54 protein-coding genes (1 of these 54 only partly in view) are annotated in these 56514 nt (G+C 59.4%); 26 read left to right on the forward strand and 28 right to left on the reverse strand.

Annotated features, from left to right (window positions below; genetic code table 11):
- From repA to repC, 3 genes are all read left to right on the forward strand, one after another.
- Positions 1–1194, forward strand: coding sequence for a plasmid partitioning protein RepA (gene repA / locus I8E17_RS19700; RefSeq protein WP_069610191.1), 1194 nt, complete (start codon positions 1–3; stop codon positions 1192–1194).
- Positions 1195–1198: 4 nt separating this feature from the next.
- On the forward strand, positions 1199–2200 hold the full coding sequence (repB, locus tag I8E17_RS19705) for a plasmid partitioning protein RepB (protein WP_069610192.1): 1002 nt from the start codon (positions 1199–1201) through the stop codon (positions 2198–2200).
- Positions 2201–2355: 155 nt separating this feature from the next.
- Positions 2356–3663 (forward strand): plasmid replication protein RepC, encoded by a 1308-nt coding sequence (gene repC / locus I8E17_RS19710; protein ID WP_069610193.1) that lies wholly within the window; start codon positions 2356–2358, stop codon positions 3661–3663.
- A 485-nt stretch (positions 3664–4148) separates the two neighbouring features.
- On the opposite strand, the gene I8E17_RS19715 is transcribed toward repC, so the two are convergent.
- The 7 genes from I8E17_RS19715 to I8E17_RS19745 form a co-directional block, all read right to left on the reverse strand.
- Positions 4149–5156: a hypothetical protein gene (locus I8E17_RS19715; protein WP_069610194.1), complete on the reverse strand. Its 1008-nt coding sequence runs from the start codon at positions 5154–5156 to the stop codon at positions 4149–4151.
- A gap of 507 nt (positions 5157–5663) precedes the next feature.
- Positions 5664–6380: a hypothetical protein gene (locus I8E17_RS19720; RefSeq protein WP_069610455.1), complete on the reverse strand. Its 717-nt coding sequence runs from the start codon at positions 6378–6380 to the stop codon at positions 5664–5666.
- Positions 6381–6553: 173 nt separating this feature from the next.
- On the reverse strand, positions 6554–7183 hold the full coding sequence (locus I8E17_RS19725) for an exopolysaccharide biosynthesis protein (protein ID WP_069610195.1): 630 nt from the start codon (positions 7181–7183) through the stop codon (positions 6554–6556).
- Positions 7184–7231: 48 nt separating this feature from the next.
- Positions 7232–7543, reverse strand: coding sequence for a hypothetical protein (locus I8E17_RS19730; RefSeq protein WP_069610196.1), 312 nt, complete (start codon positions 7541–7543; stop codon positions 7232–7234).
- A gap of 67 nt (positions 7544–7610) precedes the next feature.
- On the reverse strand, positions 7611–8594 hold the full coding sequence (locus I8E17_RS19735) for a TerC family protein (RefSeq protein ID WP_069610197.1): 984 nt from the start codon (positions 8592–8594) through the stop codon (positions 7611–7613).
- A 170-nt stretch (positions 8595–8764) separates the two neighbouring features.
- Positions 8765–9481, reverse strand: a complete 717-nt coding sequence (locus tag I8E17_RS19740; protein ID WP_069610198.1) for a methyltransferase domain-containing protein — start codon at positions 9479–9481, stop codon at positions 8765–8767.
- Between the two features lie 140 nt (positions 9482–9621).
- A complete protein-coding gene (locus tag I8E17_RS19745) occupies positions 9622–10101 on the reverse strand; it encodes an Lrp/AsnC family transcriptional regulator (protein WP_069610199.1) in 480 nt (159 codons plus the stop codon).
- A 299-nt stretch (positions 10102–10400) separates the two neighbouring features.
- On the opposite strand from I8E17_RS19745, the gene I8E17_RS19750 reads away from it, so the two are divergent.
- From I8E17_RS19750 to I8E17_RS19765, 4 genes are all read left to right on the forward strand, one after another.
- The gene (locus tag I8E17_RS19750; RefSeq protein ID WP_069610200.1) at positions 10401–12155 is read left to right on the forward strand and encodes an alkaline phosphatase; all 1755 of its coding nucleotides are present in this window, start codon (positions 10401–10403) and stop codon (positions 12153–12155) included.
- 74 nt (positions 12156–12229) lie between these two features.
- Complete coding sequence (locus tag I8E17_RS19755; protein ID WP_069610201.1) at positions 12230–12694, forward strand: hypothetical protein; 465 nt, start codon at positions 12230–12232, stop codon at positions 12692–12694.
- Positions 12695–12698: 4 nt separating this feature from the next.
- Positions 12699–13385 (forward strand): ATP-binding cassette domain-containing protein, encoded by a 687-nt coding sequence (locus tag I8E17_RS19760; protein ID WP_069610202.1) that lies wholly within the window; start codon positions 12699–12701, stop codon positions 13383–13385.
- Positions 13382–14674: an ABC transporter permease gene (locus tag I8E17_RS19765; protein WP_113366207.1), complete on the forward strand. Its 1293-nt coding sequence runs from the start codon at positions 13382–13384 to the stop codon at positions 14672–14674. Before I8E17_RS19760 ends, I8E17_RS19765 begins: the two co-directional genes overlap by 4 nt.
- A 32-nt stretch (positions 14675–14706) precedes the next feature.
- Here I8E17_RS19765 and ugpC read toward each other — a convergent pair whose 3' ends face one another.
- From ugpC to I8E17_RS19795, 6 genes are all read right to left on the reverse strand, one after another.
- The gene (gene ugpC, locus I8E17_RS19770; RefSeq protein WP_069610203.1) at positions 14707–15774 is read right to left on the reverse strand and encodes a sn-glycerol-3-phosphate ABC transporter ATP-binding protein UgpC; all 1068 of its coding nucleotides are present in this window, start codon (positions 15772–15774) and stop codon (positions 14707–14709) included.
- 30 nt (positions 15775–15804) lie between these two features.
- On the reverse strand, positions 15805–16659 hold the full coding sequence (locus I8E17_RS19775) for a carbohydrate ABC transporter permease (protein WP_069610204.1): 855 nt from the start codon (positions 16657–16659) through the stop codon (positions 15805–15807).
- Positions 16649–17575 carry a sugar ABC transporter permease gene (locus I8E17_RS19780; protein WP_069610456.1) on the reverse strand — a complete coding sequence of 309 codons (927 nt, stop codon included), beginning with the start codon at positions 17573–17575 and terminating at the stop codon, positions 16649–16651. Before I8E17_RS19780 ends, I8E17_RS19775 begins: the two co-directional genes overlap by 11 nt.
- Positions 17576–17647: 72 nt before the next feature.
- Positions 17648–18862 carry a sugar ABC transporter substrate-binding protein gene (locus tag I8E17_RS19785; RefSeq protein ID WP_069610205.1) on the reverse strand — a complete coding sequence of 405 codons (1215 nt, stop codon included), beginning with the start codon at positions 18860–18862 and terminating at the stop codon, positions 17648–17650.
- Positions 18863–18948: 86 nt separating this feature from the next.
- Positions 18949–19704 carry a DUF4037 domain-containing protein gene (locus I8E17_RS19790; RefSeq protein WP_229002165.1) on the reverse strand — a complete coding sequence of 252 codons (756 nt, stop codon included), beginning with the start codon at positions 19702–19704 and terminating at the stop codon, positions 18949–18951.
- Between the two features lie 65 nt (positions 19705–19769).
- Positions 19770–21014, reverse strand: a complete 1245-nt coding sequence (locus tag I8E17_RS19795; RefSeq protein ID WP_229002194.1) for an alpha-L-fucosidase — start codon at positions 21012–21014, stop codon at positions 19770–19772.
- Between the two features lie 277 nt (positions 21015–21291).
- On the opposite strand from I8E17_RS19795, the gene I8E17_RS19800 reads away from it, so the two are divergent.
- Positions 21292–22299 carry a LacI family DNA-binding transcriptional regulator gene (locus I8E17_RS19800; protein ID WP_069610208.1) on the forward strand — a complete coding sequence of 336 codons (1008 nt, stop codon included), beginning with the start codon at positions 21292–21294 and terminating at the stop codon, positions 22297–22299.
- 261 nt (positions 22300–22560) lie between these two features.
- A complete protein-coding gene (locus tag I8E17_RS19805; RefSeq protein ID WP_069610209.1) occupies positions 22561–24765 on the forward strand; it encodes a DUF1217 domain-containing protein in 2205 nt (734 codons plus the stop codon).
- Between the two features lie 17 nt (positions 24766–24782).
- Here I8E17_RS19805 and I8E17_RS19810 read toward each other — a convergent pair whose 3' ends face one another.
- Together I8E17_RS19810 and I8E17_RS19815 are read right to left on the reverse strand one after the other, a co-directional pair.
- A complete protein-coding gene (locus I8E17_RS19810; protein WP_069610210.1) occupies positions 24783–25559 on the reverse strand; it encodes an SDR family oxidoreductase in 777 nt (258 codons plus the stop codon).
- Between the two features lie 55 nt (positions 25560–25614).
- Positions 25615–26508, reverse strand: coding sequence for an aldose 1-epimerase (locus I8E17_RS19815; RefSeq protein ID WP_113366208.1), 894 nt, complete (start codon positions 26506–26508; stop codon positions 25615–25617).
- A 379-nt stretch (positions 26509–26887) separates the two neighbouring features.
- Here I8E17_RS19815 and I8E17_RS19820 point away from each other — a divergent pair, with 379 nt between their 5' ends.
- The 4 genes from I8E17_RS19820 (at position 26888) to I8E17_RS19835 (ending at position 31317) form a co-directional block, all read left to right on the forward strand.
- On the forward strand, positions 26888–27871 hold the full coding sequence (locus I8E17_RS19820) for an arabinose ABC transporter substrate-binding protein (RefSeq protein WP_069610212.1): 984 nt from the start codon (positions 26888–26890) through the stop codon (positions 27869–27871).
- Positions 27872–27942: 71 nt separating this feature from the next.
- Positions 27943–29448 (forward strand): L-arabinose ABC transporter ATP-binding protein AraG, encoded by a 1506-nt coding sequence (araG, locus tag I8E17_RS19825; RefSeq protein WP_069610213.1) that lies wholly within the window; start codon positions 27943–27945, stop codon positions 29446–29448.
- A 16-nt stretch (positions 29449–29464) separates the two neighbouring features.
- Complete coding sequence (araH, locus tag I8E17_RS19830; protein WP_069610214.1) at positions 29465–30421, forward strand: L-arabinose ABC transporter permease AraH; 957 nt, start codon at positions 29465–29467, stop codon at positions 30419–30421.
- A 119-nt stretch (positions 30422–30540) separates the two neighbouring features.
- Positions 30541–31317 carry a FadR/GntR family transcriptional regulator gene (locus I8E17_RS19835; protein WP_069610215.1) on the forward strand — a complete coding sequence of 259 codons (777 nt, stop codon included), beginning with the start codon at positions 30541–30543 and terminating at the stop codon, positions 31315–31317.
- Between the two features lie 38 nt (positions 31318–31355).
- Here I8E17_RS19835 and I8E17_RS19840 read toward each other — a convergent pair whose 3' ends face one another.
- Entirely contained in the window at positions 31356–32129 is a 774-nt protein-coding gene (locus tag I8E17_RS19840; RefSeq protein WP_069610216.1) for an SDR family oxidoreductase, read from the reverse strand.
- 134 nt (positions 32130–32263) lie between these two features.
- Here I8E17_RS19840 and I8E17_RS19845 point away from each other — a divergent pair, with 134 nt between their 5' ends.
- Together I8E17_RS19845 and I8E17_RS19850 are read left to right on the forward strand one after the other, a co-directional pair.
- Positions 32264–33202, forward strand: a complete 939-nt coding sequence (locus I8E17_RS19845; RefSeq protein ID WP_069610217.1) for a LysR family transcriptional regulator — start codon at positions 32264–32266, stop codon at positions 33200–33202.
- 205 nt (positions 33203–33407) lie between these two features.
- Positions 33408–33791: an SgcJ/EcaC family oxidoreductase gene (locus I8E17_RS19850; protein ID WP_069610218.1), complete on the forward strand. Its 384-nt coding sequence runs from the start codon at positions 33408–33410 to the stop codon at positions 33789–33791.
- Positions 33792–33833: 42 nt separating this feature from the next.
- Here the strand turns inward: I8E17_RS19850 and I8E17_RS19855 are convergent, their stop codons facing one another.
- A complete protein-coding gene (locus tag I8E17_RS19855; RefSeq protein ID WP_069610219.1) occupies positions 33834–35117 on the reverse strand; it encodes a cystathionine gamma-synthase family protein in 1284 nt (427 codons plus the stop codon).
- 338 nt (positions 35118–35455) lie between these two features.
- Here I8E17_RS19855 and I8E17_RS19860 point away from each other — a divergent pair, with 338 nt between their 5' ends.
- Positions 35456–36235, forward strand: a complete 780-nt coding sequence (locus tag I8E17_RS19860; protein WP_069610220.1) for a class I SAM-dependent methyltransferase — start codon at positions 35456–35458, stop codon at positions 36233–36235.
- A gap of 102 nt (positions 36236–36337) precedes the next feature.
- Here the strand turns inward: I8E17_RS19860 and ppk2 are convergent, their stop codons facing one another.
- Together ppk2 and I8E17_RS19870 are read right to left on the reverse strand one after the other, a co-directional pair.
- Complete coding sequence (gene ppk2, locus I8E17_RS19865; protein ID WP_069610221.1) at positions 36338–37252, reverse strand: polyphosphate kinase 2; 915 nt, start codon at positions 37250–37252, stop codon at positions 36338–36340.
- Positions 37253–37348: 96 nt separating this feature from the next.
- Entirely contained in the window at positions 37349–38137 is a 789-nt protein-coding gene (locus I8E17_RS19870) for a 3-hydroxybutyrate dehydrogenase (RefSeq protein ID WP_069610222.1), read from the reverse strand.
- Positions 38138–38341: 204 nt separating this feature from the next.
- Here I8E17_RS19870 and I8E17_RS19875 point away from each other — a divergent pair, with 204 nt between their 5' ends.
- Together I8E17_RS19875 and I8E17_RS19880 are read left to right on the forward strand one after the other, a co-directional pair.
- On the forward strand, positions 38342–39088 hold the full coding sequence (locus tag I8E17_RS19875; RefSeq protein WP_219511645.1) for an acetoacetate decarboxylase: 747 nt from the start codon (positions 38342–38344) through the stop codon (positions 39086–39088).
- Between the two features lie 37 nt (positions 39089–39125).
- Positions 39126–40283, forward strand: a complete 1158-nt coding sequence (locus tag I8E17_RS19880) for a patatin-like phospholipase family protein (protein WP_069610224.1) — start codon at positions 39126–39128, stop codon at positions 40281–40283.
- Positions 40284–40394: 111 nt separating this feature from the next.
- On the opposite strand, the gene I8E17_RS19885 is transcribed toward I8E17_RS19880, so the two are convergent.
- Positions 40395–41015, reverse strand: coding sequence for an ABATE domain-containing protein (locus I8E17_RS19885; protein WP_113366209.1), 621 nt, complete (start codon positions 41013–41015; stop codon positions 40395–40397).
- A gap of 307 nt (positions 41016–41322) precedes the next feature.
- Here I8E17_RS19885 and I8E17_RS19890 point away from each other — a divergent pair, with 307 nt between their 5' ends.
- The 3 genes from I8E17_RS19890 to I8E17_RS19900 all read left to right on the forward strand — a co-directional run bounded on the left by I8E17_RS19890 (position 41323) and on the right by I8E17_RS19900 (position 43347).
- Entirely contained in the window at positions 41323–42165 is an 843-nt protein-coding gene (locus I8E17_RS19890; protein WP_069610226.1) for an alpha/beta hydrolase, read from the forward strand.
- 290 nt (positions 42166–42455) lie between these two features.
- Positions 42456–42662 (forward strand): hypothetical protein, encoded by a 207-nt coding sequence (locus I8E17_RS19895; RefSeq protein WP_229002204.1) that lies wholly within the window; start codon positions 42456–42458, stop codon positions 42660–42662.
- Positions 42601–43347: a DUF535 family protein gene (locus I8E17_RS19900; RefSeq protein WP_229002195.1), complete on the forward strand. Its 747-nt coding sequence runs from the start codon at positions 42601–42603 to the stop codon at positions 43345–43347. The genes I8E17_RS19895 and I8E17_RS19900 overlap by 62 nt, the downstream gene beginning before the upstream one ends.
- Before the next feature lie 23 nt (positions 43348–43370).
- On the opposite strand, the gene I8E17_RS19905 is transcribed toward I8E17_RS19900, so the two are convergent.
- Genes I8E17_RS19905 through I8E17_RS19915 form a run of 3 tightly spaced genes read right to left on the reverse strand, consistent with a single transcriptional unit; the run spans position 43371 to position 45287 of the window.
- The gene (locus I8E17_RS19905; protein WP_229002166.1) at positions 43371–44108 is read right to left on the reverse strand and encodes a HAMP domain-containing sensor histidine kinase; all 738 of its coding nucleotides are present in this window, start codon (positions 44106–44108) and stop codon (positions 43371–43373) included.
- Between the two features lie 34 nt (positions 44109–44142).
- On the reverse strand, positions 44143–44598 hold the full coding sequence (locus tag I8E17_RS19910) for a hypothetical protein (RefSeq protein WP_229002167.1): 456 nt from the start codon (positions 44596–44598) through the stop codon (positions 44143–44145).
- Positions 44595–45287 carry a response regulator gene (locus tag I8E17_RS19915; RefSeq protein WP_069610229.1) on the reverse strand — a complete coding sequence of 231 codons (693 nt, stop codon included), beginning with the start codon at positions 45285–45287 and terminating at the stop codon, positions 44595–44597. The genes I8E17_RS19910 and I8E17_RS19915 overlap by 4 nt, the downstream gene beginning before the upstream one ends.
- A 293-nt stretch (positions 45288–45580) precedes the next feature.
- Between I8E17_RS19915 and I8E17_RS19920 the strand changes: the two genes are divergently transcribed.
- The 3 genes from I8E17_RS19920 (at position 45581) to I8E17_RS19935 (ending at position 48233) form a co-directional block, all read left to right on the forward strand.
- Complete coding sequence (locus tag I8E17_RS19920) at positions 45581–46258, forward strand: phosphatase PAP2 family protein (protein ID WP_229002168.1); 678 nt, start codon at positions 45581–45583, stop codon at positions 46256–46258.
- Positions 46259–46511: 253 nt separating this feature from the next.
- A complete protein-coding gene (locus I8E17_RS19925) occupies positions 46512–46688 on the forward strand; it encodes a hypothetical protein (RefSeq protein WP_162750878.1) in 177 nt (58 codons plus the stop codon).
- A 357-nt stretch (positions 46689–47045) separates the two neighbouring features.
- Positions 47046–48233: an arabinose transporter gene (locus tag I8E17_RS19935; protein WP_069610457.1), complete on the forward strand. Its 1188-nt coding sequence runs from the start codon at positions 47046–47048 to the stop codon at positions 48231–48233.
- Between the two features lie 76 nt (positions 48234–48309).
- Here the strand turns inward: I8E17_RS19935 and I8E17_RS19940 are convergent, their stop codons facing one another.
- From I8E17_RS19940 to I8E17_RS19950, 3 genes are all read right to left on the reverse strand, one after another.
- Positions 48310–48903, reverse strand: coding sequence for a class I SAM-dependent methyltransferase (locus tag I8E17_RS19940; protein ID WP_069610231.1), 594 nt, complete (start codon positions 48901–48903; stop codon positions 48310–48312).
- Positions 48904–49054: 151 nt separating this feature from the next.
- Positions 49055–49633, reverse strand: a complete 579-nt coding sequence (locus I8E17_RS19945) for a flavodoxin (protein ID WP_069610232.1) — start codon at positions 49631–49633, stop codon at positions 49055–49057.
- Between the two features lie 70 nt (positions 49634–49703).
- Complete coding sequence (locus tag I8E17_RS19950) at positions 49704–49955, reverse strand: hypothetical protein (protein ID WP_141719993.1); 252 nt, start codon at positions 49953–49955, stop codon at positions 49704–49706.
- 583 nt (positions 49956–50538) lie between these two features.
- On the opposite strand from I8E17_RS19950, the gene I8E17_RS19955 reads away from it, so the two are divergent.
- Both I8E17_RS19955 and I8E17_RS19960 read left to right on the forward strand, forming a co-directional pair.
- Entirely contained in the window at positions 50539–51264 is a 726-nt protein-coding gene (locus I8E17_RS19955) for a response regulator (protein ID WP_069610458.1), read from the forward strand.
- Positions 51261–52760, forward strand: a complete 1500-nt coding sequence (locus tag I8E17_RS19960) for a HAMP domain-containing sensor histidine kinase (protein ID WP_069610234.1) — start codon at positions 51261–51263, stop codon at positions 52758–52760. Before I8E17_RS19955 ends, I8E17_RS19960 begins: the two co-directional genes overlap by 4 nt.
- Positions 52761–52871: 111 nt before the next feature.
- Here the strand turns inward: I8E17_RS19960 and I8E17_RS19965 are convergent, their stop codons facing one another.
- The gene (locus I8E17_RS19965; RefSeq protein ID WP_113366210.1) at positions 52872–54224 is read right to left on the reverse strand and encodes a cytochrome c; all 1353 of its coding nucleotides are present in this window, start codon (positions 54222–54224) and stop codon (positions 52872–52874) included.
- Between the two features lie 215 nt (positions 54225–54439).
- Positions 54440–56514, reverse strand: the 3' portion of a protein-coding gene (locus I8E17_RS19970; protein ID WP_069610236.1) for a xanthine dehydrogenase family protein molybdopterin-binding subunit. 190 nt of this gene lie beyond the right edge of the window; only the last 2075 of its 2265 coding nucleotides appear in the window; its start codon lies beyond the right edge, outside the window; it ends in the stop codon at positions 54440–54442.

Raw genomic sequence — 56514 nt, forward strand, 5'->3', positions numbered from 1 at the left:
ATGCAGCCGAGCCTCGTGCTACAAGAAGATCAAGAGCACCTTCCAACGCTTCTGGCGACAGATGCGCAGGAATTGTCTTATCAGCTCCAGCAACATCAGGCAAAGATCTTCCCGCCTCAGTCACAGAAAACTATGCGGATGTTTTCGCCGGCGGAAGCTGCAGCCTTCATCGGCATCGGTGAGGGCTATCTTCGCCAGATCGCAGCCGAAGGCCATGGACCCGACCCGCTTTCCAATGGGCGCCGGCTTTATGCCGCCGAGGATATGGACCGCATCCGCAAGGTACTGGATGAGCGCAACGGGACACCCAAATATGTTCCCTGGCGCAGAGGATCGGAAAAGCTCCAGATCATCTCGGTCATGAATTTCAAGGGCGGTTCGGGCAAAACCACCACTGCCGCCCACCTCGCCCAATATCTGGCGCTGAGGGGCTATCGCGTGTTGGCCATCGATCTCGATCCGCAGGCCTCCCTATCTGCCCTCTTCGGTCATCAGCCGGAACTCGATGTCGGTGAAAATGAAACCCTCTATGGCGCCATCCGCTATGAAGAGCCGCGACCGATCGCCGATATCGTCCGCTCGACCTATACGCCGAACCTGCATCTGATCCCCGGCAATCTCGAGCTCATGGAGTTCGAGCACGAAACGCCGCGCGCAATGGCGGCAGGCCGTGCGGAGACCATGTTCTTTGCTCGCATTGGTGAGGTTCTGACCGAGATCGAGAGTTTCTACGATGTCGTTGTCATCGATTGCCCGCCGCAGCTGGGTTTCCTGACGATGTCTGCGCTCTGCGCCGCGACGTCGATCCTCATCACCGTTCATCCGCAGATGCTCGACGTCATGTCGATGTCGCAGTTCCTGACGATGACGAGCGAGCTCATGTCCGTGGTCGAGAATGCAGGCGGGCGCACCAGCTACGACTGGATGCGCTATCTCGTCACCCGTTTCGAGCCGAACGACGGGCCGCAAAGCCAGATGACAGGCTTCATGCGAGCCATCTTCGGCAATCGCATGCTGCAGAATGCCATGGTGAAATCGACGGCCGTCGCCGATGCCGGTGTCACCAAACAAACGCTTTATGAGGTCGATCGTGCCCAATTCACCAGGGGTACCTACGACCGGGCTCTGGATTCGCTCAATCTCGTCAACAGCGAGATCGAGATGCATCTCCGCCTGACCTGGGGAAGGAAATAAATAGATGGCGCGCAAAAACCTTCTTGAAATCTCGGCGCCGAACACGGCGCGCACGGATGCGCCAGCGGCAAAGGACAATCGTCCGATTGCGGGCTTCCTGCCGCAGGCGAGGGGTGGCGGTCCGGTGGGCGGCATTACGAGGACACTCGGAAACATCACGGAGAAAATGGAACGCGCCAGCGACCTCGAACGGCAACTGGCGGAAGGACAGACGGTCGTCGACATCGATCCCGATGTCGTCGACGGATCCTTCGTTACCGATCGCCTCGAAATAGATCCGATTGAGCTCGGCCAATTGGTTGAGCAAATACGCGAACACGGCCAGCAGGTTCCGATCCTTGTGCGGCCGCATCCGGAGTCTAAGGGGCGCTTCCAGGTTGCCTACGGTCATCGCCGTCTGGCAGCCGCGAAGGAACTCGGCATCAAAGTGCGCGCCGTCGTCCGTCAGCTCACGGATGACCAGCTGGTGGTCAGTCAGGGCCAGGAAAACAGCGCACGCACCAATCTTTCCTATGTCGAGCGAGCGTTGTTTGCGTTGCGCCTCGAGCAGCGTGGTTTCGGCCGCGATATCATCATGGCCGCACTCGGTGTGGACAAGGCAGCGCTTTCCAAGATGTTGATCGTCACGAGACAGGTGCCTCTGCCGCTTATCAGCGCGATCGGGCCTGCTCCTGAAATCGGCCGCAGACGTTGGCTGGAACTGGGAGAACGTCTTGAGAGCATCGCTTCCGAGCCGATCATTGCCGAGTTGTCCGCGGACAACTATCGGAAGATGTCTAGCGATGAGCGCTTCCAGCACGCACTCGCTCTGGCAACAGGTAAGCCCGCTTCTGGCAAGAGCACCGCAGCTCCCTCATCCATAGCCGGAGTTCCGGTGACCTTTAAGCGAACGCCGGCGCGCGCCACTTTTGTTTTCGACAGCAAGGCTGCGCCCGGTTTTGACGAGTTCGTGCAGGAGAGACTGCAATCTCTCTTCAACGAGTTTCAGCAAGGAAAGGAAACGTAACCCGCAAAAGAAAAAGGCCCCCAAACGACGTCGTCGTGGAAGCCCTTCTCTGATCTTAAGCAAATCGAGAATCGCATTTCCCCGAATCACAGTCAAGAGTCTTTGACGCCGTTTTGGTGAGCTGTCTTCTTTTGCCACAACGTAGGTGAAAGAAAATGGAAGCCGAATATGTGACGACGCCTTTTGGGCGGCGGCCGATGACGCTTGCCATGTTGATGGCTCAAAGACGAGCCGAGCATGGGAAGCCTATCGGGTCCGTCGACAAATGGAAGATTTATCGCGCGCTCTGTGAAGCCAAGCCTCTTCTCGGGGTGACGGATCGTGCGCTAGCAGTTCTCAATGCGCTCTTAAGCTTCTATCCGAAAAGCGAACTATCGGATGACGCCAATCTGATCGTGTTTCCCTCGAACGCGCAGCTCTCGTTGCGCGCCCATGGGATGGCCGAGCAGACCATTCGCCGCCACTTGGCTGCGTTGATCGCTGCCGGGCTTCTGGTACGCAAGGATAGCCCCAATGGAAAGCGTTATGCTCGTCGGAGCAGGGCAGGGGACGTCAACGAGGCCTATGGTTTCTCATTGGCGCCTCTTCTCGCACGCGCCGAGGAGATCGAACATCTCGCCGCTCGGGTTGCGGCCGAACGGCTTCATATGCAGAGCCTGCGCGAGCGTATCAGCCTCCACAGACGCGATATCGCCAAACTGATCGAAACTGCCATTGCCGAGGCGGTGGACGGCCCTTGGGAAGCCGTCTACGTGGCTTTCCGTGCGTTGATCGACGGTGTTCCGCGGTCTCCGACCACAATGGAGCTGGACGTTCTCCTGGATAAACTCTGCCGCCTGCATGACCAAATCATCAACCAATTGGAAACACATGTAAAATCCACGAAACTAAGCGGCAATCCCTATCAAAATGAGCGGCACATACAGAATTCAGACTCCGAATCCCTAATTGAATCTGAAACCGGGGCTGGTCAGCAAGAAGTGTCGCTGGACGAGACCGCATTCCCACGGACAACACTAGAGACGCCGGAAGCGGCAACATCTCCGGGCGCTATCGGACCAACACCCATAACAATGCACAGCTTTCGCGTTGAAGCTCGCAACGAGACTCCGATGGAGCTAAAGTCCTTCCCTCTGGATCTCATTCTCCGCGCTTGTCCGGACATCATGTCCTATGGACCAGCAGGGACCATCAACAACTGGCGTGATCTGCTTGCAGCCTCGATCATCGTCAAATCAACACTCGATATCAGCCCTGGAGCCTATCAGGAGGCCTGCAGGATCATGGGGATAGAAAATGCTGCCACCGTCATCGCCTGCATCCTCCAACGCGCCCCATACATCAATTCAGCCGGCGGCTATCTTCGCGATCTGACCCGGCGAACGGAGAAAGGAGAGTTTGCGATCGGTCCCATGCTTATGAGCCTTCTGCGGGCAAATACGACCGCGCCAAAGGTGGCCTAGCCGGGTTCCAATTTCAATGTGGAAAGGTCGATATCCGGTTCCGCCTACGCCTCGATACGGAGCGCTGGTTTAACGCAGACCTGATCAAGTCTACTGAGACGCATCCACCACGGTTCTCGTTGATGCGAAAGACCACGCACGGCCCTCCTATAGGGCTAACGGCAGGAAAGAGAGGGATAGCTTCTGATTGAGGCTTTATCTCAATAAAATCAATCGGCTAGAGGCTGTGTAAAATTCAGCCAAGTCAGCCGAATAAGTCATAGGAGACATTCTTATCGGCCGTCGATCTCAAGTTTTTATGCCGTTTTTACCGGCAAATGTCCATATATTTTCGCGTCGATCCGGCGCTGTGGTGTCCACAGGCAAGCTTACCGCGCAGGCATTTTAACGCGACAGGAGAAATTGCATCCCGGCTCCCTTAAACAGGCGCGGCAACGATCCAGGCCGTCACCTGTCAAATTTCCTGATTTAGCTCTCGGCCACCGTCACGGCTGGTCGCAGATCGGGATCGGCTTGGCAGGCGGTGCCGGATGGTCCTTCTTGTATTGCACGATGATCGGTTCGAGGGTTTCCTTCGGCCAGAACTTAGGCGTGCCGATCTCCTTCAAGCAGGAGTCGTTCCAATACAATCCGGATTGGGCCGGAGAGCGCCCCGCCGCAACGGCTTTGGCGATCGCGTTGATGTCCGAGGACTCCGGATAGATGTAGAGCGTCGTCGGATTGTCCTTCACCAGGGAAATGATCTGATTGGCATCCGATGCCGCCCAGCTGGTGCAGCCGTCGCTACGGCCGCCGGCATATTCCACCAGCTTTCCGAGCGGAACATATCCGTCCCGGTTGGCATAGGGGCTCTGCGGATCCTTCTTCATGCAGATGCCCGCAACCTTGGCGGCCGCATGTCCGCCGATCGCCCTTTCGCGAGCATTCGCGGTCTCGCCTTCGCCATCGAACTGCAGGAACGTGCGAAGATAGGCAGCTTCCTTGGTTTGTGAGAGCTTGTAGTAGCCCTTGAAGGTCGTCTTCGTCTCCTCCGTCACATAGGAACCGCCCGTCGTCAGGTTCGAGTCCATCGCATTGCCGAAGTTCTTGGCGCACATGCGGCCGTTGCCGAAATCGGCGACGCCCTTGAGATCGCGGCCGCTGCCGTGGCCGGAGGAAACGACACGGAACGTCTGTGTCGCCTCGCAAACGATGTAGAAGCGGCCCGCGGACTTGCCGTCATTTGGAGTGTTCGGACGAGTTGCGTCCATGGCGAAATAGCAGGGATTTTTGACCGTGCCTTCGCTCACCTTTCGCATGTAGAGCGCACGGGCTCTTTGCAGGACCGGTTGAGCGATCTGCCCGTCGCCGGTACCGACATAGGCTCCGAGCCAGGCCGGAATGTCCGGCTGCCGGGTGGCTGCCAGGGATTGCGATGTTGCGGGAATGACGAGGGTGAGGGAGCAAAGGCTGAGCATCTGGGGGACGCTTCGAAGGGCATGTCTCAACCGCACGGAATTAGTTCTCCTATCAAATATTCTGGGTCGGCATTCGCTGCTGCCGTCAAAAGCAATGTTGACAGCCTGCCTGCCCCACAAGCTCGCCTGCCAAACGCTTAAATCCAGAACTCATACTTGTGCGCTGCTTTGCTGAACGAGATCCTAACAGATGCAGGAGATCGCGGCTGACGAGGAAAATTGCTCGCCTGTCATTGATCGACTCCATCCGTTTTGCGCCAGCATTCTTCAGCGATCACGGCGCAAATATGGCGGAGTTGAGGCGGCGAGGGCGCCAACAAAGCCTTGATGGGCTTATGCCGCGTCACGAGATGGGGTGTGCTGCTTCTGCAAACGCGGCAAACCGTCTTCCAGATTGAAGGACAGAATTTGCTCGCTTACCTATCCATGGACGGCAGGCGCGTAAAATTCCGGATAATGCAACGGCATCATCTCGTACGATGTCGAGGTGTTGGCGATGTCGCTTTTCGGTGTCTGGATCAGGTCGAAAAAGTGGTCGGCCACTTACTGCGATGGCAGATGGGGAGCGGGAAAGTCCAGCACCCGGCTGGTATAGCTTTCGATCAGTGCGCTGAACGGTGTTCCATCCGGCAGCTTCAGCGCGGCATGGTGTTCGAGAAGAAAGGAAGGCAAGGCGAGAGATCCGCTCCCGGATGGCGACAGATCGGCGCCGGTTTCCCATCCTTGCGGGAGAGGTGACCAAAGGAGCTTTGCCGACAGGTTCGTGCGGGTGAAATTAAGGGCTTGAACCGCACGGCCGAACGCGATGTCGCTCGTATCGAGCGACTTGTTCATCTCGGCTGTGAGCTTTGCCGGCACGTACCAATTATCCGCCTCGGACAGAATACGATCCCCGCAAGCCAGACGAACGCGACGATAGGCGACAGGTTCGTCAGGTCCGACCGCCAGCAGCTTCCGGATTGAATCATCGGCCGGCTTGTCCTGACCGCGCACGCGCTGCGCAACGATTTTCGAGCCATCCGGTGCAAGCTTATGCCCAGCACACCAGCGATCGAGCGTCAGCGTGGCACTGGCATTGCTGAGGAGATCGGCATTCAGGGTCTGCAGGATTGCCAGTGCTTCCAGACGCGAGGTCGGCGTGTCGGGCCACTGAGAGGCAGCCGGCATTTCCTGCGCCGTCGCCGTCTGCGCGCCAAGCGCGATGGCGACGGCGCTGCCGAGGGCAATCATGCGGACGAATGACGGGGGCTTTGATGGCATGCGATGAAATCCTCTGCACAGATGTTTTACAGGCCGGAACCTAATGGCTGGAAATGCGCCGCTGGCATAGATGGCAAGCTTGCCGCTATTGGCAAGACGCGAAAAGGCTGTTGCGGACAAGCGCGGCAACTGGCCGCAAAATCATCCGCTGTCTTCCTCACCGGATAAGGTGCTTACGATCCGATTGCGTTCAGGCCGGTGAAAGTCAATTGGATGAGACCGGCCGTGGCGATGAAGGCCAGTGCTGAGACGAACACCGCCGCCAGGATCAGCAATCCGTCCCGTGCCATCAGGGCGACTGAGATCGCCACGAGGGCAACGACCGGCATATAGTTGCCGAGCGGGATCGGAAGGACAATGGCGACGGCCAGCAGGAAGATCGGAAAGGACAGCAGCCATTGCATGGTGCCGCCCGTGAAAGCGGCCAGACGGCCCGGACGAACGACGGTTTCGACCCTGGCGAGGATTGGCGCGCTGTAGCGTACAATGAGTTCCACGACTGCCGGCGAAAGCCGGCGTCGATTGAGAAAGGCCGGTAGCCATATCGTCCGGCGGCCCAGTGCGATCTGCACCGCCACCAGAGCGAGAGCGCTTCCGAAGACGACGCCGAACGGTCCTGGGATCGGGATCAGTGCCGGCAGCGAGAGAAAGAGGATGGTAAAGGCCATGCTCGTGTGCCCGAGGCCGCTGAGCACCTCGCCGATGGAGATGCCGCCCTGCTCATGGGCGAGCCTGGCAAGATGGTGCAGGCGAGTGGATGCCCTGTCATCATGCCCTGTCGTACCGGCAGCCTGTTCTGTCATCGGACATCACCAGATGAGGTCACCGGAATTTCTTGATTGCACAAAGCGTCAGGCTTCATCGACACCTTCGCCCTTTCCCTGGATAAGCCTGATGACGGGCGCGCAGTCCGGATTGCTTTTGTCGAGCAGATCGGCAGGGCTGCTCCAGCCGGTCGACAAGCCGATGACGGTGGAAATCGCCCAGAAAGTGTCTTCGGAGGCGCGTTGCGCCAGCGCCGGGACCTCGGACGAGAGACATGCCTGCGATTGCCTGATGATCCCGACAGGCTGGCCGGCGGCAGCGGCATGCCGCTCGATTTCGGCTTCAAGCGGGCCAAGGGCGAAAGTTGCAAAAAGGGCTGCGAGGAGATTGGAGATCATGTCTGTACCTTGTCGGAAACCTGTTTGAAGCGGGGAGGGAAGTGCCCCGAGGGGGCACCTCATGGCATCAGGCGCTTTCGGTCTTGTTGCGTGTCTTCAGCAGGCTCCAGCCGACGCCGCTTGCGATGATCGCGAAGGTAATCCCCAGCGAGAGGGCGGCCGGAAATTTTTCCAGACCCAGCATATCGGCGACGAAGATCTTCGAACCGATGAAGACGAGCACGACGGCGAGCGCGGGCTTCAGGTACCGGAAGCGGTGGATCATGGCGGCAAGCGCGAAATAGAGGGCACGCAGGCCAAGGATCGCGAAAATATTCGACGTATAGACGATAAAGGGGTCGGTTGTGATCGCGAAGATCGCAGGAACCGAATCCACGGCAAAAATTACGTCGGCGACTTCGATCAGCACGAGTGCCATGAAAAGCGGCGTAATGAACCAGACCATTTTTCCGTTCTGCGGATGCGGCTGCTTGACGAAGAAGCGCTCGCCTTGATGGTTGTCGGTAACGTTGAAGCGATTGCGCATGAAACGCACGAGCGGGTTCTTCGAGACATCGGGCTCGGCATCCTTCACGACCAGCATCTTGATGCCGGTGATGATGAGGAAGGCGGCGAAAACATAGAGCAGCCAGGAGAACTCGGCCACCAGTGTCGCGCCGACGCCGATCATGATCGCGCGCAGCACGATGACGCCGAGAATACCCCAGAAGAGCACGCGGTGCTGATAGAGGCGAGGCACGGCGAAGAAAGCGAAGATGAGGGCAATGACGAAGACGTTGTCGAGAGCCAGCGTCTTTTCCACGACGAAGCCCGTCATGTAGGCCAGGCCGGAATCGGCACCGAGATACCACCATACCCAGCCGCCGAAGGCGAGGCCGAGCGTGATGTAAAGAATGGAGAGTTTGATGCTCTCGCCGACGCCGATCTCCTTGTTTTCCTTATGCAGGACGCCGAGGTCGAAGGAGAGGATGGCGATGACGAGCGCAAGGAAGCTCATCCACATCCAGAGCGGCTTTCCCAGCCATTCGACGAAGAGCAAAGATGTTTCCATAATGGAAAACCCCTGTCGGCGCGGTGTCGGGAACGGTCCGACATCGCAAGAGCGCCGACGGCTCTCACCAGAGGGGCCCGGACCAGCGGGTTGGGGCTTAGCTGGGAAGCCGACGTTGGCGTTTCAAGGGTTCGCGTGCATTTTGCAAAGACGGCAATGTCACGTAGCGTCTAAGTGTTGGTCCGACCGATATGGATGCCGTAAACGGTTGCTCTTTCCTGCGCGACGAAATCAGACAAGGCGGGAGGAATTTCGACCTGGGCGCTATGCCGCGCGAGAATATGGAATCCCTTCGGAAGACAGGTCGCGATACGGCCGATGATCGTTTCATAATCGACGATCAATATCTCTTGTCCGGCCACAAGGTCGAACAGCCGCGGATCGTCGATCACGTGCTCATTTTCACAAAACCAGTAAGAGGAGATCGTCAGGTCGGGAAGATACCCGATCTGCGCCGGCAGGCTTTGTTGCTCGAACTGGAAACGTCCCGGCAGGCCAGCCGCTGACATCAGCTCCCTGGCGAGAGCGAGCTGATGTTCGGATATGTCGAGCCCGTAAACCTCGAGCTCGGGATTTCCGGCAAGATAGGCAAAGGCAAGGCTGAAGGCGCCCGAGCCGCAGCCGAGATCGCATACCCTTCTATATTTGTGAACCGTTGCTTCGAGGCTGGTAAGTACCCGCAGGCACTTTAGTGAATTTCGCATTCCGAACGCACGCGTGAAGGCATCGGCGGAACGACTATAGTCGAATATCTCGATCTGGCGCCTGCTTTCGACAGCATTGCGCAAGGCAATGGAATCGTTGCTGGGACGGTATAGATGATTACATCTGAGCAGAACTTCGGCAAATTCTTCGAAATGCCGCGTCTGTACATCCGTGCCGGTCATGCAAGCCCGTCCTCGCCAAGGATATTGTCTTTGGCGTGATTGGAAAGGCTGCATGCGCCGAAAGCAAGCCCTCAAAACTTGCCCTTGATGCCCGGCAGGATACGGCCGCGCAACAACGATCATCGAACGTCGGCGCCATGTCAGCCTTGCGGCAGGGCAATCGGAAATCCTTCGAATGTCTTGAGAGTATCGAGGACGATTGCCGTCTTAACATGCTGGACCGATTCATGCGGAAGCAGCACGTCGTTGACGAAACGGGAGAGATCGGTAAGCCCGCGGGTGGCAACCTTCAGGTGATAGTCCATTTCTCCTGTCAGCGCATAGGCTTCCAGCACCTCCGGCAGACCGTTGATGAGCTGCGAAAACCGGCGGGCATTATCCCTGTTGTGGGTGGCAAGCGTCACCGAGATGACGACGAGCATGTCCAGCCCCAGCTTCTGCCGGTCGAGATTGGCCTGGTAGCTGCGAATATAGCCTTCTGCCTCCAGCCTCGTGCGTCGCCTCGAGCACTGCGACGGCGAAAGCGCTATGCGCTCGCCGAGCTCGTTGTTCGTCAATCTGCCGTCTTTCTGAAGCTCCTCCAGCAGGCGCAGATCCAATTTGTCGAGCTGTTCATCCATTGCGCAAAACTCTGAGAATCCTCACGAAGCGTGTGTAGTATTCGCTTATCTTATGAGGATAGCAAGTTTTGGCATCATGAATGTCGGCTTAGCTTGCATGGCGCAGGTTGCGCGGAGTGTGTTGAATTGAAAAGAAGATCCATACGTTCGGCTGGCATTTTAGATGCGGCACACACAATCAATCTTACTTGCCGATCGTCGTTTTGAATTAGCGGTTGAGAAATTGACTCCATTTTACGTGATTGTCATCTGGCTTTTATAAGTGGGGAGCGGGAAGCAACCAAACGCAGGGGGTATAAATGCGTAAACTTCTTCTCGTCATGATGTCTGCGGCCCTGATGTCCGGCGCGGCCCATGCAGCGACAGTCTATCCGTTGGACCGGGCAACGGTACTTGCCGGTTCTCCGTTCGATTTCAAGGTGGAATTCAACAAGGTCGTCAAGCCGGAAGACGTGAAGGTCACGGTCAACGGCGAAAGCTACGACGCTATTTTCGGCAAGGCTGCCGATTTCGTTGCGGAAGAAAAGGGCGCTGAGGACAAGGTCCTCGGATCGGCCCTGATCCTGCGCGGCATCAAGCTCGCAAAGCCCGGCCAGTACAAGGTCGAGGTTTCGGCCGGCGACGAGAAGAAGTCTGTCAACTGGGATGTCTATGGCACATCGGCCACGCCGAAGGCCAAGAACATCATCTTCCTGCTCGGCGATGGTCTCTCGGTTGCGCATCGCACCGGTGCTCGCCTCATGTCCAAGGGCATGACCGAAGGCAAGGCCAATGGCCGCCTTGCTATGGACGATATCCCGCCGGTCGCCTTCATCGGCACGTCCTCGACCTCGGCCATCGCCACCGACAGCGCCAACACCATGTCGGCCTACATGACCGGCCACAAGTCGGCCGTCAACGCTCTCGGCGTCTATGCCGACCGCACCCCTGCCAGCCTGGACGATCCGAAGGTCGAAACGATCGGCGAGGCCCTGCGCCGCACCGGCAAGAAATCGATCGGCATCGTCACCACGGCCGAAGTCGAAGATGCGACCCCGGCGGCGCTCGTCTCCCACACCCGCAAGCGCGGCGACAAGGCTGACATCGTCGGCATGATGTACGACGTCAAGCCGGATGTCGTGCTCGGCGGCGGCTCGGCCTATTTCCTGGCGAAAAGCATTCCTGGCTCCAAACGTAAGGACGACAAGGACTATATCGCGCTCTTCAAGGACGCCGGCTATGCCGTTGCGACCGACAAGAACGAACTGGCGGCGGCTGCCGGCTCGAACCAGGACAAGCTGCTCGGCCTCTTCCACACCGGCAATCTCGACGTCACGCTCGACCGCGAATTCCTCAAGAAGGGCACGGTCGACAAGTTCCCGAACCAGCCTGGCCTCGTCGATATGACCAAGGTCGCGCTCGACAAGCTTTCCAAAAACCCGGACGGCTTCTTCCTGATGGTCGAGGGTGCCTCCATCGACAAGATGAGCCATCCGCTCGATTGGGATCGCGCTCTGGTCGATACGATCGAGTTCGACAAGGCCGTCGCCGTTGCCCGTGAGTTCCAGGTCAAGAACCCCGACACGCTTGTTGTCGTCACCGGCGACCATACCCATGGCGTCTCGATCATCGGCACGGTCGACGATAGCAAGCCGGGCACGGAAATGCGCGAGAAGGTCGGCACCTATGCGGCGGCCGGCTTCCCGAACTATGAGGACAAGGATGGCGACGGCTATCCGGATCGCGTCGACGTTTCGCGTCGCCTGTTCATAGCCGCCAACAACGGTCCCGATCACTACGAGACCTTCCGCCCGAAACTCGATGGTCCTTTCGTGCCGGCTGTTCAGAACGAGAAGAAGGAATATGTCGCCAACGAAGCCTACAAGGATGTGCCCGGTGCGGTCTTCGTGCAGGGCAACCTTCCGAAGGACGAGGACAGCGGTGTCCACGCCGTCGACGATGTCGTGCTCCAGGCAGCCGGCCCTGGTGCCGAAGGCTTCCGCGGTTACATGGAACAGAGCGATGTCTACCGCGTGCTGGCCGATACTTTCGCGTTCGGCGCCGAAAAGATGTAAGTCCTGACAGGCATCTGAATATAGACAGGCGGTGTCAGAACCGCCTGTTCTTCTCCATTTTATGAGGGTAAGCGATGTCGAACCACAAGATCGCCACCATCAATCGTCGAAGCTTTCTCGCCGCAGCCGTAGCCTTGCCGGTCATGGGCATTGCGACACGCGCGAATGCCGCCGAGACATTGGGCTTCGGCGAACTCTATAAGAGATTCGGCCCACTCGGGCTCGAATTTTCCGACAAGGTGAAGCAGCTGAGCGGCAGGAAAGTCGCCATCAATGGCTTCATGGCGCCGCCATTGAAGGCCGAGGCCGCTTTCTTCGTGCTCACGGAAATCCCGATGTCGCTCTGCCCGTTCTGCTCTTCCGATGCCGATTGGCCCGATAACATCATGGTCGTCTATCTCTCCTCCAAGCAGACATTCGTGCAGTACAACGCGCCGATTACGGCGTGGGGCGTGCTGGAATTCGGCTCGTGGACCGATCCGGAAACCGGATTCATCAGCCAGCTGCGTCTCCGCGACGCATCGTTCAGGAGCGTCTGAACACATGCTTGCGCTCGATATCTCCGGTCTTGAAATGCAGTTTCCCGGCTTGGCCGCGCCGGTTCTCGCCATCGACCGCTTCCATCTGCCGGCGGGCGGCAGGCTTGCGATCACCGGTGCCTCAGGCTCCGGCAAAAGCACGTTCGTCAACGCCATCACCGGCTTGGAAGAGGTCGGTAATGGCAGCATATCCTGGAGCGGCACGGAGATCACACGCCTGTCGTCCGGCCGGCGTGATGCGTTCCGCGCCCGCAATATCGGCATTGTCATGCAGGATTTTCATCTCTTTCCCGGCCTGTCCGCCTTCGAGAATGTCGTGCTGCCGATCAAGCTGGCGCGGCGCCTTGCGGCCAAGGAACGGGAACGCGCACTTTATCTGCTGTCTGTCACCGGTATCGCCCGACCGCAGCAGAAGATCGAGACCCTGTCGCGCGGCGAGATGCAGCGTGTTGCCGTTGCCCGCGCACTGCTGTCGCGTCCCGGCGTCATCGTTGCCGACGAGCCGACCGCCAGCCTGGATCGTCAGGCGGGTAGTGCTGTCGCGGAGCTTTTGCTGCAGCTTTCGGCCGAGGAGGGGACGACGCTTGTCGTCGTTACGCATGACGCTGCACTCGCCGAGCGCCTTGGCCGCCGCATCAATCTGGCAAACGGGCGCATTAAGGAAGACAGCCAGGAGGCTGCCGCGCAATGATCACCTTCATCCTTGCCGACCTCAGACGTTTCTGGAGCGGGGCGCTGGCCGTCGTGGTGCTGATCGCCCTGTCGGTCGCGCTGAGCGTGACGGTGACTCTGCAGGAGCGGGCAGTCCGTCTCGGTAGCGCGCGCGCCGCGGAAAAATTCGATCTGCTCGTGGGGGCCGCCGGCAGCGAGACGCAGCTGGCGCTTTCCGCCGTCTTCCTGCAGCCGGCGCCATTGCCGCTGATGGAGGGTGCCGTTCTGTCCCGCCTTGCCAGTGATCCGCGTGTAGAACTGGCGGCACCGGTCGGCTTCGGCGATTCCGCCTACGGACATCCGATTGTCGGCACGACCACGGGCCTCATTTCGTCCCTCTCGCCGTCGCTCTCGCAAGGGGCGATGTTCGCGCGCCTCGGCGAAGCGGTGGTCGGCTCGGATGTCGCCTTGCCGACCGGCGCGGAAGTCAAGCCAATGCATGGCACGGCCGAGACCGGCGGCGAAACCCATACGGCGATCGCCTATAAGATCACCGGCCGCATGGCGCCGACGGGAACAGCCTGGGATCGCGCCATTCTGGTGCCGATCCGTGCCGTCTGGCAGTTGCACGGAATGCATGGCGCGGACCATCACGACGATGATGGCGACGAAGCCAATGTGCATGGCGCAGCCGTGCCGCATCAGCATGACGACGGGCGCGAAGAAGACCACGATCATGAGCATGGTCATGTCGATGCCAATGCGCCGCTCGACGAGCATTTCGATGCGGAGACGCCCGGCGTTCCGGCCGTTCTGGTCAAGCCGAAGACGATTGCTGATGCCTATCGCCTGCGGCAGGAATACCGCACGGGTACGACGCTCGGCATTTTCCCGGCTGAGGTGTTGACCAGGCTCTATGCAACGCTCGGCGATGCCCGCAGCCTGCTGCTGGCGATCGCATTTGGAACCCAGGCGATCGTGATTGCCGCGATCGTGCTGGTCACCATCATGCATGTCGGCTCGCGGCGCCGGCAGATCGGCGCCTTGCGGGCGCTTGGAACACCGATCCGCTCGATCGTCACGCTCGTCTGGGGCGAGCTTTTCGTCCTGTTCGCCGCCGGCATCCTGCTCGGTATCGCGCTCGGCTACGCGGCAGCGCTGGTTATCTCCCTCAGGCTGGCCGCAGCGACCGCCGTGCGCCTGCCCGTCGGTTTCTCTTTCGATGATCTCTGGCTTCTCGGAGGCTTTGCAGTCGTTGCCGCGCTTATCTCGATCGTGCCGGCGTTCAGCGCGCTACGCTCCAGCCCGGCTGCCGCGCTTCGAGCGTAATAATGGTTCGATCGTGCGGGATACAGCCGTTTTCAATGCAAGCGCCGGCCATTCGCTGGATCGAACAGATGTGTCTTTGCCGGGTCGATCTTCAGTTGGATCGGCTGGCCGGGGGACACGGCGGGGCGGTCCCTAACGGCTGCGACGATCGACTGCGCGCCGGCCTGCAATTGCAGATGCGTGTCCGAGCCCGTCGGCTCGATGATGATGACCTTGGCCTGCACGCCATCCGTATCGACGGCAATATGTTCCGGGCGGATGCCGAGCCGGACGGATCGGCCGAGATGGCGGCGGGCGTTTTCCGGCAGCGGCCAATGCAGATCTTGCGCGTCCTGCAGCCCCAACGTCCCGTTTAAGTCGGTGACGAGGCCATCGATAAAATTCATCGACGGCGATCCGATAAAGCCGGCGACGAAGCTGTTGGCAGGCGCATCGTAGATGTCAAGCGGTGAGCCGATCTGTTCGATATGGCCGCCGCGCATCACGACGATACGGTCGGCCATGGTCATGGCCTCCATCTGGTCGTGCGTCACGTAGATCATGGTGGTGCCAAGCCGCTGATGCAGCGTCTTGATCTCGGTGCGCATCTGCACACGCAGCTTGGCGTCGAGATTGGACAGCGGTTCGTCGAAGAGGAAGACGGCGGGGTTGCGGACGATGGCGCGCCCCATTGCCACGCGCTGTCGCTGCCCACCGGACAATTGCCGGGGATAGCGGTCGAGCAGGGCGGCGAGATCGAGGATCGCTGCGGCATTGTTCACCTTTTGCTCAATTTCCTGGCGGCTGCGGCGCGCGAGCTTCAGCGAAAAGGCCATGTTGTCGCGCACGGTCATGTGCGGATAGAGCGCATAGGACTGGAACACCATGGCGATATCGCGCTCATTGGGTTCGAGATCGTTGACGATGCGGTCACCGATTTCGATCTCGCCGTCGCTGATGCCTTCCAGCCCGGCGATCATCCGCAGCAGGGTGGATTTGCCGCAACCCGAGGGTCCGACAAGCACCACGAATTCTCCATCCTGTGCGGCGACGGAGACGCCGTGCAGCACTTCAAGCGCGCCGTAGCGTTTGATGGCATTGCGAATGGTCAGTTTCGCCATGGATATCTCTCCCAAAATTCGGCCGGCGCTTCAGCGACCGCCCATGCCCGCATTGTGGGCGATGCTGTTGTAGATGAGCTTCTGCAGGATGATCGCGAGGAAGATGCCTGGAAGCATGGAAAGGGTGGCACCAGCCATCAGATAGTTCCACTGCGTGCCTTGCTGTGTCTGGAACAGGGTTAGGCCGACCGGCAGGGTAGCATTGTCGGCACCCGTCATGACGATCAGCGGCCAGAGGAAGTTGTTCCATTGTCCGATGAAGGTGAAGAGTGACAGAAGCCCGATCGCCGGCATCGACAGCGGTACGATGATGCTGACGAGGATCCGTAGGCGCGACGCGCCGTCGATCCTGGCGGCTTCCTCGAGTTCCATGGGAATGGAGAGGAAGAACTGCCGCATCAGGAATGCGCCGAAGGTGCCGAAGGAGATCGGCAGGATCACGCCGGGGAAGGTGTTGACCAGACCGAGCTTGTTGACGATCAGAAACAGCGGAATGATGAGCATCAGCGGCGGCACCATCAGCGTGCCGATATAACCGAGCAACAGCGTTTCGCGCGCCCTGAATTTCAGCCGCGCGAAGGCATAGCCGGAAAGGCAGGAGACGACGACAGTGATCGCTGTCACGCAGATCGCGATCATGGCGCTGTTGAGGAAGAAGCGGCCAAAGGGCAGCTGAGCCCAGGCAGCTGCAAAATTACCCCATTCGAAGATATCGGGCAGGATGTGTGGGGGTATCGCCGTCACCTCGGCATTTGAGCGCACTGCATTCGATACCATCCAGAAGAAGGGAAAGAGAAAGGCGATGGCGACAAGCGTGATTGCCAGGTGATTGACGACATCGAGCACCAGCTTCCGGCGTGTTCTGGCTTCGGATTTAAGCGTCATAATGCACCCATTTGCGCTGGAACCAGAATTGCAGGGCCGTCAGCGCCATGATCAGCGCGAACATCACCCAGGCGATGGCAGAGGCGTAGCCCATCTGGAAGTTCTGAAAGCCGCGTTGGTAGATGGCATAGCCGAGCGTCGCGGTCGACGATCCCGGCCCGCCCTTGGTCATGACGAAAATCTGGTCGAAGACCTGCAGGGAGGTGATCGCCGTCATGACGGTGCCGAAGAACAGCGTCGGCGAAATCAGCGGCAGCCGGATTTTCCAGAAGCGGTCCCAGGCCGTCGCGCCATCGATGCGGGCTGCTTCGAGGTAGCTTGCCGGCACCATGTCGAGCGCGGCGTTGAAGAGAACGGTATTGTAGCCAACGCCGGCCCATATCGAGGTGAGGACGACCGCCTGCATGGCAAGTGTGCGATCGTTCAGCACGCCCGACAAGGGCAGTGATAGTGAGGCCATCAGGCTGTCGAAAAGCCCGCCGCTGGTGAAGATCAGCATCCAGACCATAGCGACCGCAATCAGTGGGGTGAAGGTCGGGAGAAAGAAGATCACCCGGAACCAACGCTGCCCGATCTTCAGGCTCGAAATCCACGTCGCCAGCCCGAGCGAGATGATGATGTTCAGTACAAGATATTCGACAGTGAAGAAGAGGGTGTTGCGCAAGACCGTCCAGAATTGCGGGTCGGTCGTAAACAGGCGCGCATAGTTGGAAATGCCGACGAAACGCGGCGTGCCGAGCAGCTGCCAATTGGTGAAGCTGAGCGCGATCGAGGCAAGGATCGGCAGGACGAGAAACAGGACGACGCCGATCAGGCCCGGCAGCAGGAAGAACAGGGCCGTCCATCCCTCGCCTTTGAACCATTTGCGCGAGAGTGGCCTTGGTATTGCGATCATGTCGGTATGCTTACCCAGCATCATGGGCTTCTCCTTTCCGGCAATGCCGCTGCGGTCGAGCCGATGAGCCCGGCCGCAGGCAGACGAGACACGCTATGGCAGCTGGCTCTGAATGTCGCTCAATACGCCTTCGGGTTTCGAGTCTCCCGTCAGCGCAAGCGGCACATATTGCGTCACCAGATTCTCGAACTGGTTCCATTTCTCATTGATGCGGAACGGTGTGGTGTGGGCAAACATATATTGCAGTGTATCGCGGGTGCCGCTGACGTTCTTGGCAGCGCCGTCATACCAGGCGGTCTGCTGTGCAAGCCGGGCCGGCAGTGCGCGTCCGGCCGCGCCGAGGATTTCCGCGGCCCTGGGGCCTGTCAGCACCTGCAGCGCCTTGAATGCGGCATCCTTGTGCTGACTGGTGGCGGAGATACCCCAGCCCGAGCCGGCCGTAATGAAGCGCGAAGAGCCGCTGCCGCGCGGCAGCGGTGCGATGCCGATCTTGAAATCGACATTGGCCTGCCCGGTAATCAATGACCAGGGACCGTCGATATACATGGCGACATTGCCCGAAGCGAAGCGGCCGCTTGCGGCCGAAGCATCGGCCGCGGAGGCAAAGACCGGCGAGAGTTTGTCCTTGGCGGTGAGATCGGCATATTTGCTGAACGCATCGACAAAGCCGGCATTGGTAAGGTCGAATTCATTGTCGGCGTTGAAATAATCAGCGCCGAGCGCGACGGGGCCGGCGATGAAATCAAAAGCCTGGGTGCCATAGCCGTAGGTTCCGTCCTTTGTCAGCGCCTTGGCGTCTGCCTTGAAGTCGTCGAACGTCCAGTCCTTGGCGGGCTCCTTCAAGCCGGCGGCTGCGAACTTGTCGCGATTGTAGAAGACCATCCACGGGCCGACATCGTAGGGCAGCGCATAGAGTTTGCCGTCCTGCGAAAGACCGGACATGATCGATGTCTCGAAATCAGCCACCTTCACGTCGCTGCCTTTCACGTAATCATCGAGCGGTGTCAGGATCGAAGAGAAGTTCGGCAGGCGCATCGATTGCATCGAGACGATATCGGCGACCTGACCCGATGCTGCCAGAACCGGAAGGCGGGTCCAGTAGTCCGTCCAGCCCGAAAGCTGCAGCTTGACCTTTATATCGGGATATTGCTTGTTGACGAGATTGGCCAGCTGCTGCCAGAGCTCCGCATCGTTCGGCGCGCCCCACATCTGCCAGGTAAGTGTCACGGCGGTATCCTGCGCTTGCGCGCAGATGCCGGGTAGTGAACCCGCCGCAAGGGCGGCGGCAAAGATCAATGAACGCTTCATGATTGTTCCTCCTCCTTAATGACTTTCGTTGCAGTGACGTTCATCACTATCCGGACGCTCCCCTCCGGCTTGGTCTTGCGGCTCGTTCACGCCGCGATCATCGCCTCCAGGTCGGCGATCAGGTCGATCAGTTCGCTTCGCTGACGCTGCCACGTGTCCGGGCCTTGCTCCGGCTCGAGAATGGCCGTCATCCGCTGGAGAAAGTCGGGCGGCAGCCGTTCGAGTTCGGCTGCCATGGGCAGATTCCAGCCGTCGCCCGGAAAATAGACCCGGTTGAAGGCAAAGACGGTCTGTAGAATGGCATTGGCAAGCTTGCCTGTGAGACCGACGAGAAAGACGAGGTCGCGGCGAACGACCTTGCTCTCATAGTGATAATCCCTGGCCCAATAGCGCAGGACATCCATATATTGGCTGAGCACGGAGACCCGCAGCGCTTCCGGATATTGCGCCAGTTGCTGCCTCCAGCCTGCCAGCAAACCCTTGGGATCGGCGATGATCTGCTGGTTGGCAAGATCGGTCGGCAGATGATAGCCCCAGATCGTCCATTCGAAGCTCTTGGGCACGACCACTCCGGCAAGCCAGGAATCCAGGTCGCGCTGGACGCCGGCATACCGCCGCATCCAGACGCCATCCATGCGGATGCCTTCGGCCTGCCAGTCTCGCAGCGCGGCATCGAAACGCCGCCACGCCGCGGTTTGCCGGACCTCCGGTCCGCGATAGGCATCGGCATAGACCCTGAAGTCAAAATCCGATCGTGCATCCGACCTCCCCTTGCCGCGCGATCCGGCGAGTGCAACGGCACCATTGCCGTCCTCTGCCAGATCGGCGATCAGGGGGGTCATTGCGGCTATGAGTTCGGTTTCGCGGTTCACGACGGCACAGGCGCGGCTGGGCTTCGCTATCTCCCTTAATCCTTGAGGATCAGTTCGATGACTGGCGTCACGACGTCAGGCTTGAGCACCGGCAGTTCCAGGGTCAGAATGCCCTCTCCGACGGCGACGCCGACATTTTGGTCGACCTCGGCATCAGGGTCGAGCCAATGCAGCTCGCTGGCATCGTGCAGAAACTGTGCATATTTGACCCTGCGCTCCAGCCCTTCGATATGGATGTGGCGGAAGGGCCAGGTCTGTATATGCAGGTAGAGCCGATTACCCTTCTGGGTGAAGCGGCATCCGTTTGGCGCCTTGTAGGCCGAAGGTCCTGCGCCATAGATCGCACGGCCGTTCAGGCGCAGCCATTCGCCATAGGTGTCGAGCGCCTTGATGGCGCGGGCGTCGAAGGTGCCGCGACCGGTCGGGCCGACATTCATCAGCAGATTGCCGCCGAGCGAGACCGTGTCGACCAGGATGTTGATGAGCTGGCCAGCGTCCTTCCAGCTGGTCTCGTCGCGATAATAGCCCCAGGAGCCGCTGAAGGTGTGGCAAGCTTCCCATCGCACCGGCAGGCCGGCAACGGTCGGTGCGACGCGCGGCGTATATTGCTCCGGCGTGACGAGTTCGGGCATGTGATCCGCATCGCGCGGCAAGTCGAGGCGGTCGCCGACGATGATATCGGGCTGTAGCTGGCGCACCAGCTTCATCAGGTCGTCGCTCTCCCAATCGGCGCGCCCCTTGCCGGGCAGGCCCTTGTAGAGGCGCTGGGGATAGCTGAAATCGAACCAGATCACGTCGATCTTGCCGAAGTTCGTCAGAAGCTCGGTCACCTGATCGCGCATGTATTTGGCGTAACGCTTGACATCGCGACCCTCGTTGAGCTTGGCGGCGTCGGGATGGTTTCGCTGCGGGTGATGTCCGTCGATCGGGAAGTCTGGGTGATGCCAGTCGAGCAGCGAATAATAGAAGCCGACCTTGAGCCCCTCGGCGCGAAGCGCTTCGACATAGGGGCCGATCAGGTCCTTGCCATAGGGTGTGTTGGTGACCTTGTAGTCGGTGACCTTGCTGTCCCACAGGCAGAAGCCTTCATGGTGTTTCGCAGTCAGAACGACATATTTCATGCCGGCTTCGCGAGCGCGGCGTGCCCATTCGCGGGCGTCGTAAAGATCGGGGTCGAAATTGTCGAAATATTTCTGATAGGCCTCGGTGGTGAACTCCTCACGGTTCTTCAGCCATTCGTGACGTGCGCCGAGGGCGTAAAGTCCGAAGTGGATGAACATGCCGAAGCGGTCGTGTCCAAACCATGCCTTGCCGTCGGCCACATTCTGGCCGCCACTGATCGCTGCGTCGCTCACACTATCCTCCCAAGTGTTAAGGCTTCATCGAACCGGTTCGATTTGATAATTGATCCTGATGTCCAGTATGTCAAGCGCACTGTTGAAATCTCTTTCCGCATATTGCTTCATGGCCGGCAAATGTTAGATTTATGACAAAGATTCATGGAAGTGACCCCTTCGATCGGAAGGCGTGAGGCGATAGAAACGGTTCGAAAAATTCATGGCCACCATTCGTGACGTCGCCAAACTCGCTGACGTATCCGTCTCGACGGTGTCGCTGGCCTTGAGCAATCCGGCGCGCGTCAGCCAGAAAACACTGGAAAAAATCCATCAGGCGATCGCCGCGGTCGGCTTCGTTGCCGATCCGCTTGCCCAGAGCCTGGCGCGCGGGCGCAGCCGCATGATCGGCTTCATCGTCGGCAATGTCGGCAACCCGTTTTTCGGGGATATCCGGCGCGAGCTGGAAAATTATGCGCTGGACCATCAGCACTTCGTCGTCGTCACTGATTCCTCGGGCAAAACGGATCGTGAGAGGGCGATGATCGAGCACCTGATCGGCCTCAAAACCGCGGGCCTTGCGCTTGCGCCGTCAGGCCATGATCGGGATTATATCGACTTCATTGCCGGCCTGAACCTGCCGATCGTCTGTTTCGACCAGAAGGTTGCCGGCATCGAGCGCGATTTCGTCGGCTCCGACAACTATCTGGCCGGGGCTATGCTGACGGAACATCTCCTGCAGCTCGGCCACAGGCGCATCGCCGTCATCACCGGTCCGAGCCATATGCATACCGCGACGGAGAGATATCGCGGCTTTGCCGATACGATGGCCAATGCCGGTGTGGACATCAATCCGAATTTCGTCGTCGACGGCCAGTTCACGCGCACAGCCGGCTACGAGGCGGCCATGCGTTTGCTGATCCAGCCCGAACGCCCAACCGCGATCCTCGGCACCAATAACGCGGTTGCGCTCTCGGCGCTGCAAGCCATGCAGGAGCTGGGCTTCCGCTGTCCCGAGGACATTTCGCTCGCCATGATCGACAATGTGCAGTGGAGTTCGGTCATCACGCCGCGCATCACCATGGTGGTCCAGGATACGCTGGCGCTCGGCGGCATCATTGCAAGACGCCTGATGCACCGCATCACCAATCCGCAAGGTGCGGTCGAGCCGCCGCAGGATTTCGTGCTGACGCCAAAATTCGTTCCGGGCAATTCCTGCCGGAGAATTTAGAACTCTTTGCACCTTACATTGGGCACCGAAGACGTCTTGTGCTTTGGCGGCGAACGTTCTCAGGATTACCTCAGAACCGGTTGCCGAAGCCGAGCCGGAAATTTCCCCTTGTCGTAGTCTTGCTTCGGGAGCGCCATGGCGGAGCTGAGATTGATCACACCGGATGGTAAAGCACAGATTGCCGATCTAGTCTCGCACAAGGTCTGATTGCGATAGTTCACGCGGGGCAAATATCGATGAACTGCGCTGTGGGGGCGATCTATGATTTCGACGTATCTCGGCTACGTGTCCGCGACAAAGGACATGGCATCGACGCTTGCGCGCATCGCCAAGCAGGCGACGGTCAAAAGCGACCAGCAATATTACGATGCGCATATCGGCAAGATTAAGAATGTCGATGAGTTTCTGAGCGACTACAAGCTGTATAGCTATGCGATGAAGGCCTATGGCCTCGAGGACATGACCTACGCCAAGGCCTTCATGAAAAAGGTCCTGACCAGCGACCTTAGCGACACGAGCAGCTTTGCAAACAAACTGACGGACAGCCGTTACCGGCAATTCGCTGCCGCTTTCAATTTCGGCGGCACGTCAAAAAATCAATCGGCTCAGAGCGATTCACAGAAGAGCGATACGATCGGGCTCTATGAGCAATCCTTCGCCAATGAAACGGCCTTGGCCAAGAAGGAAAGCAAGTTCTACGATAGCTGGATCGATAAGGTGTCGAACGTCGACGACATCGTTAACAGCAGCAGAATGACGGACTATATACTGCGGGCGCACGGTTTAAACCCGGACAATATCTCGAAGGCGTTCTTGAAATCGGTTCTGACCAGCGATGTCAACGACCCGAACAGCTTCGTCAACACGGCGAGCAATTTCTCGACGGCATCGGCGCAGCCCACATACAAGCTGATCGCATCGCAATTCAGCTTCAATGCCGACGGAACGCTTTCCGGCGCGACCGCGCAGACGGCGGAGCAGAAGGAGGCCATGATCTCGCGGTATGACAGCATGGTCCCGAGCCTGTTGAGCCCGGCTGCGGCCGCCAGCAACGATGATTACTATCGTCAGACGATCACGAAAGTTCAGTCGCTTAGCGACATAACCGGCGATAACAGGCTGTTTTCCTACATAAAGAGCGCATTCAACCTGAATCCCAAGCTCACTCCCGTCCAATTCAACCTCGCTTTTACGAACTCCGATTATGCCGCCGTGACTGGAATGGCGGATATGGTTTCGCACTTTCAGTTTGCATCCGATGGTACGCTGCCCGCGGGTCAGCCGGCGCAAACGCCGCAAGCCATCGACGATATCTCGACCAAATATTTGAACCAGGCGAAAGATGCGAAACAGAACCTGTTCGGCGATGCGGAGAAACACTACAAGAGCGCGGTCGGCGAGATAAAGACGATTGCGGACTTCTTTGCCGCCAACGATACCAAGAACAAGAATCTTCCAACCGTGGAGGACATGGCGCTTCGTGCCTTTGGGATCGGCAAGAACGAGGTCTCCAGGGACCAGCTGCGCAAGATACTGGAGAGCGATCCCTATGACAGCAAGAGCTATGTCAATTCGCTGAAAGACGACAGATTCGTCGGGCTTGCCAAGGCTTTTAATTTCGACAGTGAGGGCAATCTGCGGGCGCCGGTCGCGCCCTTGTCCCAGACTTCGATCAACAGCCTGATCTCAGCCTATTCGAAATCGAAGACCTTCGGATTGACCGGCGAGATGCGAGATAAGGCAGTCAAGGATGCGAAGGACGCAGCGACCGAATTCAGCAAGTCGATCGCCAAGATCAAGACGGTCGACGAACTCCTCGCAGACAAGAAGCTGACGGAGTTTATTCTCGTTGCGAACAATATCGATCCCAAGTCGGTCGACAAGAATAGCTTGAAGAAGGCCTTCACCGCGGATTCCGAGGATGCCAAGGGCTTTCTGAACACGCAGGCAGGCCAGCAGTTCAAGGCGATGGTGAACGTCTTCAATTTCGACGCCAAGGGAAATCTGACCACAGCCAAGATCGAGCCGGGACAGAACAAGGGCGCGCGTCTCGCCACCAACGATCTCTATCTTCATCAGACCCTGGAGACGCAGCAGGGAAGCTCCAACGAAGGCGTCCGTCTCGCTCTCTATTTCCAGCGCAAGGCGCCGCAGGTCAATTCCGTCTACGATATCATGTCGGATCCGGCGCTCTACAATGTGATCAAGACGACCTATTCGCTGCCCGCATCCATGTCGAACATGGATGTGACCCGCCAGGCGGCGATGCTTGAAAAATTATTCCCGATTAAGGACTTGCATGATGCCAGCAAGGTGAACAACCTGCTCAAGCGCTTCTCGGCGGTCTATGATGCGGCAAATGGCGGGAATACGACCTCTGCCGCATCCGCCATCCTGACGCGCGGATCGGGGATTGGCATGAGCGCGGATCTGATGCTCTCGATTGCCCAGCTCAGATCGCGATAGCGTCTTCGTTTGCGATACTATTGGTGCTGCAGCACGCTCAGGCCCCCGTCCACGGTCAGGCAGGCGGCATTCATGAAGGGGCACTCGTCCGAGATCATGAAGACCGCGGCCATGGCGATCTCGTGAGGGGTGGCGATGCGGCCGCCCGGATGCAGCTTCATCGTCTCGGCCTTCGCCTTTTCCGGGTCGGGGAAACTGTTCCAGTAATCGATGGCCTTCTGCGTTGCGACATAGCCGGGCGCGAGCGCGTTCACGCGCACGTTCTTCGACGCATATTCGATCCCCAAAGATTTGGTCATGCCGAGAAGAGCATGCTTGGCAAGCGGGTAGGGGAAGGTATGCGGAATGATGGTGAAGGCGTGGGTCGAAGCGATGTTGAGTATGACGCCGCCGCCATGGGCGATCATCTCGGGCAGCACGGACCGGCAGCAATTCCAGGCACCCTTGAGATTGATGTCAAAGCAGCGCTCCCAGTCCTCGTCCGTCGTCTTCAACGGTTCGGCGAAGACGTTGACCCCGGCATTGTTGACGAGCGCATTGATGCCGCCGATTTCGCCGGATGCTCTGGCCACGGCTGCGCGCACGGCTTCGGCATCGGTGATGTCGGCCGCCTGATAGCCAAGAATGGCACCGTCTTCCTTTAGCCTATCCGCAGCTCGTTCCAGCAGAGCTTCGTCGCGATCGATCAGGAAGATGCTCGCATCTTCAGCCATGCATGCCTCGGCTATGGCCAGCCCGATCCCCTGCGCGGCTCCGGTAATGAGGATCCGTTTTCCCGAAAGGCGATTTGACATCCAGTGTTCCTCTTTGTGCTGGGGCGGAAATCTCGCGGTCAGGGGGTCGCGCAGGCTACCGCAAATATTCCCGTGGCCGCAGGCGGATCGATCCTGCAAATGTCTCTCCCCGCCGCAGGACTTTCAAATCTCCGAGGTCGGGGAGATTGTGACCGTTGGCGATGTGGGACATCGGCTCGAAGCAGAAATAATCATGGCGAAAGGTCGGATTGAAGTTCGTATCGGGAATGAAGATGAATGCGTGTCTGACTGAAGCGTCGGCGGTCAGCCGCAGACCTGCATGTCTCTCCGGCCAGACGATCTCCGCCTCCCCGCTCCATCCCTCGAAGCCGTTGTTGACCCAGCGACGAGGCAGGGGTGAGGGCGCGGAAAAGTCGAGATCGGCCGGAATCTCGGTACGTTCTCCCGGAAGCCAGCCTTCCGTTTCCGTCCAAAATCGCCGCGCCGGCGCAAAGAGCGTCGTCTCAGGGGTCATCGGGAAGTATGGATGCCAGCCAAGCCCGAAGGGCAGCGCCTCCTTGCCGGTGTTTTCAACGCTCATGTGAAGCATCAGCTCTTCGGATGACAGCGCGATGATCTGCCTCGCTGCGTAACTGTAGGGCGTATCGCCCTCCCGGTGATGAAAGCCGATCTGCAATTCGTTGCCACTGCGGGAGAGGACGGACCATTCGGCCTGCCAACCGTCGCCATGAAGGTAGTGAGGATCCGAAGCCGTGTTCGGCCTCAGCCGGTGGTCGCGCCCCGCGAACGCAAAACGATTGTTTCGCACGCGGTTGCCGAAGGGAACGAGGGGATAGCAGGCGGAGGCGGATGCATGCGCATCGTCCGGTGCGGATCTCAATAGCGCAATCCTGCGCCCCTCCACCGTCCAGGCATAATCAAGCAATGTGCCGCCGAAGGTTGAAACGCGAGCAGAAAGCGAACCGTCCCGCAAATCGATGATGGTCATTAAGCGGTTGCCTTCTCCCTACAACCAAGGCCGGTGCCGAACGCATGACACCCTATATCTGCCTCGGCGCATGTCAATGGATATATATGATTTATTTTTGGATTATCTCTGAGGTTTTTGCCGGCAAATCCCGCAATCTATCCCTGTTCGACATTTCAAGCGAGCCTCCGGCGATCATCCAACGCGGCAACGGCATAAATAATCATACATAAATATTGACTGGTATGATGTTTTTTCATATTCAAGGTCTCGGGTCCATTGGGCTGCAAATGCAGTTTAATTGTTATACAAATAATTGACTCGTATTACAATATAACTTACGGAAATCGGGCGGTTCCCGGGAGATGGATGGGGACGCGCAAACAAAGGGAGAGAGATCATGCGCTTTTTCAAAGCGGCCATCCTTGCCGGCACTTTTGCCGTTCTGGCGGCCGGCTCTGCTTTCGCGGAGGACGTCAAGATCGGCTTCATCGTGAAGCAGCCTGAAGAACCATGGTTCCAGGACGAATGGAAATTCGCCGACCAGGCGGCCAAGGAGAAGGGCTTCACGCTCGTCAAGATCGGCGCTGAGGATGGCGAGAAGGTTCAGTCGGCGATCGACAATCTAGGCGCGCAAGGAGCGCAGGGCTTCATTATCTGCACGCCGGACGTGAAGCTCGGCCCCGGTATCGTTGCCAAGGCCGCCGCCAATCAGCTGAAGCTGATGACCGTCGACGACCGCCTGGTGAATGCCGAGGGCAAGCCGCTCGAAGATGTGCCGCATATGGGCATTTCCGCAACGAAGATCGGCGAGACCGTGGGCCAAGCGATCGTCGACGAAATCAAGAAGCGCGGCTGGGACATGAAGAATGTCGGCGCGATCCGCGTGTCGTACGATCAGCTGCCGACTGCCGTCGACCGCGTGGAAGGCGCGATCTCGGTTCTGAAGGCCGCAGGCTTCCCGGCTGCGAATATCTACGATGCGCCGCAGGCCAAGACTGATACGGAAGCAGCGCTGAACGCTGCGACCACCGTTCTCAACAAACATGCCGATATCAAATACTGGGTTGCCTTCGGCCTTAACGACGAAGCTGTGCTCGGCGCCGTCCGCGCCTCGGAATCGGTCGGCATTCCCGCAACGAACATGATCGGCGTTGGTATCGGCGGCGCGGATTCGGCGATCAACGAATTCAAGAAGCCCGCCGCGACCGGCTTCTTCGGCACGGTCATCATCTCCCCGAAGCGCCATGGCTATGAGACGGCGCTCAACATGTATGACTGGATCGCCAACAGCAAGGAGCCGCCGAAGCTCACGCTCACTTCCGGTTCCCTCGCACTGCGGGGCGACTATGAGAAGGTTCGCAAAGATCTCGGCATCGAATGATCATCCAGGCAGGATGATGTCCGTCCGGCGGCCTCATAAATGCCGCCGGACCTTCTCTCGATGGAGCAAGCATGGCTTTCCTTGAATTCAGGGGCATTTTCAAGAGTTATCCCGGTGTCCAGGCGCTGTCGAACGTCTCTTTCGATGTCGAAAGGGGTGCCGTGCACGGGCTGATGGGCGAAAACGGCGCCGGCAAGTCGACACTGATCCGGGTTCTCTCCGGCGATCAGGCCGCCGATAACGGCAGCATCGTCATCGATGGCGTGGAGCAACACTACAGCTCTGTCCGCGATGCCTTTCATGCCGGCGTCATCGTCATCCATCAGGAACTGCAGCTGGTGCCGGAACTGACGGTTGCCGAAAACCTCTGGCTCGGCCGTTTTCCCGGCAAGGCCGGCGTGATCGACGGCAAGACGCTGATCGGGACCGTTCGCACGAAGCTCAAGGAAATCGGCATCGATGTCGATCCCGCGGCAAAGGTATCCTCGCTGTCGATCGGCGCGCGCCAGATGGTGGAGATCGCCAAGGCCGTCATGGTTGATGCGCGGGTGATCGCGCTCGATGAGCCGACCTCTTCGCTCTCGTCACGTGAAAGTGAAATCCTGTTTTCCCTGATCGACCGGCTGAGAGCCAACGGTACCGTCATTCTTTATGTCTCGCATCGCCTGGATGAGATCTTCCGGCTCTGCGACAGCCTTACCGTGTTGCGCGACGGCAAGCTTGCGGCCCATCATCCTGACATTGCCGATACGACGCGCGAGCAGATCATCTCGCAAATGGTCGGACGCGAAATCAGCAATATCTGGGGCTGGCGCGAACGCCCGCTCGGCGAGGCGCGTCTGGAAGTTAAGGCGCTCTCCGGTTCGAAGTTACGCAATCCCGTCAGCTTCTCGGTTCGCAGGGGCGAAATCCTTGGCTTCTTCGGCCTCATCGGCGCCGGCCGAAGCGAAATGGCCCGGCTTCTCTATGGTGCCGATCATCGTCATCAGGGCAGCGTTTCCATAGACGGCGTTGCCGTCGCGCCGAACAATCCGAAGGCGGCCATCAGTGCCGGCATGGTTCTCTGCCCTGAAGATCGAAAGTTCGACGGCATCATTCAGGGGCGATCGATCGAGGAAAACATTGCGATTTCTTCGCGGCGGCATTTCTCGCCCTTCGGCATCCTCAATCCGAAAAAGGAAGCCTCGGTCGCCGATCAGTTCATCGCCAAGCTCAGGGTCCGTACGCCCTCCCGCAAGCAGGATATCGTCAATCTCTCGGGCGGCAACCAGCAGAAGGTCATCCTTGGCCGGTGGCTTTCGGAACAGGGTGTCAAGGTTCTCGTCATCGACGAGCCGACGCGCGGCATCGACGTCGGCGCCAAATCGGAAATCTATGAAATTCTCTACGAGCTGGCGGCCGGCGGCATGGCGATTGTCGTCATCTCCAGCGAACTTCCCGAGGTCATGGGCATTTCCGATCGCATCATGGTCATGTGCCAGGGGCGCGTCGCAGCCAATGTCGCCCGCGCCGATTTCGACGAACGGGCCATTCTGACCGCAGCCTTGCCCGACAAGAATGCCGCCGGCACGATCTAATTCAGGAATAGTAGTGATGAATTCGTTGAAAAAAATTCTCCTCGGCGAACAGGGTCTCGTGGTGATCTTCGCGATCGCCTTCGTGATCGTCTCGCTCTTTGTGCCGAGCTTCCTGACGGAGCGTAACATGCTCGGCCTGCTGCAGTCGGTGGTGACGATCGGCATCGTCGCCTGCACGATGATGTTCTGCCTGGCCTCGCGCGACTTCGATCTCTCGGTCGGCTCAACGGTCGCCTTCTCGGGCATGATTGCCGTCATGGTGTCGAACTCCACCGGTTCCATTCCGCTCGGCCTGCTCGCCGCGCTGATCTGCGGCAGCGTCGTCGGCGTCGTCAATGGCGTCGTCATCGCCAAGTTCCGCATCAACGCGCTGATCACCACGCTCGCGACGATGCAGATCGTGCGCGGCCTTGCCTTGATCGCGTCTGATGGCCGCGCCGTCGGCATCAACGATCCGGCCTTCTATCAGCTCGCGCTGTCGCGCTTTCTGACGGTGCCGACGCCGATCTGGATCATGGTGCTGCTCTTCATCATCTTCGGCTTCACGCTCAACCGCACTGTTTTCGGCAAGAACACGCTTGCGATCGGCGGCAATCCCGAGGCGTCGCGTCTGGCCGGCGTCAACGTCGTCAATATGCGGATCTGGATCTTTGCCTTGCAGGGTCTCGTCTGCGCCATCGCCGGCATTCTGCTTGCCTCGCGCATCACCTCGGGCCAGCCGAACGCGGCAACCGGGCTCGAGCTTTCCGTCATCTCGGCCTGCGTGCTCGGCGGCGTGTCTCTGGCAGGCGGCCGCGCAGCGATGACCGGCGTGATCGTCGGCGTCCTCATCATGGGCATTGCCGAGAACGTCATGAACCTGCTCAATATCCAGGCCTTCTATCAATATCTCGTACGCGGCTGCATTCTGCTGCTTGCCGTTCTGTTGGACAATCTGCGCTCGTCTGCGGCAGGGCGTGGCAGTCGTTTGTAACGGTCGGATTTCCTTGGAGAAGTTTGGAGAGAAGTTTATCGAGCTTGCAGTTGCGCATTGATGCCGGGGCGTGGTGCCGCTCATGATCGCTGCCGGGCCAGCGGAAGGGAGTGCTAGGGATGAGTACGCGTTTGGGATCTTTACGGACGACGCAGGCCGGGGCCGCGCCTGAGCAGGGACGGCGTACGGTGCGCGAGGAGCTGTTGAAGAAGCTCATCGGGCAGATCGTCTCGGGCTCTCTCGCCGAGGGCTCGGTTCTTCCCAATGAGGCCGAACTCTCGGAAGTTTACGGCGTCAGCCGCACCAGCCTGCGCGAAGCCATGCAATATTTGTCGGCGCTGGGGATGGTCCGTTCGCGCACCCGCGCCGGCACCACTGTTCTGCCACGAGAGAACTGGAACTATCTGGACCCGCTGGTTCTCGATGCGACCCTGGCACTCAGCAACGACCGCAGCTTCTACGATTCCCTGCTCGATGCGCGGCAAGTGCTGGAACCCGCCGCCGCCGCACAGGCGGCTGCCAATGCCACGGCCAAGCAGCTTGCACAGATTGCCGAGGCCTTCGAGGACATGGTCGCTGCCAATGCCCGCGACAACGAGGCATGGAGCCAGGCGGATCTGGAGTTTCATACCGCGATCATCAATGCCAGCGGCAATTGGGTTTTCCGCCAGTTCGCCACTGCGATCCGCGCCGCTTTGCTTGCGAGTTTTCGCCTGACCAACCGGGCCAGCCAGTCGCATGATTACGCGATCGCGCGCCATCAGGATGTGCTGGATGCGATCCGCATGCGCCGGCCCGATGCTGCACGTTTTGCCATGGAGCAGCTGATCGGAACGGCCAGAATGGAGCTTAGCGACGCCCTGCGTGCCGCTATGCTGAAGGAAGGATCGGAATAGGCTGCTTTTTCGACAGGCCGGAGATAGATCCGATCCGCTTACTTTGTCGTATAACCGCCATTGACGAGAATGGTCTGTCCGGTCATCCACCAACCGTCGGAGACCAGGAACCGAATATAGGGCACGATATCCTCGATATCGGTAAGGCCGGTCTTCGAAAACTTCGAGAGAGCGGCGGCGCCCTTGTGATAGGCCTGGGCATCGGCGCTTTCCGCTGGGTAGAAGAAAGGCGTGTCCATCGGACCGGGGCCGATCGCGGTCACCGAGATGCCGCGATCGCCGAATTCCTTAGCCGCAGCACGGGTAAAATGCTCGACCGGCGCCTTGGTCCCGGCATAGCTTGAATAGAACGGCGTAAAGGCGCCGAGCAGCGACGTGACGAGCGTGCAGATCTTGCCGTTGTCGTTGAGCGATTTGCCGGCTTCCTTGAGGAAGAAGAAGGCCGATTTGGAATTGACGGCGCTCATCTCGTCGTATTCTGCCTCGGAGATATCGACTATCGGCTTCTTCAGCACCTTGCCGACGGTGTTGATCGCAATATCGGGACGGCCGAAGGCGGCAATGGCCTCGGCAAAGAGTTTCTCCACCGCGCCTGCGGTCGTGAGATTGGCCTGGAATGCGGCAGCTTCGGCACCGGCTGCCTTGATAGCCGCAACCGTCGCATCCGCATCGGCCTTGGTAGCGGCGCTGTTGTAGTGGATGGCGATCGCCTTTGCGCCGTGCGCTGCGAAGTCGCGGGCGATCAGGCCGCCTAGATTTTTGGCGCCGCCGGCAATGATGACGGTTTTCCCTTTGATCGAATGATCGGTCATGAAAGAGCCCTCCTTGGGAAGTGGGACGGCACCGTGCCGCCCTTCCTGAAGCAAATCTATCGTCTGGAATTTGCCGATAAAGCGGTCTAATTTGACATCATCTGTCAGAATTTACGGACAATAGCGGTGTAGCTTTGGATCGCATCGACCTCTTCAGGATTTTCACGCGTGTCGTGGAATGCAGCAGCTTCACCCGCGCAGCGGATACGTTGGGCTTGCCGCGCTCCTCGGTCTCCGCTGCCGTTATGGAGCTGGAGCGCCGTGTCGGCGCGCGTCTGCTTTACCGCAGTACGCGCAAGGTGTCGCCCACCCAGGATGGCACGGCCTTCTACGACCGGTGCCTGAGGGTAATTGCCGATGTCGAGGAGACGGAAAGCCTGTTTCGACAGAGCGACGCCAAACCATCCGGTAAATTGCGGACGGATGTGCCGGGCCGCATCGGTCGCCTAATCATAGCGCCGGCGCTGCCGTCCTTTCTCGATCAGTTTCCCGATATCGAAGTGGATCTCGGCGTTACCGATCGTGCCGTCAATCTGGTGGAGGACAGCGTCGATTGCGTGTTGCGCGTCGGCCCGCTTGTTGATTCAGGGCTGATTGCCCGGCCGATCGGAAAATTGCCGCTCATCAATGTCGCAAGTCCTGCCTATCTGTCGAGGCATGGTACGCCGCAAACGCCCGAAGATCTCGGCCGCCATTGGGCCGTAAATTATGCCTCGCCCTCGACCGGGCGAACCGAGCCCTGGGAATGGTTGGAAGACGGGGTATTGCGCAGCCTGCCGATGCGAGGCCGCGTGACCGTCAATAGCGCCGAGGCCTATATCGCCTGCTGTGTCGCGGGTTTGGGGCTGATTCAGAATCCGGCCTACGACCTACGCCAGCATCTAGAGGCGGCCGAACTTGTCGAGGTCATGCCAGATCATCGGGCGGAACCGCTGCAGATGACGTTGCTCTATCCGCATCGCAGGCATCTCTCCCGCCGCGTTCATGTTTTCGCCGACTGGCTACAGGCGCTCCTGGAGGAGACCGTGATCCCTCGCTCGAGCTCGTTCGAATGGAAAGCCGGATGGACGTGAGAAACGCCCATGATGCGGGCGGCTTGTTTGTTCAGTTTACGGTCACTTGCCGTTATGATGGCGATCTGGAAATCAAGGTCCGGCCAGGCGATTGATCACACGGGATAGGTCGCAATGGTGAACCTGTTCAACCGACAGGCTGCCGCTGACAGCGGGGCAGATCGCAGCCGCCCGGTAGCGCGGCGCCTATCGAGGAGAATTCGGAATGACCGACGATGAAAAGGCAATCCGGAAAGTCGTGGAAACCTGGATTGCCGCAAGCAAGGCGGGTGATACGGCGACCGTCCTCGAACTGATGACGGACGATGTCATCTTCATGGTTCCCGGCCAGGAACCTTTCGGCAAGGCGACATTTGCTGCGGCTTCCAAAGGCATGGAGAGCATGAAGATGGAGGGTGCGAGCGAGATCGTCGAACTGCAGGTGCTCGGCGACTGGGCCTATATCCGCAATCACATCGACATGACGGTGACACGGCCGGGCGGCGACGCCGTGCATCGATCGGGTTATACGCTCACGCTTCTGCGCAAGGAGGCTGACGGGGAGTGGCGCCTCGCACGCGATGCCAACCTCCTGGCCGTGCGACCCTGATCTATTTCACTCCAGGTCTTTCGGCCGCGTACGTAGACTTTATCACGCGGCGTCGAGGGCAGCAGCAAGATCGGCGATCAGGTCATCGGGGTGTTCAATCCCGATCGACAGGCGGATCGTCGATTCCAGCACGCCGATGCGATGGCGTACATCCACAGGCACACCGGAATGCGTCGTCGTTGCCGGATGGGAGGCCAGCGATTCCGTGCCGCCGAGGCTGACGGCCAGCTTGAAGATCTGCAGTGCGTTCAGGAATTTGAACGATGCCGGCTGGCCACCCTTGATGTCGAAGGAGAAGGTGGAGCCCGCACCGCTGCACTGGGCGGCGAAGGTACGGCCCGTTGCCGAGGACGGATCCGTGTAGGGCAGATAGTGGATTTGCTCGACCTTCGGATGATCCCGCAGGAAATCGGCGACCGCCCGTGCGTTGCTGTTTGCCCGTTCCATGCGGATCTGCAGCGTTTCCAGCGACCGGCCGAGCATCCAGCAGGAATGCGGATCGAGCTGAGTGCCGATCGCTCCGCGCAGTGCTTTCACCTGTTTGATGACGGCTTTTGAGCCGAGAGCCGCACCCGCGATCAGATCGGAATGGCCGCCAACATATTTGGTCAGCGAATAGAGGGAGATATCGGCCCCGTGCTCGATCGGCCGCTGAAAGACCGGGCCGAGCAGCGTGTTGTCGCAGGCGATGATCGGTGTGTGTCCCTGCCTCTTGCCGATCGCATCGGCAATGCGGCGGATCATGGCGATATCGACGAGACTGTTCGTGGGGTTGGCAGGCGTTTCCACGAGAATGACCGAGACACGGCCTTTGGTCATCGCCTCCTCGGCAGCTGCCGTCACCGAGCCTTCGTTGACGCCATCGGCGAAGCCGACGGCGGCTACTCCGAGATTGAGGAATGTCTTGGCGACCAGCGTTTCCGTACCGCCATAAAGCGGCTGCGAATGCAGGATCGCATCGCCCGGTCGCGCAAAGGTGAGAAGGGTTGTTGCGATGGCCGACATGCCGGAGGAAAACAGCGCGCCGCTTTCTGCCTTTTCATAGACGGCGAGGCGATCCTCGACGATTTCGCTGTTCGGATGGTTGAAGCGTGAGTAGACGAGCCCGACGCCAGTGCCCGCCGGCGGCTCGGTGCGGCCGGAGATATAATTGAAGAAATCACGTCCGTCCTCGGCCGATTTGAAGACGAAGGTGGAGGTCAGGAAAACAGGCGGCTTGACCGCGCCCTCGGACAATTCCGGGTCGTAGCCGTAATTCAGCATCTGAGTTTCGGGATGCAGCGCATGGTTGCCGATATGCGTTTTGGACGGATGCGGCGCAGTCATGACGGTCTCCTCGGCCGATGATATGAATTTTAGACTCACATTATACATCACTTGGGATGCCGGCTCGCTATTCGTCATTATCTGCGATGCGGTTTCAGTACTGGACCCGACATAGGCCCGACTATCCAACACGCGCATAGCTATCCAAAATACGACAGAAAGGTCGCTATATCCGTGAGTGATGCTCGCCTTGACGCCGCACCGTCCCAATTTTCGAGAGCTTCCGGCTTCGCTGTTCGCGGTTCCGGCAGAAACGGGGGCGTTTCTTGATCGGCCGGTTCCAGTCGATGAGCAGGCTCGGAGGCGAAATGCATGAAGAAAACCAGTGAGGTTTACATTTGAAATCGGGCGTTCGAAAATTTGTGTTTCGTGATCTTCAGAAAATCGATGGTTACATCGACCCACCGGATGCGCTTGTCTTCCTGTCGTTGATCGAAAAACAAAGGCAGGAGAAACTTTACGGCGGCCTCGCCGAAATCGGAGTTTACTACGGGCGGTCCTATTTTTTGCTGCGCAAGATCAGCGCACCCGATGACAATGTGCTTGCGATCGACCTTTTCGACATAGAAGCGGATGGTGCGCAATATCAACGCTTCCTCGACAACGGAAGATCACTGGGCATTCCCGTTGATGAGGACCTGGTCATAACGGGCGATAGCACCGGGCTCGATCCGCAGGCCATCATCGACAAGGTTGGGCAGGTTCGTTTTTTCAGCATCGACGGAGGACATTTGCTTCGCCACATCGTTGCCGATAGCCGGTTGGCGAAGAGCGTATTGGCCGATCATGGCATCATCGCCTTCGACGATACGTTCAATCCGGCCTGGCCGGAGGTGACGATCGGTGTCTCGGATTTTCTGCGCAGAAACAGCGATAGCTTTGCCGCCTTTTGCGTGACGAAGTACAAGACCTATGTCTGCCGCCGGGATTTTCATGGGCTCTATCGAGCCGCACTTGGCAGGGCACGACATCTCCTGCCGTTTGAACATGCGGAGATGGATTTTCTTGGCTCGAAAGTTCTCAGGCTGCACAATCCCATCAACCGGAGAGTCGCCTATGAGCTTTTGCGGCGGCTGGGCTTGGGCGCCATGTCCGAATGGGCCTATCGTTCAGCCTGACCTTGAGCCGGCCTCGCGTGCTGGTGGCGAGTGACAGGGATTTCCTTTTTCAACTAATCCTTCAGAGAGGCCCGCCGGAAGCAGGCCCCTCATCGGTCCTGATCAGTAAATTTCCGGCACGTACATTTCCGGCGGTACCGGCGTGCGGTGATAGTCCGCATTGCGCATGCGTTCCGGCAGCACGATTTCCGGCTTCGGTACGCTTTCGTAGGGGATTTGAGTCAGAAGATGGGCGATGCAGTTGAGTCGCGCCCTCTTCTTGTCGACGGCATGGACGACCCACCACGGCGCTTCCGGAATATGGGTGCGCTCCAGCATCTCTTCCTTGGCCTTGGTATATTCCTCCCAATGCACGCGGCTCTGCAGGTCCATCGGCGAAAGTTTCCACTGCTTCAGCGGATCCTGGATGCGCATGTTGAAGCGGAATTCCTGTTCCTCGTCAGTGATCGAGAACCAGTATTTGATGAGGATGATGCCGGAGCGAACCAGCATGCGCTCGAAATCCGGAACCGACCGGAAGAACTCCTCCAGTTCCTCCGGCGAGCAGAAGCCCATGACGCGCTCGACGCCGGCGCGGTTGTACCAGCTGCGGTCGAACAGCACCATTTCGCCCGCGGTCGGCAGGTGCGCTGCATAGCGCTGGAAGTACCATTGATGCCGTTCGCGCTCGGTCGGTGCCGGCAATGCGACGACGCGGCAGACGCGCGGATTGAGGCGCTGCGTGACGCGCTTGATGGCGCCGCCCTTGCCCGCGGAATCGCGCCCTTCGAACAGCACGACGACCTTCAGCTTCTTGTATTGGACCCAGTCCTGCAGGCGCACGAGCTCGTGCTGAAGCCGGAAAAGTTCGCGGAAATAGACGCGGCGGTCGAGCGTCGCCTCACCTTCGCTGATAAGGCCTTCTGCGACCAGTTCGTCCAGCCGGTCCTCTTCGAGCTGCATCTCCAGCTCTTCGTCGAAGCTGTCGACGATCTCATCCTTGATACGGCTGAGCGGGTCCTGGGTTTCGTCGGTCATTGTGCGCCTCCTGCTCTGTTTTCATGTCGTTGCTGCAGCCCTGGGCTGCTGAGAGCCGGCACGGTGCTCAAGCATGTGCCGGCTATGGCTTCGGTGTTATTCGGCGGTCCAGCCGCCATCGACGGAAAGCGTCGTGCCCGTAATCTGCTTTGCGGCGTCGCTGCACAGGAACACCGCGATAGCGGCAACTTCGTCGACGGTTACGAATTCCTTCGTCGGCTGGGCGGCCAGCAGCACGTCGTGCTTGACCTGCTCCTCCGTCATGTTGCGCGCCTTCATGGTCTCGGGGATCTGCTTTTCGACGAGCGGCGTCCAGACATAGCCGGGCGCGATGGAGTTGACCGTTACGCCGTTCTGCGCCGCTTCGAGAGCGATGGTCTTGGTGAGGCCGGTAATGCCGTGCTTGGCCGAAACATAGGCTGATTTGAAAGGTGAGGCGACGAGCGCGTGTGCCGAAGACGTGTTGATGATGCGGCCCCATTTGCGCGCCTTCATGCCGGGGATGGCAGCTTTGATGGCGTAGAAGGCGGCAAGCAGGTTGATGCGGATGATCGCTTCCCACTTGTCGTCCGGAAATTCCTCGATCGGGGCAACGAACTGGATGCCGGCATTGTTGACGAGAATATCGAGGCTGCCGAAGGCTTCCTCGGCTTCACGCACCATGGCAGTGACTTCCTCACCATTCATCATATTCGCAGCGGAGTAGCGGCACTGCACGCCGAAATCAGCTTCGATGGCTGCGCGTTCCTTTTCGATCGCATCGGCATCGCCGAGGCCGTTGATCGTCACGTTCGCGCCCTCGGCGGCAAAGGCGCGGGCGATCGCAAGCCCGATACCGCTCGTCGAACCGGTGACCAGCGCATTCTTCGAAGTCAACGAACCCATGATGTTACTCCCGCAATCGCTATGAGATGGTTGGACAAGGGAAATGCTCGATATGAGCGCACACTGCCAGCCGGATATGTCGCTTTGATAACAGCGCAATTTGCTCCGAGCCGTGGGCTTTCGTCCCCTGACACTTCACTGTCATGCAACCATGCAAGTTTTCGCTCCGACGCCCGGCGATTTCCTCCAACGACGGACAATACGATGAAGGTCGAAGACATTCTGAAGCATGCCTATGCGATGCCGCTGACCAATCCTTCCTATCCTCCAGGGCCTTATCGGTTCTTCGATCGCGAATATATCATCATCACCTATCGCACCACGCGCGAGGCCCTTGAAGCCGTCGTACCGGCGCCGCTCGAAATCGACGAGCCGCTGGTGAAATATGAATTCATCCGCATGCCCGATTCCACCGGCTTTGGTGATTACACCGAGACCGGACAGGTCATTCCGGTGACCTATCGCGGACAAAAGGGCGGCTATGTCCACTCCATGTATCTTGATGACGATGCGCCGATCACCGGCGGGCGCGAGATCTGGGGCTTTCCGAAGAAGCTTGCCAGTCCGAAGATCGTCAACGAAGGCGAAGTCATCGTCGGCACGCTGCATTACGGCTGCGTTCTCTGCGCTACGGGGACGATGGGTTACAAACACAAGCCGATCGACCAGGGACCGCTTCTATCAGCTCTCTCGGAGCCGAATTTCCTGATCAAGATTGTGCCGCATGTCGATGCGACCCCGCGCATCTGCGAGCTGGTGCGCTACTATCTGACCGATATTACCATCAAGGAAGCCTGGACTTCGCCGGCCGCCCTCGATCTTCGGCCGCATGTCATGGCTGACGTCGCGCGACTGCCCGTGCTGGAAGTGGTTTCGGCTGTTCATTTTACCGCCGATCTGACGCTCGGGCTAGGCGAAGTCGTTCACGACTATCTCGCCGAGCGCAGGTAGCCGAAGCCTTATTGTTAGACCATACTGGAGACGGATCGTGCTCGAACGAAATATCAAGGCGGTAGCGCCGACCATTCCGGAAATAGCTGCGCAATATGATCGCGTTGCCCTGGTCTTCCAGGGTGGCGGTGCGCTCGGCGCCTATCAGGCCGGCGTCTATCAGGCGCTTGCCGAAGCGGGATGCGAGCCGACCTGGCTCTCCGGCGTCTCGATCGGCGCGGTCAATGCTGCGATCATCGCCGGCAACGAGCCGGGCCGGCGGTTGCAGCGTCTGGAGCAGTTCTGGCAGATCATTTCCGGCCGCAAGATCTGGGCCTATACGCCGGAAGGCGATTTCTTCCGCGATATCCGTAATCGCACCAGTTCCTGGATGACGATGACCATGGGGCAGCCCGGCTTCTTCAAGCCGCGCTTTCCCAATCCCTGGCTCGAACTGCCGGGCGCCGAGGGTGCCACCAGTTTCTATGACTCGGCAGAGCTCAAGAAGACGCTGGAGATGCTCATCGATTTCGACGTGCTGAATGACGGCAAGAAGCGTTTCAGTGTCGGCGCGGTGAATGTCCGCACCGGTAATTTCGTCTATTTCGACACCGACCATATCCGCATCGGCCCCGAGCACATCATGGCGAGCGGCGCCCTGCCGCCCGCATTGCCGGCGATCCGCATCGAAGGTGAGTATTACTGGGACGGCGGCATCGTCTCCAACACGCCGCTGCAATATCTGCTCGATCAGGAAGAGGACCGCAGCTCTCTGGTCTTCCAGGTGGATCTCTTCAGTGCCCGCGGCGTCCTGCCGCGCAGCATGCCGGATGTCCTTTCACGCCATAAGGACATCATGTATTCGAGCCGCACACGGCAGAACACCGACAATTTCAAGCGCATTCACGGGCTGAAGATGAAGCTTCTGAGCGCGTTAAAGCGTGTTCCGAAAGATCAGCTGACCGCGGAAGAGGAAGAGCTGATTGCCGATTATTCCGATGCCGGCGTCGTCAATATCGTGCACCTGATCTATCAGCACAAGAACTACGAAGGCCACGCCAAGGACTATGAGTTTTCCGGCACGTCGATGCGCGAGCATTGGGATATGGGCCTTGAGGATACCAAGCGGACGCTACGCCACACCGATTGGCTGTTGCCGCCCTTCACGGACGACGCGGTCGCCATCCACGATCTTCACAGGGAAGATCCGGCCTGAGTCAATGGTGTTCTTGGCCCGACTCTAGAGATATCGGGCAGTAGCGAGCCCGCTTAGCTCCAGCTGTAATTCATGCTTCCAGCAAAACGCCTGTCTTTTGCGGGACTGGCGTCAGCTCTGCTTGAGCCGGTGTCGATGGGCTGCCTGCTTGGAGCGATTGCCGCACATCGCCATGCTGCACCAGCGTCTGCGGCGCCCGCGCGTATGGTCAACGAACATCAAGGTGCATGCGTGGCCTTCGCAGGCCTTCACATCGGAAAAATCTTCCGTGCAGACGAAACGTCCCAGCGCTTCGCCGATCGGTAATAGCAGCGATTCCGGTGAGCGCCATTTCCGCATCGGCTGAAGGCAGAGTTCGCGATCTTCGCCCGGCTTTCTTGTGACAATCCGGCTAAAACCTTCATCGCGTTCCAACAGACGGTTCAGCGGTTCCAGATCGTTCAAGGCCTCTGATGCCAGCGGCTTTCCCCTGTGGGAGTTTACGAAAGTTCTGAACCACTCACGCAGGCTTCTTGCCTGGTCGGCGACTTTGTCGAGTTCGCCCGGCAGCGCCTGCTTGCGCATGGCGGCAAGCGTTTCCCGCGGCACTAGGCCTGCCTGTTCCAGCCAGCGCAGCAGACCCTCTCCATCGTCAATCCAGTCGATCGGCACATCCACCGGCGTTGCGACCGAATTGAGGAAATCCAGTCCCGGCGTGTCGCCAACGAAGATGGCGGGTGAATGGCTGTCCATCGACTGCTCCTTATTCCGGCCGACAGGGGGCTGAAAGGCCGCTCGAAAACATAGCGACTATATAACCGTTCCAAAGCCTCTTGACAAGTTACATACGCGAAGAGTAACCATATCGGTGTCATTAAAGAGGTTATTTGTTTCCATTGGCGGGAAAAGGCCGACGCCGCTACAGAGGATTGAGTTTTCCGCACGGATGATGGCACCTTCGCCGGTGCCGGTGTCAACGCAGGTGTGTTTTAGGCACCATTTGAATTCTGAAAATGTAACCTAGGAAATAAATGTTGATAGGTTATGAAAGGAGCTTAACATGACTGATATCAGCTATCGCAGCGTCAATATCGAAGGTGTGAAGGTTTTCTACCGTGAAGCAGGCTCGGCCGGCGCGGACAAGCTTCTGCTGCTGCATGGCTTCCCGACTTCCAGCCACATGTTCCGCGATCTCATCCCGCTTCTGGCGGATCGCTACCACATCATTGCCCCAGATCTACCCGGCTTCGGGCAATCCGACGCCCCGAAGGACAGCAACACATTCGACAGCATCGCCGAGACGATCGACCGTTTCACGGAAGTCGTTGGCTTCGACCGTTATGCCGTCTATGTCTTCGATTATGGTGCGCCGACCGGCTTCCGACTGGCGTTGAAGCATCCGGAACGGATCACGGCGATCATCTCCCAGAACGGCAATGCCTATGAAGAGGGCTTGAGCGAAGGTTGGAATCCGATCCAAGCCTATTGGCGCGAAGCCTCCGAGGAAAATCGTAATGCACTGAAGGCATTCCTTCAGCCGGACGCGACGGCGTGGCAATACACGCACGGTGTCCCGGACCCCTCGAAGGTCTCTCCCGACGGCTATTCGCTCGATAGTTTCTATCTCGCCCGACCTGGTTCGGAGAAGGTGCAGCTCGATCTTTTCGGCGATTACAAGAGCAACGTCGCGCTCTATCCGACCTTCCAGAATTATTTCAGAACCTATAAGCCGCGTCTGCTTGCGGTCTGGGGCAGGCACGATCCCTTCTTCTTGCCGCCAGGTGCTGAGGCCTATCGCCGGGACATTCCAGACGCGGTGGTCAAATTCTTTGATACCGGCCATTTTGCTCTAGAAACCCACGCGGCCGAGATCGCAGTCGAAATCCGCGCTTTCCTGGGTTGATATCAAGCCGGGCCGCGTCGGCGCTCGATCGGCGCGGTCGGATCATTCGCAATGCAAATGGGAGGAGGCCGCAAAGCTGATGTCTTTCGTGATTTCCCCGGGGAGCGCACCAGATCGCTTAGGTTCGGAACCCTTCGTGGCATGGCTCATGAAAGGCTGATCTTGTCTTGACGCTGCCTTGACAATCCCAACGCAGATGGTTCGGCGAAACCAAATCCGCCGGACTTTCGCATGAATCAAAAGACATCAGTTGCTGCGGCGCCGGAGCGCCTCCTGTCCAAGATTTCCCCTTGTCCTACGTTGCCGCCAACGGCTTCCCGACCGCCTATATCGCGATACATCGTCATCTGGAGAATATTAACCTTCGGCCTGCGCGTGCGCTGGAAGCGTGCTTTTCTCTTCTGGTGCCGCTTTGCTGCACACCCGCTTCTGACCATTCGTTGGTGGCGCTTTATCGCGGCATTCGTGACTACGCGCGGGTTGCCGCCGCCGCATGACGAACTGCTGCAGAAACCGCTTTCGAAGTTTCTTGTCCACGGAATGCCCAATTCCCGTCGGCTCTCTCTTCTCATCGAGCATTTTTCGATTGCTGAAACCATCCTCTCCAGAGATACCATGATACGGCTCTGGCGCGGTGATTGGCTGGAAATGGGCACAGTGCAAGGCAAATGCGAGGCATATGCATGCCACATTGCGCTCGCCGACCGCAGCGGCGGCCGCCATGAGGGTGCTTTCGCCATCAAACTCCTGCGCGTGAGCGATCAGGCTGTTCTTTGCACGGTCAGATTCACGTTCGTCTATCAAGGGACGAAGGGGGGTTATACATTCGTCGTCGGCAGCATGCAGGGACCACGCAATGCGAAACAGCGTATCATCGAGGTAACTCGCGATCTCGCCGGCCTCAGGCCCAAAGAGGCAATCCTGATCGTGCTGCAGGGCCTGGCGGCGGAGGGAGGCATGCAGCACTTCCTTGCCGTTTCGCAGGCAAGGCACCCGATTCAATATCGCCGGCGTTCTCGGCAATCAATGCTGCTATCGAACATCGATGCTTTCTGGCTTGAGCGTTCCGGCGAACCGGAGTGCGTCTACGGCTTCCAGATCCCCCATTCGAAAATTCAGAGAGAGGACAGGCGCAGCCAGAAAAAGTCGTGGTTCCTCAATATCGGCGAACTCTTCCACTGACGGCCCGACCGCGGTGGCCTTGTTCAACAAAGCCGGCATTGTCCGGAGACTGTATCCTGCTCACCGAAACCGCGCATTTCTCCAGGCATACCGTCGGTCAAATGAATTGCGACCATGGCGCCGCCCTCGGGCCGATTTGCGAATTCAAGATATCCGCCGTGGGCAGCCGCGATTGCCTGCACCACGGATAGTCCCAGCCCGGTGCCGCCGGTCGCCCGCGAACGCGAGGGGTCGCCGCGCCAGAAAGGGTTGACGGCCACGGCATCCATATCCTGCGGAAATCCGGGACCGCGATCGAGAACGCGAATGACGATCCCATCGTCCGCCAGCTGCTCGGTTTCGCATCGCAGCCATCCGCCTTCGGCAGCGTAGCGGCACGCATTTTCGAGCAGCGCCAGCACGGCTTGGCGAATGCGGGGGGAGTCGGCTGAGATCCAGGCGGGTTTCAGCCCGGTTTCGACCTGCAGCTTGCTGGCTTCCAGCATGGGTTTTGCCGAGGCGATGACAGTCTCGACCAGCAGGGATGCGTCGATGCGCTGACGTTCCATCACGAGTTTCTGGCCGATGGCGAGCGACAGGGTGCGCAGATCCTCGACAACCCGTCCCAGGCCCTCGACCTGCAGGAGGAGGTCGGAAATGATTTTCCGATCCATCGGAAACACGCCGTCGAGCATGCTCTGCAGCGATCCCTGCAGGATGGTCAACGGTGTGCGCAGCTCATGTGCAACCGCCATGTTGTTGAAGCGCAATCTTTCCTCCATCGTCTCCAGGCTGGTCGCAAGGGCGTTGAAGGTTTCAACGAGGCTCGCGACTTCGCGCGTGCTGCGATAGGAGGCTGGGACGCGGACGGAGAAGTCGCCGGACTTCAGGCTCGGCGGCGGAAGTGAGATCTTCGAGCGGGCGCGCAAGCCGCCGCGCCAGGAAGACGCCGATTACGGCGCAGAGCAGAGCCGACAAGAGGCCGAAAACGAGGACGGAAAGCTGCACCTTGAGATCCGTCGGTTCCGTCAGCGAAATCAGGTGTTCGACCAGCAGCTTGAGGGAATCTCCATCGGGAACCTTGTTTTCGCTCAGCATCTTGTAGGTCGCCGCGGCCTTGGGCGGCAGGGCCTCGCTGATGCCTTGCTCCAGATAGGTCGCATACCAGTTGACCCCCAGATAGGTCAGGCCAACGCTGAGCAGCAGCATGATCGTGGTGACTATGGCCGTGAGCGTTGCAAGCGGCGTGCTGGGAATTTTCTGTATTTTCATCGCGGATCCGAAAAGCGATAGCCGATGCCGCGCACGGCAGGAAAGAAGCCGATCTGCCCCATTTCCTCCAGTTTGCGCCTGAGGTTGGAGATGTGCGTGTCGACCGTCCGCACCAGGGCATCGCTTTCCGGCAGGCAGGCATCGAGGATATCGGCGCGCGCGAAAGCCTGGGTCGGATGGCGGATCATGTAGGCGAGGATTCGGAATTCGCTTAGCGTCAACGGCATTGCAACACGGCCTTCGTCCCTGTTGATGAAGACGGTATAGCTGCCGAAATCGACCTCCAGCGCGCCGAAGCGCTTGATGGCTTCCGCGCGCTCGCCCTGCGTCCGGCGCAGGACCGCTCTGACGCGGGCGACAACTTCCTGCGGGTTGAACGGTTTGACGACATAGTCGTCGGCACCGAGGCGCAACCCGCTTAGTCGATCGATGTCGTCAGCGACGGCTGTGACCATGATGACCGGCGTCGAGCCGGCCTGGCGCAGGCGGCCGAGCACACCGAAGCCGTCCAGTTTCGGCAAACGAACATCCAGAAGCACGAGATCGGGTTTCAAAAGCGCATGGTGTTGCAGCGCTGTTTCACCGTCTCCGGCGCGGACCGTGCGAAAGCCGTCCCGCGTCAGATAGCCCTCGAGTATCTGTGCGATTGCCGGTTCATCCTCCACGATGAGAACGAGACTGTTATCCACCCCTAGCGCCCTGTGTTTCTTCTGTTTTTCCGTTCGGCTCTGCCGCCCGAGTTCTACTATTGCGGACAAAGCCGGCTTCCGCAATTTCCAAACAGCTTTCCGATCGCCTGATCGCCGGTTCTGAACAGGGCCTTGATGCGATCTTCGCCATTTCTTGACAATCGGGATTCAGCTTGGCGCCATTCCGTCTCTGGAGATATGGCATGTGGAAATTTGCATCGAATTCCTGGAGCTCCGATTCCGGCCAAGCGCGGCTGCGCCGGCGGCAGGAGCACGCAACGGCAGATGACGAATTGGCAGCCATCGGTATGCTGATCGTCTGGAGCAGTTTCGTCTTCGTGGTCTTTCCAAAACTCGATCTGGCCGTTGCGCGCTTATTTGCCCACGGACATGTCTTTTGGCTCGCGGAAAACCCGTGGCTGAAGGCGGTGAGGGATATTGCCCGTCAAAGCCAGCCTTATATTCTCGGCACCATGGCCGTCATCATCGTCCTGCATGTTTTCCTGCCGCGGCGATTGCGGTTCTGCCCGCCTCACAAACCGCTTTTCGTGCTCCTGAGCTTTGCCGCCGGGCCGCTATTGGTGGTGCAGACGCTAAAAGTAGCGATTGGACGCGTGCGCCCTCGTCAGCTGATTGAATTCGGGGGCACAGCTGATTTTACCCCGGTGTGGCAGTTTTCGGCGGCGTGCAGCCGCAATTGTTCCTTCCCTTCCGGCGAAGCAGCCGCGGCTGCTGCGGCGCTGTCCCTGTTGATATTCGTGCCTGTGGGGCGCAGATGGATTGCTGCGGTGATCCTGGTACCATGCTCGCTGTTCGTGGCGTTCAACCGCGTGATCTTTGGTGCTCATTTCCTGTCGGATGTCATGCTCGGATGGCTTCTGACCATGTTTGCCATGGCCATCATCTGGCGCTGGATCGAAGCGAATTCGCGGATGATCGATCGCCACGTCACGCGCCTGATGTTCAGATGATCCCATCGGTATGGAAGCGGGCGCCGACATCCTCGTTCAGCCCTGTTTGCGATCACCGCGGAGCGGGAATGGCTGCCGGGTGTCGCCGCAATGCGACAGTCCCAGGCAAACCCATGTTACAAACCTTAATACAACGTTTCTTCACCTTTCCTTCGATCAGGGGTTACCTATTTAGCGTTGGCCATGCCGTCGGACGCGATTGAGGCCGGTAAGGCGGATGGTGAAGGGACCTTGGCGGGGTGAGAGTGACGGGATGGGGTTGGTAGATTGGGCGTTGCGCGGAATGCTCGACACGGATGGCCGACGCAGGATGCGCTCCCGCAGAGACCATTACGAGCCATGGGTCGTGCTTGCCGTTGAGAGTTTCGAGCGGGAAATGCTGGCCTTCTACAGGCGTTCGCAGTTTGCGGTAGTCAAGAAAGCCGCATGAAGGGTAATTCGATACCGGGTATGGCCGCGCTCCCGCAGCCTGCCTGACGGTTTTCCTGCGCCGCCGCATCAAGAGCAGGGATCTCGAGAAGGATTTCAATGCCGCGCTGGAAAGGGCGTACGAGCTTGCCAAGGGCAGGGAGGCCGATTACCTGCGAGGTTGGTGCGGCCCTGTGCCGGAGTGATCGCCCAGCTTCGCGAGCATCGCATTGACAGTCGTTCGGCAAGCGCCTATTGGAATGGCAGCCGGCGGTGCCGGCCGTAAGCGTTTGACGTCAAGCAACGCACTCAACGATCCTCGTCGGTCGGAGTGCGTTTTTTTATGCCTTCGCCGATTGAGGAAAGCCTGGAGATTATCATGGCTTTTCAATCGACACCCGATCCGGCGCGCGGCCGGCTGCTGCTGCTGAGCGCCATTCTTTTCATTTCCTATCTTTGCATCGGCATCTCGTTTCCGATCGTGCCGCTTTATGTGAGCGGTCAATTGCGGCTCGGCAATGTCTGGGCCGGGCTCGGCGTCGGCATCGCTTTTCTGGCAACCATCCTCACGCGCGGCTATGCCGGCGGGCTCGCGGACCATCGCGGCGCCAAGGTGGCTGTGACGCGGGGGCTTGCATTCTATGTCGTCGGGGCTTCGATGGCTTTGGGTGCCGGCATTCTCACCGACACGCCGTTGCCGTCCTTTCTGCTCCTCCTTCTGGGACGCTTGGCTTTAGGGCTGGGCGAAAGTCTGGTTGCCGTCGGCGTCATCGCCTGGGGCATTGGCATCGTCGGCCCGGCGCGTTCGGGCAGGGTCCTGGCGCTGGTCGGCGCCGCCATCTATGGAGCGCTCGCCGTGGGCGGGCCGATCGGTCTGGCTTTGTTCAGCCGGTTCGGCTTTGCCGGGACAATGGCGATCAGCGCTGCCCTGCCATTCCTAGGGCTGATGGCGATCTGGCGGGTTCCCGCCGTTGCGCCTCATCCCGGTGCGCAGCGCCCGCCATTCTGGACCGTCGTCGGCAAGGTCTGGCTGTATGGGGCGGTCGTGTGTTTTCAGGGCATAGGCTTCGCCGCGATCGGTGCCTTCTTCACGCTGTATTTCCTTGATCGGGGCTGGAGCTATGCCGGGATGGGCCTGACCGCCTTCGGCGTCGGATTCGTTCTGGTGCGCGTGCTCTTCGGCCATCTGCCTGATCGTATCGGTGGCTTGCCGGTCGCGCTCGGGTCACTGGCGGTCGAAGCGGTAGGCCAATTGCTGATCTGGAGTGCCGCCGATCCCATGCTCGCCCTGGCGGGTGCCTTTCTGACAGGTCTCGGATGCTCACTGATCTATCCTTCCATGGGCCGCGAGGTCGTCCGGCGAGTGGAACCGCATCTGCGCGGCACCGCGCTTGGAGGCTTCTCGGCCTTTCAGGACCTCGCCTACGGGCTGACCGGGCCATTTGCCGGCCTTCTGGCCGACCGGACCGGCTATGGCAGCGTCTTTCTGGCAGGCACCGTCGCCTCGATCGCCGGCCTGTTGATCGCACTCTCGCTCCGCAGGATACACACTGTTGCGTTCAGCTGATTGATATGGCGGCCCCTGCGTTCGGCCGGGACCGCCAGTAGGCTTGGCAATATGCCCAGCGACATCCTTGGCACAGCTATAGGGCAGCGAAAACCGCGCCGTAGTGATAGGGCGGCAGCTTGATCACGGCCTGGGACTTGAAGCCGAAGGTCTCGACAATCGCCGCGACCTTGGCCGGCGCCATGCGCATCTCGGTCTTGGGGCCGCGCGGCAGCCCGAGCACCGTGGTCTCCTCGCGCGATCGTGTCTCCCAGTTGACGATGCCGAAAAGCCCCTTGGGAGCGAGCACCGAATGGACGGCGCGGACGAGGCCAGGCTGATCGGGAACGCCGTGAAACGTGTTCGCCATCAGGACATAATCGACATTTTCGGGAAGATGTCTTGCGACGTCGCGCGCATCGGCATGGATCCATTTTTGCACGGAGACGCCTTGTCGATCGGCTTCCGTCCTCGCCATTTCGAGCATGGTTTCGTCCAAGTCGAGCGCATAGACCTTTCCGGAAACGAGTTTTGCCAGCGGTGCGGTGAAGTAGCCATCGCCGCAGCAAAGATCGAGGACGGTCATGCCGGGCTTGATGCCGAGTGCTTGGAGTGTTGCCAGCGGATCGGGCCAAAGTGCCGTCCACCAATCGCGGTCCGGCATCGATGTCGCTGGAAATGCTTCGCCCATTGGGATCTCCGCAGATGGAGGACTTGCGGCACTATAGAATACCGTTGATACCGTGGCGTCAGAATATCACGGCGAATGCGGCGTCATCGCGACAAGAGGCTGCAACATGCGCGGATGGCGGAGTAAGAGCAATCCGCGTGTGTTGGCGACCTTAGAGAGCTTGCGGCGCATCCTGCGGCAGGTTTTTGAGAGCCCAGGATGCGATGGTCTTGTCCGCCAGCCTCTCCGTGACCTCGAATTCGCTGATCATCAGGCTGGGCAGAAGCGAAGCGCTGCGTGCCTGTGCGGCAAAATTCCTTTCATAGTGCGCCGGCTCCAGCACATATGTGGAGAAGGCGGCAACCTTCCGCCCTCCGAAATCCATCCGTTCGAGGAAACTCATGGCAGGCGGCGTGATGGTATTCCACCACACCGGGCCGCCGACGAGGATCAGGTCGTATTTCGAAAGATTGGGAAGGCCATCGAGCAAGGGAGGAAGCTCTCCCGTTTCCAGCTCGTATTTGGACTGCTCGGCTGCACGCTGCATGTCGAGAGGATAAGGGTTGCGCATCTGGATTTCGAAGAGCTCGGCCCCCAGGAGTGCGCGAAGCTTTTCGGCAACCGCCCTGGTATGGCCGGTATAGGAATAATAGACGACCAGAGCCCGTCGTTCGTCTGCGGCGAAGCTCCATCTGGGTGCGGCGGCCGCGGCCACCATCGATGTCAACACGGTGCGGCGAGAAAGGTGCATGGGTTTGCGCTCCGATTTCAATGAGGCTTTTGGGTGCGGAAGATGACCGGACAACTTCGACGGCGGACAATCATTGCTGCCGCGCCGATGAAGCGCCCATCGATGCCGCGGCCCTCCGGGCCGGCAGCATAGGTCTGCCGGAAGTCTGCATTGCCTCGTCGAGGCGCTGCTCGAGAATCAGGGGATCGGTTTCGCCCTCGTCGGCGAATTTCATGAGCTCGCGGGCGGCGATGATCGCCGTTCGATCGGCGAACTCCAGTTCGTGCCGGGCGCAGAAGCTTTCGAGAATGCGGCGAAGCGTTGCGATCTGTGATAATTCCATGGCCAATTCCATATCCTCCTGTCAGCGTCGATAGTCTCGACCGGGCAAGTGATCTTCGAGCAGGAGGTTAAGACGCTCATGTCGCAGCTTTGTGCCGGAGATGTAAAAGCCTGTCGCCGGCGATGGCAGCGCCGGCCATCGGCTCTGGCACAGGCCGGCGCGGCAGTGATTGTTGGACGGCTGCCGCAAGCGGCCTATTTTGCAGAGCAAATGGCAGGATTAGCCCTTGATCGAAGCCAGGCGATGTCGCCGTCGCATTCCGTCAAGACGGGGCATATCGGTGGTGCGAGAGCTGCGACAGCTTGTTACAAATTTGCCCGGCCGCGGCACATCCATGTGACAACAACCTTATAATTTGTCAGTTGCAGGGGACCTCTTCGCGCAAAATATCGATTGGATTTCGAGGACAGTTTCGATGAAATCCGTATCCTCTCGATACAGCTTGTACCGGCCGTCGCAAGGTTTTCAAGTGGGGTGTGCCGCTTGCGGCGCAACCCTCCGGTCTATGTGAAACTTTGATACACTTTTTTCGATGCCGCTCGGAGCGGCCTTCTGTAGAATGATTGAGATCGTGGAAACCGTCATGCAAAAAGCTGCGCACATCGCCGTCGTCGATGATCATTCGGACATAAGGGACCTTGTCGGCCAATATCTCGAGCAGCAGGGCTATAAGGTCAGCGTCGCCGATAGCGGGCTCGCCCTGAGACGGATCCTCGAGCGGGGTACGGTGGATCTGATCGTTCTGGACGTCATGATGCCGGGCGAAGATGGTCTCTCCGTCTGCCGTCATCTCAGGGCGACGACGGATACCCCCATCATCTTCCTGACGGCCATGAGCGAGGATACCGACCGCATCATCGGCCTCGAACTGGGGGCTGACGATTATCTGGTGAAGCCATTCAATCCGCGCGAATTGCTGGCACGCATCCGGGCTGTCCTGCGTCGGGCCAATGGCGTGCCGCAGCAGCAGCGGGAAACGCTGAAAAAGGCCAGGGTCGTCCGCGTCGGTCAGTGGCGCATCAATATGGGGCGGCAGGAGCTTTCGGGCGACGATGGTGTCGGCATCCCGCTCAGCACCGCCGAATTCCGGCTTCTGAAGGTCTTCCTCGAACGTCCGGGCATGGTGCTCAGCCGCGAGCAGCTTCTCGATCTGACGGTTGGCAGGACGGCCGACATCTTTGACAGAAGCATCGACAACCAGGTGAGCCGCCTGCGCAAGAAGATCGAGCCGGATCCGAAGAATCCTTCGGTCATCAAGACGCATTGGGGCGGCGGCTACAGCCTCTCGGCGGATGTGGGGTTCGAATGATCTACTGGTGGAGGAGGAGCCTTGCTGCCCAGTTCATCGGCTTTACCCTGCTTGCCCTTGTCGTCTCGCAGTGCCTGACGTTTTCGATTTCCTGGGACGAGCGCACAAAGGCGCTGCATGCCGCCATGAAAAGCGAATTCTTCAGCCGCTGCGCCTCCGTTACGCGCTTGATGGAATCCATGCCCAAGCCGTTGCGTGAACAGGCGCTGCTCGCAAGCGAGACCAGCTATTCCCGTTTCTGGCTTTCGCAGATAGAGCCGACGGATGCCAGCGCCTGGCGCTCGCGTGCGGCAAACGAACTTGCACGGCCGATCGAGAATTTTATCGACCTTGGAGCGAAGTGGGGCATGCGCTCGAACTCCGATGTCGATCATCTGATGTCGAAGGGGCTAATGACGGCGAACGCCGGCGAGGACTGGGCGACCCCGCCCCCCGTTCTCTGGAGCCTGCCGCAGCCGGCAAAATTCGTTTATTTCGGGGATCGCAATGGATATGGCCTTGCCGTCAAGCTCAATGATGGCATGTGGCTGAATACGGCATTCTATAAGAATGTCGGCGATCGCTGGTGGGATATGAAATCGCTCACCTCCCTTGCGACCACCGCGCTCATCCTGTCGCTCATCGGAGTATTCATCGCCAGCCGCATAGCGCGCCCGCTGAGACGGCTTGCCGTTTCGGCGGAAGCCTTGGGGCGCGGCGAAAATCTTCCGCCGCTGCCCGAAGAAGGACCTGATGACATCAGGCGCACGGCCGAAGCGTTCAACAGGATGCAGGAACGCCTGCATCGCTTTGTCGACGATCGCACCCGGATGCTGGCCGCAATCGGCCATGATCTCAGGACGCCGCTGACTTCGCTTCGGTTGCGGGCGGAATTCGTCAAGGACGCCGATATCCAGCAGAAGATGCTGGCGACCATCGACGAGCTTCAGAGCATGACGGAAGCCGCCATTTCCTTCGCGCGCGGCGAATCCACGGCCGAGGAAACGCGGGCCATCGAACTGGAGGCGCTGGTCGGCAGCATTTGCGACGACCTTGCCGATCTCGGCCTGCCAGTGGAGTACATTGAAGGCCCGAAGACGACCTATCGCTGCCGGCCCGATGGCTTGCGCCGCGCCGTCCGCAATCTTGCAGAAAATGCGGCGCGCTACGGCGGCCATGCCAAGGTCCATATTCACCATTCGGTCAGCACCATCGATATCGTCGTCGAAGACAATGGCCCGGGCATACCTGAGGATATGAAGGAAAAGGTATTCGCGCCTTTTTTCCGTCTCGAAGCCTCGAGAAACAGGGGCACGGGCGGCGTCGGACTCGGCCTGTCGATTGCAAGAGCAGTGGCCCGGCAGCATGGCGGCGATATCCTGCTTCAGCCCAACAATCCCGGTCTGAAGGCCATCATTTCCCTGCCCCAGGAAGGGCAGGTCAAGACGCCCTCGTCGCGGGTAAGCCGGAGAAGAAAGCGGGCGCAAGCTCTCAAGCTGGCCGGACAGGAACACTAGAGCCGGATGATTTTAGGTGTGTTCGACCTAAGAGGGTGATGTCGTCCGAAATCCCGTATGTCGCGCCTTTGCCTTTCATCGTTGCAACAAACGATTGGCGCGCGGTGGAAGCTACCGCATCTGCAATATGATCGGGCTGCTGCTTGCCGGATCCGTATGCTCGCGCAGGGCCTTCACATCGTTTGCTGCAACCGCTCCGCCGTGATTTCCCCACGAAGAGCGCACGAATGTCAGGACATCGGCAATCTGCTGGTCCGAAAGCTGCTGGCGGAACGGCGGCATGCGATAGGCATCCGGAATTCCGTTCGCCACGACGCGGCTGGAACCGTTCAGCGTCACATTGATCTGCGATGCGTTTTCCTTCGCGAGCGAAGCGGCAGAGCCGGCGAGCGGCGGAATCCATTGCTGCTTTCCGCGCCCATCGACGCCATGACAGAAGCTGCATTTTGCAACGAAAGTCTGGGCGCCCGGGATCTGTTCACGGTTGGAAAGCGATACGTTCTGGGCGGTGCCTTCGTCGTATTGCCAGGGGGTGCCGTCGCGGGCGGGATCGCCGGGCAGGGATTTCAGGTAATGGCTTATCGCCTTCAGGTCGTCATCACTCATGAACTGTGTCGAATTGTTGAAGGCATCTGCCATGGAGCCGAAGACGACGGCGTGACCGTTCCTGCCGCTCTTGAGGAAGGCGAATATGTCGTCCTCGCTCCAGCGGCCAAGGCCGGTATTGGGATCGCCGCGCAGGCTTGGCGCATACCAGCCGTCAAGAAGAGCACCGGAAAGATAGAGCGGACTGCTCTCATCCAGCGCTTTTTCCGCCATGGTGATGGCGCGCGGTGTATGGCAGCTGCCGCAGTGTCCCGGCCCCTGCACGAGATAGGCGCCACGGTTCCACTGGTCGTCGCCGGCCGTTTTCGGCTGATAGGTGCCGCCTTCGGTGAAAACGGCGTTCCAGAGTGCCAGAGGCCAGCGCATATTCATCGGCCATTTGATGCCGGAGGGTCTGTCCGCCTGCTGGACCGGCGCGACCCTATTCATGAAATAGGCGTAGAGCGCACGAATGTCGTCGTCGCTCATCTTCACATAGGAAGGGTAGGGCATGGCCGGATAGAGGCGATGCCCGTCCCGCGCAACACCCTGGCGGACGGCGCGGTCGAAATCGGCGAGCGTATAGTTGCCGATCCCGGTTTCCTTATCCGGGGTGGTGATGTTGGTCGTGAAGATGGAGCCGAGCGGCGTCCCCATTTCCAGCCCGCCGGCGAAGGGAGCGCTCTTCGGCGTGCTGTGGCAGGCGACGCAATCGCCGAGGCGCGCAACATATTCGCCGTGCTGCAGCAGGTCCTCCGAGGGCGCCTGTGTCGCGGCGACACTATCGAAGGGCGAAGCCGGCGTGCGCGTGACGAACCACGCAGTACCGCCGGCCACAAGCACGATAATCAGGAGAAGAACCAGAAGAAGTTTCTTCAAGAGTGTGCCCTCATGTCTTTGCTTCGGGATTTCGTACGCGGCTGGAGCATGATGCCGAAAAGTGTGATCGGTTTTCGGACGACGTCATGCTCTACTTCTTTGATTCTAGAGCCGGACAAGATCGTCCGGCTCTAAGGGGGAGCCAACCAAGCCGGCTCGCGGACCGAAAATGGGCCGAGAGCCGGATATGTGCCTGGCGCAGCGAGTGCTGCGCTTCAGCTTTCAAAGGTGTAGTTGGAGAGAGGCATGCTGCGTATCCGCTTGCCCGTCAGGGTGGAAACTGCATTGGCGACCGCCGGAGGGACGGCTGGCAGGCCCGGCTCGCCGATGCCGCCCATCTCTGCCCCGCTTTCGACGATGCGGACGTGAACGCGCGCCATGCGATCCGGCGGCAGGATCGGATAGAGGTCGTAGTTGCGCGCCACCGGCTCGCCGTTTTTGTAAACGGCCTCCTCCATCAGAACCTGTGACATTCCGAGCGCCGTCGCCGAATTGATCTGTGCTTCGATGATCGCCGGATTGACGATGCTGCCGGGATCGATCGCTTCCCAGACATCATGGACGACGACCTGGCCGTTGCGGATGGAGACCTCAGCGATTGCCGCCGTATGGCTGCCGAAGGGAGAGGCCATGGCAACGCCACGCGCCCGCTTCGAGCCATCCTCCGCCGTGAAGGGACCCCGCTTCCAGCCGCCTGAGAGATCGCCGGCAGCTTTCAGGAGATTGCTCAGCCGCTCGTTCTTTTGCAGCAGCTTGAGGCGCAGCTCGTAAGGGTCCTGCCCACCCTTGTCGGCCAGCTCGTCGAGGAAGGTCTCGTAGAAGAAGTCGTTCATGGAATTGCCGACAGAGCGCCAATAGGCGAGTGTCGTCGGGTTTTTGACGTAGATCTGTGCGATGCGGTAGTTCGGGATTGCATAGGATTTGCCGGCCAGGCCCTCCAGGGCCGTCGGATCCAGCGAATCCTCCTTGTGACCGTAAACGCCCTCGGTCGGTCCTTCGCAAGCGCTGATGGCCTCGAGCGCCACTGGCATTCCGTTGGCATCGAGTGCGCCGCGGAAGCGCACGGCGGCCATCGGGCGCATCGGATCGCGCAGAAATTCCTCCTCGCGGCTCCAGATCAGTTTGACCGGCCGCCCGACTTCCTTTGCAAGCTGGATGGCCTGCGGATAGGGATTGGCCGATGGATACAGGAAATGCCGTCCGAAGAAGCCGCCCAGAATGGGGCTGTGGATTATCACCTTCGATGGATCGAGACCGGTCAGCTTGGCGATATCGGCCTGGAATTGCTCGGGCGCCTGGTTGGGCATCCAGATTTCAAGACTGCCGTCCGGGTTGAAGCGGGCCAGGGTCGATGGCGGCTCCAGCTGCGCATGATGCAGATACTGGCTCCTGTAGGTGGCGGAAATGACGGTCTTGGCGCCGTCGAACGCTTTGGCGATATCGCCGACATTCTCCGCCTCCTTGCCATTGCCCGGTTCGTTGGCGAGCTTGTCGTTGAAAGCTGTTGTCGAAAAATCGGCGGGCATATAGCGGAGCGCAGGATCGGCGTCCGAGCCGGGTTCGCGCCAATCGACTTGAGCGGCCTCGGCTGCCCGCTTGGCATTCCACCAGCGTTCGGCGACGACAGCAACAGCGCCGGGCAGACTATGGACGGAATGAACACCCGGCATCGCCTTCAGCTGGTCTTCGTTGCGGATCTTGCCGACCGTAAGGCCGAGGCGGGGAGCGTGCTGGACGGCGGCGTGCAACATGCCGTCAACCTTGCAATCGATCGCGTAGATTGCCTTGCCCGTTGACTTGTCATGCATATCGAGCCGTTCGACCGGTTTGCCGATCCAGCGGAATTTGCTTGGGTCCCGAAGCGCGACGCTCTCAGGGGCAGGAACCGGCAGATCCAGCGCTTCGCTCGCAACGTCGCCATAGGCGAGGCTGCGGCCCGATGCGGCATGGATCACGCGGCCGGGTTCCGTCGTCAGCTCGGTAATCGGCGCATTCAGGCGCTTGGCGGCTGCTTGCAGGATCATGTTGCGGGCGAGCGCGCCGAGCCGGCGCATGGTTTCATAGCTGGTGCGCACCGACATGCTGCCGCCGGTAATGCGCATCTTGCCGTGTACGACAAGATAGTCGCTGCCTGTCGGCGCATTTTCGACAATGAAGGTCTTCGGATCGGCATCGAGTTCTTCGCCGACGATCTGTGCCATCGCAGTGAAGACGCCTTGCCCGCCTTCGACGAAAGGGCTCATGAAGCGGATGGTGCTGTCCGGGCGGATTTCGAGGAATGCCGGAACGC

It is taken from the genome of Rhizobium sp. AB2/73 (assembly GCF_020871915.1).
GTDB classification, from domain to species: domain Bacteria; phylum Pseudomonadota; class Alphaproteobacteria; order Rhizobiales; family Rhizobiaceae; genus Rhizobium; species Rhizobium dioscoreae.

What these genes read in the sequence shown, in the direction of transcription:
- I8E17_RS19945 (WP_069610232.1), bottom strand. Translation starts at nt 49,633, where the DNA reads ATGCACCTTTCTCGCCGCACCGTGTTGACATCGATGGTGGCCGCGGCC.
- araG (WP_069610213.1), top strand. Translation starts at nt 27,943, where the DNA reads ATGGCTTTCCTTGAATTCAGGGGCATTTTCAAGAGTTATCCCGGTGTC.
- repB (WP_069610192.1), top strand. Translation starts at nt 1,199, where the DNA reads ATGGCGCGCAAAAACCTTCTTGAAATCTCGGCGCCGAACACGGCGCGC.
- I8E17_RS19840 (WP_069610216.1), bottom strand. Translation starts at nt 32,129, where the DNA reads ATGACCGATCATTCGATCAAAGGGAAAACCGTCATCATTGCCGGCGGC.
- I8E17_RS19775 (WP_069610204.1), bottom strand. Translation starts at nt 16,659, where the DNA reads ATGACGCTTAAATCCGAAGCCAGAACACGCCGGAAGCTGGTGCTCGAT.
- I8E17_RS19925 (WP_162750878.1), top strand. Translation starts at nt 46,512, where the DNA reads ATGGGGTTGGTAGATTGGGCGTTGCGCGGAATGCTCGACACGGATGGC.
- I8E17_RS19760 (WP_069610202.1), top strand. Translation starts at nt 12,699, where the DNA reads ATGCTTGCGCTCGATATCTCCGGTCTTGAAATGCAGTTTCCCGGCTTG.
- I8E17_RS19790 (WP_229002165.1), bottom strand. Translation starts at nt 19,704, where the DNA reads ATGACCCCCCTGATCGCCGATCTGGCAGAGGACGGCAATGGTGCCGTT.
- I8E17_RS19835 (WP_069610215.1), top strand. Translation starts at nt 30,541, where the DNA reads ATGAGTACGCGTTTGGGATCTTTACGGACGACGCAGGCCGGGGCCGCG.
- I8E17_RS19815 (WP_113366208.1), bottom strand. Translation starts at nt 26,508, where the DNA reads ATGACCATCATCGATTTGCGGGACGGTTCGCTTTCTGCTCGCGTTTCA.
- I8E17_RS19875 (WP_219511645.1), top strand. Translation starts at nt 38,342, where the DNA reads ATGAAGGTCGAAGACATTCTGAAGCATGCCTATGCGATGCCGCTGACC.
- I8E17_RS19745 (WP_069610199.1), bottom strand. Translation starts at nt 10,101, where the DNA reads ATGGATGAACAGCTCGACAAATTGGATCTGCGCCTGCTGGAGGAGCTT.
- I8E17_RS19735 (WP_069610197.1), bottom strand. Translation starts at nt 8,594, where the DNA reads ATGGAAACATCTTTGCTCTTCGTCGAATGGCTGGGAAAGCCGCTCTGG.
- repA (WP_069610191.1), top strand. Translation starts at nt 1, where the DNA reads ATGCAGCCGAGCCTCGTGCTACAAGAAGATCAAGAGCACCTTCCAACG.
- I8E17_RS19855 (WP_069610219.1), bottom strand. Translation starts at nt 35,117, where the DNA reads ATGACTGCGCCGCATCCGTCCAAAACGCATATCGGCAACCATGCGCTG.
- I8E17_RS19950 (WP_141719993.1), bottom strand. Translation starts at nt 49,955, where the DNA reads ATGGAATTATCACAGATCGCAACGCTTCGCCGCATTCTCGAAAGCTTC.
- I8E17_RS19795 (WP_229002194.1), bottom strand. Translation starts at nt 21,014, where the DNA reads ATGTTCATCCACTTCGGACTTTACGCCCTCGGCGCACGTCACGAATGG.
- I8E17_RS19955 (WP_069610458.1), top strand. Translation starts at nt 50,539, where the DNA reads ATGCAAAAAGCTGCGCACATCGCCGTCGTCGATGATCATTCGGACATA.
- I8E17_RS19810 (WP_069610210.1), bottom strand. Translation starts at nt 25,559, where the DNA reads ATGTCAAATCGCCTTTCGGGAAAACGGATCCTCATTACCGGAGCCGCG.
- I8E17_RS19820 (WP_069610212.1), top strand. Translation starts at nt 26,888, where the DNA reads ATGCGCTTTTTCAAAGCGGCCATCCTTGCCGGCACTTTTGCCGTTCTG.
- ugpC (WP_069610203.1), bottom strand. Translation starts at nt 15,774, where the DNA reads ATGGCGAAACTGACCATTCGCAATGCCATCAAACGCTACGGCGCGCTT.
- repC (WP_069610193.1), top strand. Translation starts at nt 2,356, where the DNA reads ATGGAAGCCGAATATGTGACGACGCCTTTTGGGCGGCGGCCGATGACG.
- araH (WP_069610214.1), top strand. Translation starts at nt 29,465, where the DNA reads ATGAATTCGTTGAAAAAAATTCTCCTCGGCGAACAGGGTCTCGTGGTG.
- I8E17_RS19755 (WP_069610201.1), top strand. Translation starts at nt 12,230, where the DNA reads ATGTCGAACCACAAGATCGCCACCATCAATCGTCGAAGCTTTCTCGCC.
- I8E17_RS19800 (WP_069610208.1), top strand. Translation starts at nt 21,292, where the DNA reads ATGGCCACCATTCGTGACGTCGCCAAACTCGCTGACGTATCCGTCTCG.
- I8E17_RS19720 (WP_069610455.1), bottom strand. Translation starts at nt 6,380, where the DNA reads ATGCCATCAAAGCCCCCGTCATTCGTCCGCATGATTGCCCTCGGCAGC.
- I8E17_RS19885 (WP_113366209.1), bottom strand. Translation starts at nt 41,015, where the DNA reads ATGGACAGCCATTCACCCGCCATCTTCGTTGGCGACACGCCGGGACTG.
- I8E17_RS19725 (WP_069610195.1), bottom strand. Translation starts at nt 7,183, where the DNA reads ATGACAGAACAGGCTGCCGGTACGACAGGGCATGATGACAGGGCATCC.
- I8E17_RS19780 (WP_069610456.1), bottom strand. Translation starts at nt 17,575, where the DNA reads ATGCTGGGTAAGCATACCGACATGATCGCAATACCAAGGCCACTCTCG.
- I8E17_RS19850 (WP_069610218.1), top strand. Translation starts at nt 33,408, where the DNA reads ATGACCGACGATGAAAAGGCAATCCGGAAAGTCGTGGAAACCTGGATT.
- I8E17_RS19940 (WP_069610231.1), bottom strand. Translation starts at nt 48,903, where the DNA reads ATGGGCGAAGCATTTCCAGCGACATCGATGCCGGACCGCGATTGGTGG.
- I8E17_RS19785 (WP_069610205.1), bottom strand. Translation starts at nt 18,862, where the DNA reads ATGAAGCGTTCATTGATCTTTGCCGCCGCCCTTGCGGCGGGTTCACTA.
- I8E17_RS19870 (WP_069610222.1), bottom strand. Translation starts at nt 38,137, where the DNA reads ATGGGTTCGTTGACTTCGAAGAATGCGCTGGTCACCGGTTCGACGAGC.
- I8E17_RS19805 (WP_069610209.1), top strand. Translation starts at nt 22,561, where the DNA reads ATGATTTCGACGTATCTCGGCTACGTGTCCGCGACAAAGGACATGGCA.
- I8E17_RS19935 (WP_069610457.1), top strand. Translation starts at nt 47,046, where the DNA reads ATGGCTTTTCAATCGACACCCGATCCGGCGCGCGGCCGGCTGCTGCTG.
- I8E17_RS19910 (WP_229002167.1), bottom strand. Translation starts at nt 44,598, where the DNA reads ATGAAAATACAGAAAATTCCCAGCACGCCGCTTGCAACGCTCACGGCC.
- I8E17_RS19890 (WP_069610226.1), top strand. Translation starts at nt 41,323, where the DNA reads ATGACTGATATCAGCTATCGCAGCGTCAATATCGAAGGTGTGAAGGTT.
- I8E17_RS19740 (WP_069610198.1), bottom strand. Translation starts at nt 9,481, where the DNA reads ATGACCGGCACGGATGTACAGACGCGGCATTTCGAAGAATTTGCCGAA.
- I8E17_RS19750 (WP_069610200.1), top strand. Translation starts at nt 10,401, where the DNA reads ATGCGTAAACTTCTTCTCGTCATGATGTCTGCGGCCCTGATGTCCGGC.
- I8E17_RS19960 (WP_069610234.1), top strand. Translation starts at nt 51,261, where the DNA reads ATGATCTACTGGTGGAGGAGGAGCCTTGCTGCCCAGTTCATCGGCTTT.
- I8E17_RS19765 (WP_113366207.1), top strand. Translation starts at nt 13,382, where the DNA reads ATGATCACCTTCATCCTTGCCGACCTCAGACGTTTCTGGAGCGGGGCG.
- I8E17_RS19905 (WP_229002166.1), bottom strand. Translation starts at nt 44,108, where the DNA reads ATGGAGGAAAGATTGCGCTTCAACAACATGGCGGTTGCACATGAGCTG.
- ppk2 (WP_069610221.1), bottom strand. Translation starts at nt 37,252, where the DNA reads ATGACCGACGAAACCCAGGACCCGCTCAGCCGTATCAAGGATGAGATC.
- I8E17_RS19730 (WP_069610196.1), bottom strand. Translation starts at nt 7,543, where the DNA reads ATGATCTCCAATCTCCTCGCAGCCCTTTTTGCAACTTTCGCCCTTGGC.